The organism is Kitasatospora phosalacinea, from assembly GCF_030268885.1.
GTDB classification, from domain to species: domain Bacteria; phylum Actinomycetota; class Actinomycetes; order Streptomycetales; family Streptomycetaceae; genus Kitasatospora; species Kitasatospora phosalacinea_C.
The window spans coordinates 113,198-170,279 of record NZ_BSSA01000017.1 but is presented as its reverse complement, the minus strand read 5'-3'; the positions used below and the strand labels follow the sequence as shown (position 1 = coordinate 170,279).

The 57,082-nt window shown below is 74.2% G+C and carries 44 protein-coding genes and 1 other RNA gene (1 of these 45 only partly in view); 21 read left to right on the top strand and 24 right to left on the bottom strand.

Features of this window, described 5'->3' with window-relative positions; translation table 11 throughout:
* Positions 1 to 133: 133 nt before the first annotated feature.
* The 4 genes from QSK52_RS23730 to pulA all read right to left on the bottom strand — a co-directional run bounded on the left by QSK52_RS23730 (position 134) and on the right by pulA (position 10,354).
* On the bottom strand, positions 134 to 472 hold the full coding sequence (locus tag QSK52_RS23730) for a P-II family nitrogen regulator (RefSeq protein ID WP_014135467.1): 339 nt from the start codon (positions 470 to 472) through the stop codon (positions 134 to 136).
* Entirely contained in the window at positions 469 to 1,797 is a 1,329-nt protein-coding gene (locus tag QSK52_RS23725; RefSeq protein ID WP_285738156.1) for an ammonium transporter, read from the bottom strand. The genes QSK52_RS23730 and QSK52_RS23725 overlap by 4 nt, the downstream gene beginning before the upstream one ends.
* A 183-nt stretch (positions 1,798 to 1,980) precedes the next feature.
* Positions 1,981 to 4,332 carry a M4 family metallopeptidase gene (locus tag QSK52_RS23720; protein ID WP_285738155.1) on the bottom strand — a complete coding sequence of 784 codons (2,352 nt, stop codon included), beginning with the start codon at positions 4,330 to 4,332 and terminating at the stop codon, positions 1,981 to 1,983.
* A gap of 445 nt (positions 4,333 to 4,777) precedes the next feature.
* Complete coding sequence (gene pulA / locus QSK52_RS23715; protein WP_285738154.1) at positions 4,778 to 10,354, bottom strand: pullulanase-type alpha-1,6-glucosidase; 5,577 nt, start codon at positions 10,352 to 10,354, stop codon at positions 4,778 to 4,780.
* 319 nt (positions 10,355 to 10,673) lie between these two features.
* Here pulA and QSK52_RS23710 point away from each other — a divergent pair, with 319 nt between their 5' ends.
* Complete coding sequence (locus QSK52_RS23710; protein ID WP_285738153.1) at positions 10,674 to 11,624, top strand: phosphatase PAP2 family protein; 951 nt, start codon at positions 10,674 to 10,676, stop codon at positions 11,622 to 11,624.
* 124 nt (positions 11,625 to 11,748) lie between these two features.
* Here the strand turns inward: QSK52_RS23710 and QSK52_RS23705 are convergent, their stop codons facing one another.
* A complete protein-coding gene (locus tag QSK52_RS23705) occupies positions 11,749 to 14,796 on the bottom strand; it encodes a bifunctional [glutamine synthetase] adenylyltransferase/[glutamine synthetase]-adenylyl-L-tyrosine phosphorylase (RefSeq protein WP_285738152.1) in 3,048 nt (1,015 codons plus the stop codon).
* A 155-nt stretch (positions 14,797 to 14,951) separates the two neighbouring features.
* Here QSK52_RS23705 and QSK52_RS23700 point away from each other — a divergent pair, with 155 nt between their 5' ends.
* Entirely contained in the window at positions 14,952 to 16,088 is a 1,137-nt protein-coding gene (locus QSK52_RS23700) for an acyltransferase family protein (RefSeq protein ID WP_285738151.1), read from the top strand.
* Positions 16,089 to 16,207: 119 nt separating this feature from the next.
* On the opposite strand, the gene QSK52_RS23695 is transcribed toward QSK52_RS23700, so the two are convergent.
* The 3 genes from QSK52_RS23695 to glnA all read right to left on the bottom strand — a co-directional run bounded on the left by QSK52_RS23695 (position 16,208) and on the right by glnA (position 18,768).
* Positions 16,208 to 16,633, bottom strand: coding sequence for a hypothetical protein (locus QSK52_RS23695; protein ID WP_285738150.1), 426 nt, complete (start codon positions 16,631 to 16,633; stop codon positions 16,208 to 16,210).
* Between the two features lie 96 nt (positions 16,634 to 16,729).
* Positions 16,730 to 17,215 carry a hypothetical protein gene (locus QSK52_RS23690; RefSeq protein ID WP_285738149.1) on the bottom strand — a complete coding sequence of 162 codons (486 nt, stop codon included), beginning with the start codon at positions 17,213 to 17,215 and terminating at the stop codon, positions 16,730 to 16,732.
* A 191-nt stretch (positions 17,216 to 17,406) separates the two neighbouring features.
* On the bottom strand, positions 17,407 to 18,768 hold the full coding sequence (glnA, locus tag QSK52_RS23685) for a type I glutamate--ammonia ligase (protein ID WP_285738148.1): 1,362 nt from the start codon (positions 18,766 to 18,768) through the stop codon (positions 17,407 to 17,409).
* Between the two features lie 289 nt (positions 18,769 to 19,057).
* On the opposite strand from glnA, the gene QSK52_RS23680 reads away from it, so the two are divergent.
* Together QSK52_RS23680 and QSK52_RS23675 are read left to right on the top strand one after the other, a co-directional pair.
* The gene (locus QSK52_RS23680) at positions 19,058 to 20,803 is read left to right on the top strand and encodes an NAD+ synthase (RefSeq protein WP_285738147.1); all 1,746 of its coding nucleotides are present in this window, start codon (positions 19,058 to 19,060) and stop codon (positions 20,801 to 20,803) included.
* A 321-nt stretch (positions 20,804 to 21,124) separates the two neighbouring features.
* Positions 21,125 to 21,889 (top strand): putative protein N(5)-glutamine methyltransferase, encoded by a 765-nt coding sequence (locus QSK52_RS23675; RefSeq protein ID WP_285738171.1) that lies wholly within the window; start codon positions 21,125 to 21,127, stop codon positions 21,887 to 21,889.
* A gap of 7 nt (positions 21,890 to 21,896) precedes the next feature.
* Here QSK52_RS23675 and QSK52_RS23670 read toward each other — a convergent pair whose 3' ends face one another.
* The 3 genes from QSK52_RS23670 to QSK52_RS23660 form a co-directional block, all read right to left on the bottom strand.
* Positions 21,897 to 22,901 (bottom strand): endonuclease/exonuclease/phosphatase family protein, encoded by a 1,005-nt coding sequence (locus tag QSK52_RS23670; protein ID WP_285738146.1) that lies wholly within the window; start codon positions 22,899 to 22,901, stop codon positions 21,897 to 21,899.
* 177 nt (positions 22,902 to 23,078) lie between these two features.
* On the bottom strand, positions 23,079 to 23,759 hold the full coding sequence (locus QSK52_RS23665; RefSeq protein WP_285738145.1) for a TetR/AcrR family transcriptional regulator: 681 nt from the start codon (positions 23,757 to 23,759) through the stop codon (positions 23,079 to 23,081).
* A 23-nt stretch (positions 23,760 to 23,782) separates the two neighbouring features.
* On the bottom strand, positions 23,783 to 25,429 hold the full coding sequence (locus QSK52_RS23660; protein ID WP_285738144.1) for an MFS transporter: 1,647 nt from the start codon (positions 25,427 to 25,429) through the stop codon (positions 23,783 to 23,785).
* A gap of 226 nt (positions 25,430 to 25,655) precedes the next feature.
* Between QSK52_RS23660 and panB the strand changes: the two genes are divergently transcribed.
* From panB to QSK52_RS23645, 3 genes are all read left to right on the top strand, one after another.
* A complete protein-coding gene (gene panB, locus QSK52_RS23655) occupies positions 25,656 to 26,531 on the top strand; it encodes a 3-methyl-2-oxobutanoate hydroxymethyltransferase (RefSeq protein ID WP_285738143.1) in 876 nt (291 codons plus the stop codon).
* Between the two features lie 86 nt (positions 26,532 to 26,617).
* The gene (locus QSK52_RS23650) at positions 26,618 to 27,598 is read left to right on the top strand and encodes an ATP-binding cassette domain-containing protein (RefSeq protein WP_285738142.1); all 981 of its coding nucleotides are present in this window, start codon (positions 26,618 to 26,620) and stop codon (positions 27,596 to 27,598) included.
* On the top strand, positions 27,595 to 28,422 hold the full coding sequence (locus tag QSK52_RS23645; RefSeq protein WP_285738141.1) for an ABC transporter permease: 828 nt from the start codon (positions 27,595 to 27,597) through the stop codon (positions 28,420 to 28,422). The genes QSK52_RS23650 and QSK52_RS23645 overlap by 4 nt, the downstream gene beginning before the upstream one ends.
* An 8-nt stretch (positions 28,423 to 28,430) precedes the next feature.
* On the opposite strand, the gene QSK52_RS23640 is transcribed toward QSK52_RS23645, so the two are convergent.
* Positions 28,431 to 31,775, bottom strand: a complete 3,345-nt coding sequence (locus QSK52_RS23640) for an ATP-binding protein (protein WP_285738140.1) — start codon at positions 31,773 to 31,775, stop codon at positions 28,431 to 28,433.
* 228 nt (positions 31,776 to 32,003) lie between these two features.
* Between QSK52_RS23640 and QSK52_RS23635 the strand changes: the two genes are divergently transcribed.
* Positions 32,004 to 32,822 (top strand): site-2 protease family protein, encoded by an 819-nt coding sequence (locus QSK52_RS23635; protein WP_285738139.1) that lies wholly within the window; start codon positions 32,004 to 32,006, stop codon positions 32,820 to 32,822.
* On the opposite strand, the gene QSK52_RS23630 is transcribed toward QSK52_RS23635, so the two are convergent.
* Both QSK52_RS23630 and npdG read right to left on the bottom strand, forming a co-directional pair.
* Entirely contained in the window at positions 32,819 to 33,004 is a 186-nt protein-coding gene (locus tag QSK52_RS23630) for a hypothetical protein (protein WP_285738138.1), read from the bottom strand. The two genes, QSK52_RS23635 and QSK52_RS23630, sit on opposite strands and share 4 nt — an antisense overlap.
* A 162-nt stretch (positions 33,005 to 33,166) precedes the next feature.
* Positions 33,167 to 33,868: an NADPH-dependent F420 reductase gene (gene npdG, locus QSK52_RS23625; RefSeq protein ID WP_285738137.1), complete on the bottom strand. Its 702-nt coding sequence runs from the start codon at positions 33,866 to 33,868 to the stop codon at positions 33,167 to 33,169.
* 47 nt (positions 33,869 to 33,915) lie between these two features.
* Between npdG and QSK52_RS23620 the strand changes: the two genes are divergently transcribed.
* Both QSK52_RS23620 and QSK52_RS23615 read left to right on the top strand, forming a co-directional pair.
* Positions 33,916 to 34,494: a hypothetical protein gene (locus QSK52_RS23620; protein ID WP_285738136.1), complete on the top strand. Its 579-nt coding sequence runs from the start codon at positions 33,916 to 33,918 to the stop codon at positions 34,492 to 34,494.
* A 113-nt stretch (positions 34,495 to 34,607) separates the two neighbouring features.
* Positions 34,608 to 35,903, top strand: a complete 1,296-nt coding sequence (locus QSK52_RS23615; protein ID WP_285738135.1) for an MFS transporter — start codon at positions 34,608 to 34,610, stop codon at positions 35,901 to 35,903.
* A 7-nt stretch (positions 35,904 to 35,910) separates the two neighbouring features.
* Here the strand turns inward: QSK52_RS23615 and QSK52_RS23610 are convergent, their stop codons facing one another.
* On the bottom strand, positions 35,911 to 36,135 hold the full coding sequence (locus QSK52_RS23610; protein ID WP_285738134.1) for a hypothetical protein: 225 nt from the start codon (positions 36,133 to 36,135) through the stop codon (positions 35,911 to 35,913).
* A gap of 117 nt (positions 36,136 to 36,252) precedes the next feature.
* Between QSK52_RS23610 and map the strand changes: the two genes are divergently transcribed.
* Complete coding sequence (map, locus tag QSK52_RS23605) at positions 36,253 to 37,098, top strand: type I methionyl aminopeptidase (RefSeq protein WP_285738133.1); 846 nt, start codon at positions 36,253 to 36,255, stop codon at positions 37,096 to 37,098.
* Positions 37,099 to 37,190: 92 nt separating this feature from the next.
* Here the strand turns inward: map and QSK52_RS23600 are convergent, their stop codons facing one another.
* Complete coding sequence (locus tag QSK52_RS23600; RefSeq protein ID WP_285738132.1) at positions 37,191 to 37,889, bottom strand: bifunctional DNA primase/polymerase; 699 nt, start codon at positions 37,887 to 37,889, stop codon at positions 37,191 to 37,193.
* A 430-nt stretch (positions 37,890 to 38,319) separates the two neighbouring features.
* On the opposite strand from QSK52_RS23600, the gene QSK52_RS39495 reads away from it, so the two are divergent.
* Entirely contained in the window at positions 38,320 to 38,535 is a 216-nt protein-coding gene (locus tag QSK52_RS39495; protein ID WP_352230302.1) for a hypothetical protein, read from the top strand.
* A 31-nt stretch (positions 38,536 to 38,566) separates the two neighbouring features.
* On the opposite strand, the gene QSK52_RS23590 is transcribed toward QSK52_RS39495, so the two are convergent.
* A complete protein-coding gene (locus QSK52_RS23590) occupies positions 38,567 to 39,247 on the bottom strand; it encodes a PadR family transcriptional regulator (RefSeq protein ID WP_285738131.1) in 681 nt (226 codons plus the stop codon).
* Between the two features lie 265 nt (positions 39,248 to 39,512).
* On the opposite strand from QSK52_RS23590, the gene QSK52_RS23585 reads away from it, so the two are divergent.
* Positions 39,513 to 40,547 carry a serine hydrolase domain-containing protein gene (locus tag QSK52_RS23585; protein WP_285738130.1) on the top strand — a complete coding sequence of 345 codons (1,035 nt, stop codon included), beginning with the start codon at positions 39,513 to 39,515 and terminating at the stop codon, positions 40,545 to 40,547.
* A gap of 16 nt (positions 40,548 to 40,563) precedes the next feature.
* Here QSK52_RS23585 and QSK52_RS23580 read toward each other — a convergent pair whose 3' ends face one another.
* Positions 40,564 to 42,309, bottom strand: coding sequence for a SpoIIE family protein phosphatase (locus QSK52_RS23580; RefSeq protein WP_285738129.1), 1,746 nt, complete (start codon positions 42,307 to 42,309; stop codon positions 40,564 to 40,566).
* Positions 42,310 to 42,525: 216 nt separating this feature from the next.
* On the opposite strand from QSK52_RS23580, the gene QSK52_RS23575 reads away from it, so the two are divergent.
* Positions 42,526 to 42,960, top strand: coding sequence for a DUF7144 family membrane protein (locus tag QSK52_RS23575; RefSeq protein ID WP_435053336.1), 435 nt, complete (start codon positions 42,526 to 42,528; stop codon positions 42,958 to 42,960).
* Positions 42,961 to 43,069: 109 nt separating this feature from the next.
* On the opposite strand, the gene QSK52_RS23570 is transcribed toward QSK52_RS23575, so the two are convergent.
* On the bottom strand, positions 43,070 to 43,627 hold the full coding sequence (locus QSK52_RS23570) for a GlcG/HbpS family heme-binding protein (RefSeq protein WP_285738128.1): 558 nt from the start codon (positions 43,625 to 43,627) through the stop codon (positions 43,070 to 43,072).
* Between the two features lie 231 nt (positions 43,628 to 43,858).
* Between QSK52_RS23570 and QSK52_RS23565 the strand changes: the two genes are divergently transcribed.
* From QSK52_RS23565 to QSK52_RS23545, 5 genes are all read left to right on the top strand, one after another.
* Positions 43,859 to 45,061 carry a sensor histidine kinase gene (locus tag QSK52_RS23565; protein ID WP_285738127.1) on the top strand — a complete coding sequence of 401 codons (1,203 nt, stop codon included), beginning with the start codon at positions 43,859 to 43,861 and terminating at the stop codon, positions 45,059 to 45,061.
* A 109-nt stretch (positions 45,062 to 45,170) separates the two neighbouring features.
* Entirely contained in the window at positions 45,171 to 45,800 is a 630-nt protein-coding gene (locus QSK52_RS23560; RefSeq protein ID WP_285738126.1) for a response regulator, read from the top strand.
* Between the two features lie 272 nt (positions 45,801 to 46,072).
* Complete coding sequence (locus QSK52_RS23555; RefSeq protein WP_285738125.1) at positions 46,073 to 46,984, top strand: carbohydrate ABC transporter permease; 912 nt, start codon at positions 46,073 to 46,075, stop codon at positions 46,982 to 46,984.
* Complete coding sequence (locus QSK52_RS23550) at positions 46,981 to 47,868, top strand: carbohydrate ABC transporter permease (protein ID WP_285738124.1); 888 nt, start codon at positions 46,981 to 46,983, stop codon at positions 47,866 to 47,868. The genes QSK52_RS23555 and QSK52_RS23550 overlap by 4 nt, the downstream gene beginning before the upstream one ends.
* 65 nt (positions 47,869 to 47,933) lie before the next feature.
* The gene (locus tag QSK52_RS23545) at positions 47,934 to 49,325 is read left to right on the top strand and encodes an ABC transporter substrate-binding protein (protein WP_285738123.1); all 1,392 of its coding nucleotides are present in this window, start codon (positions 47,934 to 47,936) and stop codon (positions 49,323 to 49,325) included.
* A gap of 113 nt (positions 49,326 to 49,438) precedes the next feature.
* Here QSK52_RS23545 and rnpB read toward each other — a convergent pair.
* The 3 genes from rnpB to QSK52_RS23530 all read right to left on the bottom strand — a co-directional run bounded on the left by rnpB (position 49,439) and on the right by QSK52_RS23530 (position 52,921).
* Positions 49,439 to 49,839: RNase P RNA component class A (rnpB, locus tag QSK52_RS23540), an RNA gene on the bottom strand.
* 78 nt (positions 49,840 to 49,917) lie between these two features.
* Positions 49,918 to 51,381, bottom strand: coding sequence for an MFS transporter (locus QSK52_RS23535; protein WP_285738122.1), 1,464 nt, complete (start codon positions 51,379 to 51,381; stop codon positions 49,918 to 49,920).
* A gap of 85 nt (positions 51,382 to 51,466) precedes the next feature.
* Positions 51,467 to 52,921, bottom strand: coding sequence for an RNB domain-containing ribonuclease (locus tag QSK52_RS23530; protein WP_285738121.1), 1,455 nt, complete (start codon positions 52,919 to 52,921; stop codon positions 51,467 to 51,469).
* Between the two features lie 240 nt (positions 52,922 to 53,161).
* On the opposite strand from QSK52_RS23530, the gene QSK52_RS23525 reads away from it, so the two are divergent.
* The gene (locus QSK52_RS23525) at positions 53,162 to 53,620 is read left to right on the top strand and encodes a DUF3995 domain-containing protein (RefSeq protein WP_285738120.1); all 459 of its coding nucleotides are present in this window, start codon (positions 53,162 to 53,164) and stop codon (positions 53,618 to 53,620) included.
* 552 nt (positions 53,621 to 54,172) lie between these two features.
* Positions 54,173 to 54,970: a peroxide stress protein YaaA gene (gene yaaA / locus QSK52_RS23520; RefSeq protein ID WP_285738119.1), complete on the top strand. Its 798-nt coding sequence runs from the start codon at positions 54,173 to 54,175 to the stop codon at positions 54,968 to 54,970.
* 153 nt (positions 54,971 to 55,123) lie between these two features.
* On the opposite strand, the gene QSK52_RS23515 is transcribed toward yaaA, so the two are convergent.
* Together QSK52_RS23515 and QSK52_RS23510 are read right to left on the bottom strand one after the other, a co-directional pair.
* On the bottom strand, positions 55,124 to 56,365 hold the full coding sequence (locus QSK52_RS23515; RefSeq protein WP_285738118.1) for a bifunctional RNase H/acid phosphatase: 1,242 nt from the start codon (positions 56,363 to 56,365) through the stop codon (positions 55,124 to 55,126).
* A 4-nt stretch (positions 56,366 to 56,369) separates the two neighbouring features.
* Positions 56,370 to 57,082: the 3' portion of a zinc ribbon domain-containing protein gene (locus QSK52_RS23510; protein WP_285738117.1), read on the bottom strand. 31 nt of this gene lie beyond the right edge of the window; only the last 713 of its 744 coding nucleotides appear in the window; its start codon lies beyond the right edge, outside the window — the gene reads right to left on this strand; it ends in the stop codon at positions 56,370 to 56,372.

The following is a 57,082-nucleotide window of genomic DNA, read 5'->3' as shown; positions in this document are numbered from 1 at the left end:
CAGCCGTAGATCTGCTGGAAGGAGGACACACCGGGACCATAGCCCGGGACCGGCGGACCCGCATCCGATTAACCGGCGCGAACGGCCCCCGGGAGCCGGAACTCCCGGGGGCCGCCGTCGGATTGACGTACCGTCAGACCGCGTCCGGACCGCGCTCGCCGGTGCGGACCCGGACGATGCCGTCCACCGGCACCACCCAGACCTTGCCGTCGCCGATCTTCCCGGTCCGGGCGGCGGCCACGATCGCGTCGGTGACCCGCTCGGCGTCCTCGTCCTCCACCACCACCTCGATCCGGACCTTCGGCACCAGGTCGATCCGGTACTCCGCACCGCGGTACACCTCGGTGTGGCCGTGCTGCCGCCCGTAGCCGCTGGCCTCGGTGACGGTCAGGCCGTGCACGCCGAGTTCCTGCAGCGCGGTCTTGACCTCGTCCAGCTTGAACGGCTTGACGACGGCGGTGATCAGCTTCATACCGTGCGGGTCCTGTCGGAGGCGGGCGCACCGTGCGGGTGCACGCTGGCGTGGGCGCTGGCGGAGCCGTGGCCCAGGACGCCGTGATCGTACGCGTTCTCGGCGTGCACGGCGAGGTCCAGGCCGGTGAGTTCGTGCTCGGGCGCGGCCCGGAAGCCCATCACCCGGTCGATCGCCCACCCGATGCCGTACGTCGCGCCGAACGCGTACCCGGCGACCACCAGCACCGCGACCAGCTGCTTGCAGAGCTGCCCGGGGCCGCCGCCGTGCAGCAGTCCGGCGGGGCCGCCGGTCATCGTGGCGGTGGCGAACAGGCCGATCAGCCCGGTGCCGAGGACGCCGGCCACGAAGTGCACGCCGACCACGTCGAGCGAGTCGTCGTAGCCGAGGCGGAACTTCCAGCTGACCGCGTAGCAGCAGACCACGCCGGCGGCCAGGCCGATGACCAGGGCGCCGAACAGGTCGACGCTGCCGCAGGAGGGGGTGATGGCGACCAGTCCGGCGACCGCGCCGGAGGCGGCGCCGAGGGTGGTGGCGTGGCCGTCGCGCTTCTTCTCCACCACCAGCCAGCCGAGCAGGCCCGCGCAGCCCGCCGCCTGGGTGTTGAGGACCGCGGCGGCGGCCAGGCCGTTGGCGCCCATCGCGGAGCCGCCGTTGAAGCCGAACCAGCCGAACCAGAGCAGGCCCGCGCCCAGCAGCACCAGCGGCAGGTTGTGCGGGCGCATCGCCTCCTTCTTGAAGCCGAGGCGCGGGCCCAGCAGCAGGGCCAGGGCGAGGCCGCTGGCGCCGCAGTTGACCTCGACGACGGTGCCGCCCGCGAAGTCGAGGGCGCCGAGGTGCCTGAGGATCCAGCCGTCGGGGGCGAACACCCAGTGCGCGACCGGGACGTAGACCAGCAGCGTCCACACGGCGGTGAAGGCGACCCAGGAGCCGAACTTGGCGCGGTCGGCGATGGCGCCGGAGACCAGCGCGGCGGTGATGATCGCGAAGGTCAGCTGGAAGGTCGCGAACAGCAGGGTGGGGACGTCCCCGGTGAGGCTGTGCGGGGTGATCCCGGCCATGCCGAGGTGGTCGAGCGAGCCGATCAGGCCCCAGCCCGCGTCCTTGCCGAAGGCCAGCGAGTAGCCGGCCAGCAGCCAGACCACGGTGACCACGGCGATCGACACGAAGCTCATCATGATCATGTTGAGCACGCTCTTGGTGCGCACCATGCCGCCGTAGAACAGCGCGAGGCCCGGTGTCATCAGCAGCACGAGCGCGGTGCAGGCCAGCAGCCAGGCGGTGTCGCCGCTGTCCAGGGTGGGTGGGGAGTCAGCGAGGAGCATGCGGGGAGTGTCGCCGGGCCGGATTTCGCGCCGTCGTCACCGGTGTTTCGGCAGTGTTTCGTGTTGCCCGGGGGTTTCCGGGATCTCACCGTCCGGACGCCCCCGCGGGCCCGGACCGCCCGGACGCGCCGGGGCCCGGCAGCCGCTGCGGTGCGGCTGCCGGGCCCCGGCGGTCTACCGGGTTCAGCCGGTCTGGACGGCGGTGTCGTCGATCACGAAGGAGGTCTGCAGCGAGGAGTCCTCGACCGCGGTGAACTTCACCGTGACGCTCTGGCCCGCGTAGGCCGACAGGTCGATGCTCTTCTGGGTGTAGCCGGTGGCCGCGTTGACGTTCGAGTGGGTCGCGACCGTGGTGCCGTTGACGGTCACGGTCAGCTTGTCGTACGCGGTGCTGCCGGACTCGGCGGTGTCGATGTGCAGCCAGTAGCTGAAGGTGGCCTTGCAGCCGGCCGGGACGGTCACGGTCTGCGCGAGGGTGTCGGTGTGGGCGGAGCCGTAGCCGTCCATCCAGGCCTTCCAGGAGCCGCTGTGGGCGGCCTCGGAGGAGGAGTTGTCGACCACGCCGGAGGAGGCGGTCCAGGGGCTGGCGGTGCCGGTCTCGAAGCCGGGGTTGCCGAGCAGCTGGGTCGGGGTGCAGCCGGTGCCGCCGCCGGAGGTGACGGTCCAGGTGAAGGAGGCGGTGCCGGTCTTGTTGGCGGCGTCCTTGGCGGTGACGGTGACGTTGTACGTCCCGGCCGCGGTGGCGGTGCCGCTGATCAGGCCGGTGGAGGCGTTGATGGACAGCCCGGTGGGCAGGCCGGTGGCCGAGTAGCTGAGCGGCGCGGTGCCGCCGGTGGCCTTGATCTGCAGGCTGACGGCGCCGTTGACCGCGGTGGACTGGTTGCCCGGGCTGGTGACGGTCGGGCCGCCGGTGCTGGGCAGCGAGCCGACGTTGACGGCGGCCCAGGCGGTGGCGGTGGCGTTGTACTCGGCGGAGCCGGAGCCGTACAGGTCGGTGGCGGCGGAGAGCATGCCGGCCCGGGCGCTGGCGTAGTTGGTGGTGGAGGTCCAGTAGGTGGTGAGCGCCCGGTACCAGATGGCGGCGGCCTTGTCCCGGCCGATGCCGGTGACGGTGATGCCGTTGGCGGTCGGCGAGTTGTAGCTGACGCCGTTGATCGTCTTGGCGCCGCTGCCCTCGGCCAGCAGGTAGAAGAGGTGGTTGCCGACGCCGGAGGAGTAGTGGACGTCGAGGTTGCCGACGCCGCTGTACCAGGAGTCGGCCGAGGAGCCGTCCTTGGAGGGCTTGTCCATGTAGCGCAGCGGCGTGCCGTCGCCGTTGATGTTGATCAGCTCGCCGATCAGGTAGTCCGGGTTGTCCTTGGGCAGGTTCGCGTAGAACTCGACCATGGTGCCGAACACGTCCGAGGTGGACTCGTTGAGGCCGCCGGACTCGCCCGAGTAGTTCAGGCCCGCGGTGTTGGAGGTGACGCCGTGCGTCATCTCGTGGCCCGCGACGTCGAGTTCGGTCAGCGGGTGGGTGTTGGAGGCGCCGTCGCCGTAGGTCATGCAGAAGCAGCTGTCGTCCCAGAAGGCGTTGACGTAGTTGCTGCCGTAGTGGACCCGGCTGTACGCGCCGACACCGTCGTTGCGGATGCCGTTGCGGCCGAAGGTGTTCTTGTAGTAGTCCCAGGTCATCGCGACGCCGTAGTGGGCGTCGACGGCCGCGGACTCCTTGTTGGAGACGGTGCCGTCGCCCCAGCTGTCGGTGCTCTTCGAGTACAGCGTGCCGGTGCCGCTGGTCCCGTTGTTCAGGTTGGTGGTGTACATGTTGCCGCGGGTCGGGTCCTTGAGCTGGTAGTTGGAGCCCGACTGCGAGGTGCCGAGGGTGACGCTGCCGACGAAGACGCCGTTGCCGGTGCCGGTCTGCACGCCCTCCCACTTCTGGATCACGTCGCCGCTGGTGGCGTCGGTGACCACGTGGAGCTTGCTCGGGGTGCCGTCCTCCTGGACGCCGGAGACCACGGTCTCCCAGGCCAGCCGCGGGTGGTTGTCGGCGGCCCACACCACCAGGCGGGGCGCGGTCTCCAGGGCGGAGCCCGCCTGGGCGGCCAGCGCGGTGGCCTGGCCCTTGGCGGCGGCCAGCTTCGGGGTGGTGGACAGGCCGTCCAGCGAGGCGGTGGAGGCCCGGTCGACGCCCTTGGTGGTGCCGTTGGCGGCCTGGTGGACGATCAGGTCGCCGCCCAGGACGGGCAGTCCGCCGTAGGTGCGCTCGTAGCGGAAGTGCTGGGTGCCGTCGGCGTCCTTGGACGCGTCCTTGACCACCAGCTTCTCCTGGGCGCCCAGGCCCAGGCCCTGGGCGAAGGCGGCGGAGCGGCTGCCCGCGTCGGAGAGCAGTTGGGCCTGCCCGGCGGCGGCCTGCTGGGAGGCGACCTGGCCGGCCGGGGAGGGGGCGGCGGGGGCGGCCTGGGCCACGGCCACGGGGATCGCGGTCACCAGCAGGGCAGTGGTGGCCGCGAGGGCGGCCGTGCTCACGCGGACATGCGTGCGGCGAGACATGCGGGACTCCTTTACCGACCGTCGCGGGGTCACGAGCGGTGGAGAGAATCTGGCCGCGGTTGCGGCGCAGCGGGGGCCCCTGCCGCCGGTTCGCGGCGCGGGGTGCGTGCAGGTGCGCGGTGCGGGCACGCTGGGGTACGCGTGCCGGGCTGCGGCCGCCGGCGTCCTCGGGAGGAACCCACCGGCGGGGTGCGGGAGTTGGGGCTACCTGTCGGTTCGCAGCCGGGGGAATCGTGGCAGCAAACACCTCATGAATGACAGATGCATGCCATGGATTGACCGATTAGTGACCGCGCCGAGACCTCTCCGACGGCCCCTCATGGTCCGGCATGTGGGACGCATCCGGGAAGGCCGGGGCCAAACCTCTCCGCGCACCGTCGGTTTTCGGCCAACGCGCCGAGGGGCCCCACCCGGAGGTGAGGCCCCTGTTACCGCACGGAAACCATCAGTTCTGGACGAACACCGCCACCGTCCGGCCCGGCACCGTGAAGGTGCCCGAGGACGGGTCGAAGGACGCCTGCTTGACCACCGGGTCACTGCCCTTCGCCTGCACCTTGTGCAGCTCCTGCCTGCTGCCGCGCAGGCCCGCCACGGTCTGGGTCTGCGCGGTCGGGGTGGCGTTGAAGACCACCGTGATGCCCTTCTCGGCGCCCTTCAGCCCGGTGCCGTCCAGGTGCATGGTGATCACGCCCGGGTCCTCCCCCGCGGTGCCCGACAGCGGGAAGGACAGCCGGCGCTGCACCTCCGCCGTGCTGGCGAGGGCGAACAGCGGCGAGGACTGCCGGATCCTCAGGAACTGCTGGTAGATGGCGGTGCTGGCGCCCGTCTCGTTGCAGCCCATCCGCAGCTTCGGGTCGGCCAGCAGCTGCTTGTCGCGGGCCCACATCGACTGGTTGTCGGCCGCCATCGGCAGGCCGCGGCCCCAGCCGTTGCCGAGCCGGCAGTCCCAGTCGATCGCGTTGAACCAGTCGCCGGAGTCGAAGGAGTTGGCGTCCAGCGACTTCGAGCGCATCAGGTCGCTGCCCGCCTGGGCGAAGCCCGGACCCTGGCTCAGCGCGGTCAGCGACAGGCCCAGCGCCTGCATCCGGGCCCGGTCGGCGGGCGAGGTGCCCTGCGGCAGCTTGAACGCCAGCGCGTCGTACAGGTCCGCGTTGTCGTGCGCGTCCAGGTACTCCACCGCCTCGCCGGGGTTGGCCGCGTAGCCGGTCGGCGAGCCGTTGTAGTCGACGCCGCCGCCGGTGACCGGCTTGCCGCTGCTGTCGGTGAACCGGTACGCCGACAGGTTGCCGGTCAGGCCGACCTTGACCTGGTCCATCTGGTGCAGCAGCCGGGCCTTCTGCTGCTCGGGGGTGCCGTTGGCGTCCGAGCCGTTCGGGTCGGTGAACAGGCCGGAGGCGAAGCCCTGCTGCGGGGCCGAGGACAGCTCGTAGTTGCCGCCGCGTCCGGCGTCCCGGATCCGGTCGTTGAAGGTCGCGATGCCGGTCCCGGCCATGTTGGCCTGGGTGGCCTGGACGAACCGGGCGTCGTTCGCGACGGTGCCGAAGTTCCAGCCCTCGCCGTACAGGAAGACGTTCCTGCCGTCGACGCCGTCCTTCTGCGGGGTCAGCGCCCGCAGCGCCGACTGCACGTCCAGCATGGTCGACTTCGGGTCCAGGCCCATCAGGTCGAACCGGAAGCCGTCCACCCGGTACTGCTTGGCCCAGGTCACCACCGAGTCCACGACCAGCTTGTTCATCATCGCGTGCTCGGGCGCGGTGTCGGCGCAGCAGGAGTCGGTGGTGACCTTCCCGCTGTCGCTGAGCCGCTGGTAGTAGCCGGGGACGACCTTGTCGAGCACCGACTTGTCGTCCTGCCCGGCCGCCGCGGTGTGGTTGTACACCACGTCCAGCACCACCCGCAGGCCCGCCTCGTGCATCGCCTGCACCATCGCGCGGAACTGCTCGGAGCGCGCCGTCCCGTTCGGGTCGGTGGCGTACGAGCCCTCCGGCACGGTGTAGTGCAGCGGGTCGTAGCCCCAGTTGTAGGCGTCGTCGGCCTGCACCGCCGCCACGCACTCCTGCTGCTTCTCGGAGTCGGCGGCCAGCGCGGACAGGTCGCAGGCCGGGAGCTTCTGGTCGGCCCGGTTCTCCCGGATGGTGGCGATGTCGAAGGTCGGCAGCAGGTGGATCGTGGTCACCCCGGCCCCGGCCAGCTCCTTCAGGTGCTGCATGCCCGCCGACCTGGACTGCGTGAACGCCAGGTAGGTGCCCCGCTCGTCGGCCGGCACGGTGCTGTCGCCGACCGAGAAGTCCCGCACGTGCAGCTCCTGGATCTGCTGCTTCACCGCCGGGATCGCCTCCGGGCTGCGGTGCTGGTCCCAGCCCTTGGGCTTGGTCGCGGCCGAGGACAGGTCGGCGACCAGGCTCCGCCTGGAGTCGGCGGACAGTGCGGTCGAGTACGGGTCGGTGACCAGGTTGGTGACCACCTGCTGCACGCTCGGCGCCCACACCTTCACCTGGTACAGGTAGTACCGGCCGTCCAGGTCCTTGGCGTCCCCGGTCAGCGACCAGACGCCGGACGCGTCGTCGCGCTTCAGCGGCACCGTCCGCGGGCTGCCGCCGCTCGCCTTGTCGAACAGCTGCACCGCCACCTCGGTCGCGGTCGGCGCCCACAGCGACAGCGTCACCTTCCGCTTGTCGCCCTTGCCCTTCCCGTTCCCGTTGTTGCCCTTGCCGTCGCCCTCCGAGTACACCGGGCCGAGCTGCGCCGAGGCCGCCTTGCCCGCGTACAGGTCGTCCAGCACGCCGGGGGTCTGCACGCCGGTCGCCGCGAGCGGCGCGCCGTTCGGCAGGTGCTCGGTGAAGACCAGCTGGCTGCGCAGCGCGTTCGTGGTCCGGCCCGCGTCGCGCGGGTCGACGGTGAACGCCCGGTACCCGGCCAGGTGCGGGAACTTCGCCTTCTGGGCGTCGGTGAGGCCGGCGGCCGGGGTGAGCCGGATCCAGTGGCCGGGCTTGGAGAGCACGCCCTTGTCGACGGTCAGCCCGCCCTCGGGGTCGTAGATCAGCTGGGCGCTGGTGCCGCCCTTCAACTGGGCGTCCGCCGCACCGTAGTTGGCGGGCACCACGACGGTGTTCGCGTCGATCCACTGGGCCTTCGCCGAGCCCAGGTCGAGCTGCGAGGAGGTGCCCGCGCTCTGCGGCAGCAGGTAGCCCTCCTGGCCGCCGATGATCCAGATCTCCCGGCCGGAGGTGGCGAAGTTCAGCGACTGGTCCTGCGGCAGGTCCTTGTCGCCGCCGTTGTGGATGATGTAGCTGAGGCTGGTCGCGCCCGCGGCCAGCGGCACCTCGAAGACCGCGCCGAACGCGTCCTGCCGGGCGGGCATCAGCGGGTTGCCCCAGTCGGTGGGCGTGGCCGCACCGGTCCAGTCGTGCAGGCCCCAGCCGGTGTAGTTGCCGTCGGCCCGCCGGTAGTGGATGACCGCCTTGCCCTCCGGCACCGGCTGCGCGGCGTCCGGGTTCGCGGTGCGGACGGTGGCGTCGCCCTCCTTGATCCACACCTCGCCGGTGGCGGAGATGTCGATGTGCCGGTCCTGGTCGACGTCCTTGGTGCCGTTCTTCTCCACCACGAACCCGACGTCGGAGGCCCCGCCCTTGAGCTTCACGTACGCGAACGCCCCGTACGCGTCCCGCCCGACGAAGCCGTGGCCCTCCGGCCAGGTGGTCGCCTCGCCGTCGGCGATGTCGCCCCAGGTGTACAGGTTCCAGCCGTCGTAGTTCCCGTCCTGCCGCTGGTAGTGCACCACCGCGTACTCGCGCGAGACCGCGCTGGGCGCGGGCGTCGGGGCCTGCTGCCCGGTGGTGAACTGCCCGGTGGTGGAGGCCAGTCGGCCCGCCGAGTCCTCGACGACCGCCTTGAACCGCACGACGGTGCCCGGCGCGACCCCGTCCAGGTTCTGCGTCACCTTGAAAGTGACATGGCCGGCAGAGCCGGACGCCCCGTTGTCGGCGGTCCCCAGCGTCTGCCAGGCGCCGTCGCCGACCTGCGCGGCGAAGGTGACCCGGTTGAACCCGCCGCCGGGCACGTCGGCGCCCAGCGTGACGGTGCCGTACGAGCCGTCGGCGGGCGCGACGGCCGTGATCGACGGACCGGCCGCGGGCTTGGCCAGCTTGTGCTTCGCCTTCAGCACCAGCGAGGACATCGCCGGGACGGTGACCGTCACCCTGCCGTCCGCGCCGCTGGTGACCTTGCCCTGGAACCCGTACAGGCCGTCGAAGTCCATGCCCGCGGAGAAGGTGTCCAGCGTGACGGTCTTCGCCTCGGCCGCGTTGTTGACCGCCGCGAGGTACTCGACCTGCTCCTTGGCGTCGATCCGGGAGAACGCGTACACGCCCGGCCCGTCCGCCGCGTACCGCTCGACCTGCGCGCCGTCGGCCAGCGCCGGGTGGTCCTTGCGCAGCTTCGCCAGGCCCGCGATGCCCCGGTAGAGCGGGCCGTCGGTGCCGTAGCGGTCCTTCGAGCCGGAGGTGCCGCCGATGACGGTGTCGGTGTTGTACGAGGGGGTCTTCGAGGCGAACATGTCCTGCCGGGCGTCCTTGTCGCCGCCCGCGCCGGTGAAGCCCTGCTCGTCGCCGTAGTAGACCACCGGCTGGCCGCGGGTGAGGAACTGCAGCTCGTTGGCGAGCCGGTCCTTGGCCAGCAGCGCCTCGTTCGAGGCCCCCGGGTTGTCGCTCTGCAGGAAGGAGCCGAAGCGGCCCATGTCGTGGTTGCCGAGGAAGGTCGGCAGCTCGTAGGCGTCGGTGTCGGCGGTGGTGTACCGGTAGTCCTGCGCGTACAGCTCGCTGAGCGCCTTGGCCGAGCCGTTCTGCGAGACGTACTTGCGGGCCGCCTCCTGGAACGCGAAGTCCAGGGTGGCCTGCAGCTTGCCCTTGGTGACGTACGGGGAGGTGACGGCCGGGTCGCCCGAGTACACCTCGCCGAACATGAAGAACTTCTTGTTGCCCTGCTGCGCGGCGAACTGCTTCAGCGCGGGCGCCCACTGCTCCCAGAACGCCAGGTTGACGTGCTTGACGGTGTCGATCCGGAAGCCGTCGACGCCGGTCTCGGCGACCCACTGCTGGTAGATCTTCTCCATCCCCGCGACGACCTTCGGGTTCTGGGTGTCCAGGTCGTCCAGGCCGGAGAAGTCGCCCTCGGTCGCGGACTCGCCGACGAAGGTCGAGTTGCCGCGGTTGTGGTACAGCGACGGGTCGTTCAGCCAGGACGGGGTCTTGGCCGTCTCGCCCGCCCGGTCGCGGAAGACCGGGGTGTAGGGGAAGGAGTCCTTGCCGGTGCTCGGCCACTGCGCCCGGGCGTCGGCGATCGCGGTCTCGTCGACCGGGTTGCCGTCCGCGTCCAGGGTCGGGTAGGCGCCCTCGGTGCGGTAGTCGTACGTCTTCTCCGCGTAGTCGATGACGTCCGCGGTGTGGTTGGTGATGACGTCGAAGAAGACCTTGATGCCGCGCTTGTGCGCCTTGTCGATCAGCTCCTTGAGCTGGGCGTTGGTGCCGAAGTGCGGGTCGACCTGGGTGAAGTCGGTGATCCAGTAGCCGTGGTAGCCGGCCGAGGCGTCCGCCCCCGCGCCCTGCACGGGCTGGTTCTTGAAGATCGGCGCCATCCAGATCGCGGTGGTGCCGAGGTCCTGGATGTAGTCGAGCCTGTCGATCAGGCCCTGCAGGTCGCCGCCGTGGTAGAAGCCCTTGTCGGCCGGGTCGAGGCCGTTGTCCATCCGGCCGCCGGTGATCCCGCCGGTGTCGTTGCCGGTGCTGCCGTTGGCGAAGCGGTCCGGCAGCACGAAGTAGAACTGCTCGCGGGTCAGGTCGTGCCGGGTCGCGGTGGCCGCCAGGTCCTTGTCGGACGGCGGGGCGGGCGGCGTCGCGGCCGCGGCGGCCAGCGGGACGGCGCCCAGGGTCGCGGCGATCAGCGAGGCGGCGACCAGGACGGCGGCCCGTCCGGGCCGGCGGTACGGGGTGGTGCGGCGCTGGGGGCGGTACGGGGCGTCGGCCACGGCAGGGCTCTCCCTCGGGGGCGCTCGGGCAAGGGTGGGTGGCGTGGAACCTAGCGCTCTGCAAGATGTTTCAGCAAGATGCAAAAAGGGTTTCGGCAGCGAGTCATACCGAGTCGTGACCTGAGCCCCGCCCCGGCCGCCCCAACGGTCCGCACCCGAACCGGACCCCGGTTCGACCCCTCGTCACCCGCGCGCCACAATGGAGCGCATGCGCCTCGAAAACCGATCTACCCCTACCCCCGTAGGGGGACAGTCGGTGAAGAATCCCCGACCAGAGGATGAGCAAGCGGCCACACCTGGTCTGGCAGACTTCTCCCCCATGGGGGAACCGACCGAGATCCAGACAGCCGGCGCCGAACGTGCCGACCGGACCACGCACGGCGGTTCCGACCCGGGCCCGGAGCACACCCCCCGCACGCCCGCCGGAGCCACCCGCGTCGCCCAGTCGCCCGCCGCCGCCGTCCGCAGCCGCCTGCGCGAGCAGCGCCGCACCCCGCGCCGCCCGCACCTGCTCTTCGAGCTCGCCCTGATCGGCCTCAGCTACTGGCTGTACTCGCTGGTCCGCAACGCGGTCCCCGAGCAGGCCTCGATCGCCCAGCAGCACGCCACCTGGGTCTGGAACCTGGAGCACACCCTCGGCATCGCCGTCGAGCGCTCCGTCAACCACGGCGTGAACTCGGTCACCTGGCTCATCGTCGGGATGAACTACTACTACGCCACCCTGCACTTCATCGTCACCATCGGCGTGCTGGTCTGGCTCTACCGCTCCCACCCCGGCCGCTACGCCGCCTCCCGGACGGTGCTGTTCGTCACCACCGGCATCGCCCTGGTCGGCTTCTACTGCTTCCCGCTGGCCCCGCCCCGCCTGATGACCGGCGGCGGCTTCGTCGACACCGTCACCCTCCACCAGACCTGGGGCTCGCTCGCCTCCGGCGCGGGCGCGCACGTCTCCAACCAGTACGCCGCGATGCCCTCCATGCACATCGGCTGGTCCACCTGGTGCGGCCTCACCATCTTCTTCCTGGCCCGCCGCACCTGGGTCCGCCTGCTGGGCCTCGCCTACCCCCTGGTCACCCTCAGCGTGATCGTCTCCACCGCCAACCACTTCTGGCTGGACGCGGTCGGCGGCCTGCTCTGCCTGGCGGTCGGCTTCCTCGCCGCCCGGCTGACCTACCACACCTGGGTCTACCGCCTGCCCCGCAAGCCTGGCGACCCGGTCGACCGGGAGCTCACCGTCCCCGCCCAGTGGGACACCAAGGTCAGCGCGTAGCCGACGCGCGCGAAACCAGGGCGCGGGGAACCGCGCGACCGGTCACGCACCTCCCGAAGGACCGCGGCACGGGACGGAGCACCGTCCTGCGCCGCGGTCCCGCTGTGCGTCCGGGGCCCTGGCGCTACTCCGCTCCGTAGAACAGCCGCTCCACCACCCGGCGCGCCCGCCGCGTCGTCCGCCGGTACTCGTCCACCAGCTCCCCCGAGTGCCCCACTCCGTACCCCAGGTAGCGCGCCACCCCCGCCAGCTCCCGCGCGTCGCCGGGGAAGCTGTCCCCCGCCCGGCCGCGCACCAGCATCACCGCGGCCCGCACCCGCGAGGCCAGCACCCAGGCCGCGTCCAGCACCTGCGCGTCCTCGCGGTCGACCAGCCCGGCCTCCGTCGCGGCGGCCAGCGCGGCCCGGGTGCGGGTGGTGCGCAGGGCGGGCAGCTCGTGGCCGTGCCGCAGCTGCAGCAGCTGGACCGTCCACTCGACGTCCGCCAGCCCGCCGCGGCCGATCTTGGTGTGGGTGGTGGGGTCGGCGCCGCGCGGCAGCCGCTCGGACTCGATCCGGGCCTTGATCCGGCGGATCTCCATGAGGTCCCGGTCGGGGACGCCCGTGGCGGGGTAGCGCAGCGGGTCGACCAGGGCGCAGAAGCGCGCCCCCAGCTCCTCGTCCCCGGCCGCCGCCTCGGCGCGCAGCAGCGCCTGGCTCTCCCAGGCGTGCGACCAGCGCGCGTAGTAGGCCGCGTACGAGCTGAGGGTGCGCACCAGCGGGCCGTTGCGGCCCTCGGGCCGCAGGTCGGCGTCGACCAGCAGCGGGGGTTCGACCGACGGGGCGGCCAGCAGGGTGCGCAGTTCGCCGACCACCTCGCGGGCGACCCGCGCCGCGTCCTCGTCGCGGACGCCGGGCCGCGGCTCGTGGACGAACAGCACGTCCGCGTCGGAGCCGTAGCCGAGTTCGTGGCCGCCGTAGCGGCCCATCGCGACGATCGCGATCCGGGTGGGCAGTTCGCCGTTGCGGGCCTCCCAGCCGTTGCCCGCGGCGCGCAGCGCGCCCTGCAGGGTGGCGGTGGTGATCGAGGTGAGGGCCTCGCCCGCGAGGTCGAGGGCGCGGGCCGGGTCCTCCTCCAGGCGGCCGAGCACGTCGGCGGCGGCGGTGCGGAACAGTTCGCGGCGCCGCACGGCCCGGGCGGCGGCGACCGCGGCGGCCGGGTCGGCGGCCCGGCCGACGGCGGCCAGCACCTCCGCCTCCAGGGCGGCCCGGCCGCGCGGCACCAGGCCGCCGACGTCGCCGAGCATGGCGACCGCCTCGGGGGCGCGCAGCAGCAGGTCGGGGGCGAGGCGCCCGGCGGACAGGACGCGGGCGAGCTGTTCGGCGGCGGCGCCCTCGTCGCGCAGCAGCCGCAGGTACCAGGGGGTGCGGCCGAGCGCGTCGGAGACCTGGCGGAAGTTGAGCAGCCCGGCGTCCGGGTCGGCGGAGTCGGCGAACCAGCCGAGCAGCACCGGCAGCAGGGTGCGCTGGATCGCGGCCTTGCGGCTGACGCCGGACGCGAGCGCGGAGATGTGCCGCAGCGCGGCGGCCGGGTCGGCGTAGCCGAGGGCGGCCAGGCGCTGCTTGGCGGCCTCGGCGCTGAGCCCGGCGGCACCGGAGCCGGTGACCCGCAGTTCGGCGACCGGCAGTTCGGCGACGGCGTCCAACAGCGGCCGGTAGAACAGCCGCTCGTGCAGCCGCCGCACCTCCACCGCGTGCCGCCGCCACGCGCGCTGCAGCGCGGCGACCGGGTCGTCGCCCCGGGTGTCGCCCTGGATCAGCGGGGCCATGGTGCGGGCCAGGCGGCGCAGGTCGGCCGGGTCGGTGGGCATCAGGTGGGTGCGGCGCAGCCGCTGGAGCTGGATCCGGTGCTCCAGGGTCCGCAGGAAGCGGTACGCGGCGTCCAGCGAGGCGGCGTCGGCCCGCCCGACGTAGCCCCCGGCGCTGAGCGCGGCCAGCGCCTCCAGCGTGTTGCCGCTGCGCAGCGCCTCGTCGGTGCGCCCGTGCACGAGCTGCAGCAGCTGGACGGCGAACTCGACGTCGCGCAGGCCGCCGGGGCCGAGCTTCAGCTGCCGGTCGACCTCCCCGGCCGGGATCGCGTCGACCACCCGGCGGCGCATCTGCTGGACGTCGGTGACGAAGTTCTCCCGGGCCGCGGCCTGCCACACCAGCGGGGCGATGGCCCCGGCGTAGGCGCGGCCGAGCTCGGCGTCGCCGGCGATCGGGCGGGCCTTCAGCAGGGCCTGGAACTCCCAGGTCTTGGCCCAGCGCTGGTAGTAGGCGAGGTGGCTGGCCAGGGTGCGCACCAGCGGGCCGTTGCGGCCCTCGGGGCGCAGGTTGGCGTCGACCGGCCAGATGGTGCCCTCGCCGGTGGTGGCGGAGCACAGCCGCATCGCGTGCGCGGCGAGCCGGGTGGCGGCCTGCACGGCCCCGTGCTCCTCGACGCCCTCCCGGGCCTCCGCGACGAAGATCACGTCCACGTCGGAGACGTAGTTGAGCTCCCGGCCGCCGCACTTGCCCATCCCGATCACGGCCAGGCGGCAGGCCGCGGCGGCGTCCGGGTCCTGCTCGGCGGCGATGTCCAGGGCGGTCTGCAGGGTGGCGCCGGCCAGGTCGGCGAGCTCGGCGGCGGCCTGCGGCAGGTCGGTGGTGCCGGACAGGTCGCGGGCGGCGATGGCCAGCAGGCAGCGCCGGTAGGCGGCGCGCAGCGCGTCGGCCCGGTCGGCGTCCGGCTCGGCCCACACCCGGCGGGTGAGCTCGCCGAGGAAGTCACCGCGTCCGGGGTGGATGTCGCGCAGTTCGAAGGAGACCAGGGCGTGCCAGTCGCGGGGGTGCCGGGCCAGGTGGTCGGCGAGGGCGGTGGAGGCGCCCAGGACGCCCAGCAGCCGGTCGCGCAGCGGCTTGGAGGCGGTCAGGGTGTCGCGCAGGGTGTGCCGCTCGTGCGGGTCCAGCGCCTCCAGCAGCCGGGCCAGGCCCAGCAGCGCCTGGTCCGGGTCGGCGGCGGCGCCCAGCGCGTCCAGCAGCACCGGGTCGGCGGCGAGGCCGTGCAGCGCCGGTTCGCCGAGCAGCCGCACCGCCTGGTCCGGATCGGAGAAGCCCCGCCGCACCAGTCGGGTCTCCAACCGGCTGACCCGGCTCCCGGCCCGTTCCTCCACCGTCGTCCCGCCTCCCGTGGCCTGCTGCCCGCTGCTCTGCTGCCCTGAGCGTACGTTCCCACCGGCCCCGGCCGCGCCCCGTGACGCACCGTCAACCGGTTCCCCTCGTCGGCCGCCGCCCGTGACACCCCACCACCCGGCTCGTTGGCCACGGCGTGACCCCCCTGCGGATACCGCCGCCCGCCCGGCTCCCCTCCCTCACCGGCCTGCGCTTCCTCGCCGCCCTGCTGGTCGTCTGCTACCACCTCTCCCGCCAGGTCGGCCCGCTGCCGGTGCTCAGCCCCCTCGCCTGGTACGGGCGTTCCGGCGTGACGTTCTTCTTCGTGCTGTCCGGCTTCGTGCTCGCCTGGACGTACGCGGACGCCCCCGTCCCGGCCTGGCGCTTCCACCGCCGCCGCCTCGCCCGGATCTGGCCGCTGCACGCCCTGACCACCGGCGCCTCGCTCGCCGTGTACGCGGCGCTCGGCGCGGCGGTGCCGGTCACCGCGGCGCTGTGGTCGCTGCCGCTGCTGCACCCGTGGGGGCGGAGCACCGTGATGGGCGGCAACCCGGCGGGCTGGTCGCTCGGCGACGAGGCCTGGTTCTACCTGCTCCTCCCGCTCCTGCTACGGCTGCGGCCCGGCCTGCGCACCGCCGCCCTGTGCTGCGCCGCCGGCCCGCTGCTGTGGCTGGCCGGGTCCGCCGTCGCCGACCCCGGGCTGCGCAGCTGGCTGCTGGACTACCTGCCGCTGAGCCGCACCCCGCAGTTCCTGCTCGGCGTCGCCCTGGGCCTCGCCGTCCGCCGCGGCCGGCTGCCCGTCCTGCCGCTGCTCCCCACCGTCCTCGCCGTGGCCGCCTTCCACCTGGCCCTCGTCCCCTGGCACCGCGCCGTCCCCGACCCCGCCTGGCACAGCCCCTACAGCGCCTCCCAGCTCCTCTCCGCCCCGCTGTTCGCCGCCCTGATCACCGCCACCGCCCAGGCCGACCTCCACCGCCCCCGCGGCCCGCTCGCCCGCCGCCCCTGGACCCTGCTCGGCGACTGGTCCTTCGCCTGGTACCTGGTCCACGAGATCACCTTCCGCCCCTGGCTCCACCACTACGGCCACCCCGCCCCCGGCCTCCCCACCGCCACCACCTGGCTCCTCCTCACCACCGCCTCCCTCGCCCTGGCCGCCGCCCTCCACCACCTCGTCGAGCACCCCCTCGAACGCCTCCTCCGCGACCGCCCACCCCACCGCCCCACCCGCTCCCCCCGCGTGGTCCGGCCCCGCCCGGCCCCCGCCCCGTCCCCGCAGCGCGCCCGCAGGCGGTGACCCTGCCCCGGCCGCCCCGCGTGGAGCGCGTACGGCTGGTTCATCTACCCACCCCCCAGGCCGTCCGCTCGTACGTCGAGGCCCCTTCCTGCCGCCGCTCCGATCTCGCGCGGGAAGCGCTACCGCGCCTGCCGCCACGGCTCCGCGAAGACCGTGTAGAAGTGCGGCAGGCTGTCCTCGGGCCCGTTGTCCAGCCGGCGGAACACCTTTCCGATCGGATTGCCCACCTGCCCGCTCGGCAGGTCCACCACCAGCGGGAACCCGAAGGCCACCGCCTCGGCGCCGTCCACGCCGCGCCAGGTCGCGCCGCCCTGGCGGACCATCACCTCGCCGACGTAGCAGCCGAACCCGAACAGCGTCTCGCCGACCTGCCCACTGACGATCCCGCTCGCCCGGAACTCCTCGATGATCCCGTCGACCACTGCCAGGCTCTCCACCGAGTAGTCCAGCCGCACCCCGCTCACCCGCGCCGCCGACGCCACGATGTCCGCCGCGAACCTACCGGCGTTCCCCGCCTCCGGCGCGTACCGCAACCGCAACTCCATCCGCCCTCCCGGCCCGTGACGCTCCTCGGGGTTCCGCTTCCCCCCGCCCCGCCCCCGTACACGGGCCGCCCCGAAACGACCGGCCCTCAGCCGGGCTCACCGCTCACCGTCCGCGCCGATCCCCTGCCCCGTCGCCGGTCGGAACGTCTCACGTCCGGGCCCCTCGGATGCGATCTCGAAGCCGGACGCCTCGTCCCATGCGACCGCTCCCCACAGCGCGGTCACCGCGGCCCAAATACGTTCCACCAGGGGCCAATCGGGGGCGTCCCCGCTGAGGGTGACGGTGGCAAGCAGATCGCACCCCCAGATGCCCCGCTCGTCATCCGGTGAGGCGGCGATCACCGATTCGGCGATCACCGCGACGCCCACGTGCACTTCGAGCGTCAGCAGATCCCCGACCGGCCTCTCACCGGCGGCGCTCATCGTGCCGAGCCTGAACGCCGCCACCGAGTCGACGAAGGGACCCAACCACTCGCCGCACAACGGTTCGCCGGTCTCCAGCAGGTGGTCGAGCAGACGGTCCAGTGCCTCGTCCCCTCTCTTCTCTCCCGATCGGCAGAAGAAGCTGAGTCGATAGGCCATGACTCCCCGTTCCGTGCACCTGGCTGGCGGTTCCGGCCCCAGCCTCCTGCGCCGAACCCGCCCAGGGCAACCGAGGCAACGCCCGCCGTCGGCCCGCACGCACGGGGCGGACCACCCGGGACAGGAGAGGGGCCCCGGCCCGGCGCGGTGTCGCTACCAGGCCCGGGGCCCCTCCGTCGTCCGCGCAGGGCCTACAGCACCTGGAGCACCTTGCGCAGCTCGAACGGCGTGACCTCCGAGCGGTACTCCTCCCACTCCTGGCGCTTGTTGCGCAGGAAGAAGTCGAAGACGTGCTCGCCCAGGGTCTCGGCGACGAGTTCGCTGCGCTGCATCAGGTCGATGGCCTCGCCGAGGTTCTGCGGCATGGGCTGGATGCCGAGGGCGCGGCGCTCGGCGTCCGTCAGGGCCCAGACGTCGTCGTCGGCGCCGGGGGGGAGTTCGAGGTTGTCCTCGATGCCCTTGAGGCCGGCGGCGAGGGTGACGGCGTAGGCGAGGTAGGGGTTGCAGCCGGTGTCGAGGGAGCGGACCTCGATGCGGGTGGAGCCCTGCTTGCCGGGCTTGTACATGGGGACGCGGATGAGGGCGGAGCGGTTGTTGTGGCCCCAGCAGATGTAGGAGGGGGCCTCGCCGCCGGCACCGGCGGTGCGCTGGGAGCCGCCCCAGATGCGCTTGTAGGAGTTGACCCACTGGTTGGTGACGGCGGCGGTCTCGGCGGCGTACTTGAGCAGGCCGGCGATGAAGGAGCGGCCGACCTTGGAGAGCTGGTACTCGGCGCCGGACTCGTGGAAGGCGTTGCGGTCGCCCTCGAAGAGGGAGACGTGGGTGTGCATGCCGGAGCCGGGGAAGTGCGAGAACGGCTTGGGCATGAAGGAGGCGTGGACGCCCTGTTCGAGGGCGACCTCCTTCATGACCAGGCGGAAGGTCATGATGTTGTCGGCGGTGGAGAGCGCGTCGGCGTACCGGAGGTCGATCTCCTGCTGGCCGGGGGCGCCCTCGTGGTGGCTGAACTCGACCGAGATGCCCATGGATTCGAGCATGGTGATGGCCTGGCGGCGGAAGTCGTGGCCGATGCCGCGGGGGGTGTGGTCGAAGTAGCCGGACTGGTCCGCGGGGGTCGGCGCGGAGCCGTCGCCGGGGAGGTCCTTGAGGAGGAAGAACTCGATCTCGGGGTGGGTGTAGAAGGTGAAGCCGAGGTTGGAGGCCTTCTCCAGGGTGCGCTTGAGGACGTAGCGCGGGTCGGCGTAGGAGGGGGAGCCGTCGGGCATCAGGATGTCGCAGAACATCCGGGCGGTGCCGGGGTTCTCGGAGCGCCACGGCAGTATCTGGAAGGTGGTCGGGTCCGGCTTCGCGATCATGTCGGACTCGTAGACCCGGGCGAAGCCCTCGATCGCCGAGCCGTCGAAGCCGATGCCCTCGTCGAAGGCCTGCTCCAGTTCCGCCGGGGCCACCGCGACCGACTTGAGGAACCCGAGCACGTCGGTGAACCACAGTCGGACGAACCGGATGTCACGCTCCTCGAGCGTGCGAAGCACGAACTCCTGCTGCTTGCCCATGGGGACAGTCTCACCTCTGCTCTTTACGCCCGTGTTACGCCGCCCGCACCGGCCGGCCCGGCCCGGCGAAGACCTCGCCCGGACCGCGTCGTCACCCATCATGGCGGATCTTCGGCCGCTTGCCGATCCCTGACCGCCGCCGGGAGGGCGGGACCGGGGGCGGCCCGGGCGGAGCCGGAGGACAGGCGGGGCGGCGCCTGGCGTCCGCCGGGCGTCCGCCGGGCGCGCGGCGTGCCGACGGGGGGCACCCCCGCGACATAGCGTCAGTTAGACGATTACACTCGGGGGCATGCCGAATCTGCGTCTCGCCCTGTGCCAGATCGACCCCTGGGTCGGTGACCTCGCCCGCAACAGCGAGGAGGTGCTGCGCTGGTCGAAGCGGGCCGCCGAGTCCGGCGCCGACCTGATCGCCTTCCCGGAGATGGTGCTGACCGGGTACCCGGTGGAGGACCTGGCCTTCCGCCGCTCGTTCGTCGAGGGCTCGCGCGCCGCGCTGGTCGACCTGGCGGCGAAGCTGCAGGCCGAGGGCCTGGGCGACGTCCCGGTGGTGGTGGGCTACCTGGGCCGCGGCGAGCCGGGCACCCGGTACGCGGGCAAGCCGCAGAACTGCGCGGCGGTGCTGCGCGGCGGCGAGGTGGTGACCAGGTTCGCCAAGCACTTCCTGCCGAACTACGGCGTGTTCGACGAGTACCGGTACTTCGTGCCGGGCGACCAGCTGACGGTGCTGCGCCTGCACGGCGTGGACGTGGCGCTGGCGATCTGCGAGGACATCTGGCAGGAGGGCGGCCGGGTCGCGGCCACCGGCCAGGCGGGTGCGGGCCTGCTGCTGTCGATCAACGGCTCGCCGTACGAGCGCGACAAGGACGACGTGCGGCTGGAGCTGGTCCGGCGCCGGGCGGCCGAGGCGGGCTGCCCGCTGGTGTACCTGAACATGGTGGGCGCGCAGGACGAGCTGGTCTTCGACGGCGAGTCGATGGTCGTCACCAAGGACGGCGAACTGCTGGCCCGCGGGCCGCAGTTCGCGGAGGCGCTGCTGGTGGTCGACCTCGACCTGCCGGCCGCGGACGAGGACGGCCTGCCGGACGGCACGGTCCTCGCCGACGGCCTGAAGCTGACCAGGGTCGACCTGGGCGGCGCGCCGAAGGAGCGGCCCGCGCAGCCGCTGGAGCCGCAGGTCAGCGAGCGGCTGGACGACGAGGCCGAGGTGTACGCGGCACTGGTCGAGGGCACCCGGGCGTACGTCCGCAAGAACGGGATGCGCTCGGTGCTGATCGGCCTGTCCGGCGGCATCGACTCGGCGCTGGTCGCGGCGATCGCGGTGGACGCGATCGGCGCGGAGAACGTGTACGGCGTCTCGATGCCCTCGCGCTACTCCTCGCAGCACTCCCGGGACGACGCCGCCGAGCTGGCCCGCCGCACCGGCCTGCACTTCCGCACGGTGTCGATCGCCCCGATGTTCGACGCGTACATGGGCGCCACCGAGCTGACCGGCCTGGCCGAGGAGAACCTGCAGTCCCGGCTGCGCGGCACGCTGCTGATGGCGATCTCCAACCAGGAGGGGCAGCTCGTCCTGGCGCCGGGCAACAAGAGCGAGCTGGCGGTCGGCTACTCGACGCTGTACGGCGACTCGGTGGGCGCGTACGGGCCGATCAAGGACGTCTACAAGACGCTGATCTTCAAGCTGGCGCGCTGGCGCAACGCGGCGGCCGAGGCCCGCGGCGAGGTGCCGCCGATCCCGGAGAACACCATCTCCAAGCCGCCGTCCGCCGAGCTGCGGCCGGACCAGGTGGACACCGACTCGCTGCCCGACTACGACCTGCTGGACGCCGTCCTGACCAGGTACGTGGAGGGCGACGAGGGGCGGGACGCGATCGTCGCCGCCGGGTTCCCGGCCGAGGTGGTGGACCGGGTGGTGCGGCTGGTGGACACCGCCGAGTACAAGCGGCGGCAGTACCCGCCGGGCCCGAAGGTCTCGCCGAAGAACTTCGGCCGCGACCGTCGCCTGCCCATCACCAACCGCTGGCGGCAGGGCTGAGGGGACCGCGGCGGGCGGGTGGGCGGCCGACGGCTCCGGTGGGCGGCCACCGGCGCGGGCGAGCGGCTGACAGCGGGGGCGCGAGGGGTTAGGGTGAGCGCCGCAGCGTGCGCCCGTGACATGCCCGGCGCACCCGGACCGAGGAGGTGGGAGAGATCACCGTGCAGGTTGTCGAGGTGCTCCCCCGCCGCCGGGTCGCGGCCTGATCGGACGGGGAGGGCCCGCCAGGCTCTTCGAGAGGTACCCGTGTCGTCTCCTCCCGCTCACCCGCCCTCCCCCGCTGACCCGGTTCCCCCCGCCCGCCCGCTTCCCCCCGCGTTCCTGATCGACCGGCTGCGCGCGGCCGGGTGCGTCTTCGCCGAGGACGAGGCCCGGCTGCTGCTGGCCGCCGCCACCGACCCCGACCGGCTCGACGAGATGGTCGGACTCCGGTGCGCGGGGCACCCGTTGGAGCAGGTGGTGGGCTTCGCCGAGTTCGCCGGGCTGCGGATCGCGCTCGCCCCGGGGGTGTTCGTGCCGCGTCGGCGCAGCGAGTTCCTGGTCGACCTGGCCGCCGCCCTGGGCGGCCCCGGCTCGGTGCTGCTCGACCTGTGCTGCGGCTCCGGCGCGATCGGCGCTGCAGTGGCGGCCCGGCTCGGCCCGGACGTCGAACTGCACGCCGCGGACGTCGACCCGGCCGCGGTGGACTGCGCCCGCCGCAACCTGGCCCCGTACCGCGGCCGGGTGCACCTGGGCGACCTGGACGCCCCGCTGCCGCGCACCCTGCGCGGCCGGGTGGACCTGCTGCTGGCCAACGCCCCGTACGTGCCGACCGGCGAGATCCCGCTGCTGCCCCCGGAGGCCCGGGACCACGAGCCCGCGGTGGCGCTGGACGGCGGCGCCGACGGCCTGGCCGTGCAGCGCCGGGTCGCGGCGGCCGCCCCGCGCTGGCTGGCGCCCGGCGGCCGCCTGCTGATCGAGACCAGCGGGCGGCAGGCCCCGGCGACGGCCGCGCTGCTGTCCGCCGCGGGGCTCGCCGCCCGCACCGAGCAGGACGGGGAGCGGGACGCCACCGTGGTGGTCGGCGAGAGGGGCCGGCGGGCCTAGGCGACGGCTAGTAGCGGTAGTCGGCGGCCACCGCGAGGTGGTCGCTGGCGTCCGCCGGGAGGGTGCGGGAGTCGGTGGGGACCAGGCCGCCCTTGCTGAGGATCTGGTCGATCCGGGCGGTCGGGAAGGAGGCGGGCCAGGAGAAGCCGAAGCCGTCGCCCGCCGCGCCCTGGGCGGAGCGCATCTGCGAGGTGATCGGGGCCAGGCTGCGGTCGTTCATGGTGCCGTTGAGGTCGCCGAGCAGCAGCACCCGGCGCAGCGGCTCGCGCTCGATCGCGTCGCCGAGGGCCTGCGCGCTGACGTCGCGCCGCCCGGCGGTGAACCCGGTGTCGAACGTGACCCGCACCGAGGGCAGGTGGGCGACGTACACCGCGACCGGGCCCTTCGGGGTGGTGACCCGGGCGCGGAAGGCCCTGGTCCAGCCCATCTTGATGTCGACCACGGCCACGTCGTCGATCGGGTAGCTGGACCACAGCCCGACGGTGCCCTCCACCACGTGGTACGGGAAGGCCGCGGCCAGCCCTTCGGCGTACCCGGGGGCGGCGGACGCGGAGAGCTCCTCCAGCGCGACGATCTCGGCGCCGGAGCCGGTGAGCATCCGGATGGTGCCCTGCGGGTCGTCGTTGGCGGCGGCCACGTTGTGGGTGAGCACGGTGAAGTCCCCGGGCCCGCTGCTCTTGTCGACCAGCAGGGCGCCGAACAGGTTCAGCCAGACCGCGCCGGGCAGCAGCGCCGCGACCACCGCCACCCCGGCGCGCCGCCACAGCGCGAGCGCCAGCAGCACCGGGACGGCCAGCCCGAGCCAGGGCAGGAAGGTCTCCAGCAGGCTGCCCAGGTTGCCGACCGCGTTGGGCACCTGGGCGTGCAGCACCAGCAGCCCGGTGACCAGCAGGCCGAGCACGGTGAGCGGCCACCCGCGCCGCCAGGCGAACCAGCGGCGCAGCCGCTCCCGCCGGCTCGCGGGCCGCTCCGGCTCCTGCACCAGTACCGCCGGGCCGTCCGCCCGCACCATCGTCCGCTCCTCGCCGCCGCACCCGGCCGACTCTCCCGTCGACCCCGTCCCCGACCTGCTCCGATCCGATTCTCGGCTCAGCCTATGACGGGATGGACGCGGCGAAGCGCCCGGGAAGTTCCGCCCCTGCGCCGGACGGGGGGCGGGGCGGGGCGGCGGGGCGCCCCGGGCGGACGGTCAGGATGCGGACGGCACGGACGACGCGCGCTGCGCGGGCGGCCGGGCGCCGATGCCCTGCAGCGCGGCGTCGACCATCTGCCGGGGCAGGTCCGGGTCCTCCAGCGGGGCGTCGTCCCACAGGACGGTGCGCAGCAGGATCGGGCCGATCAGCAGCTCGCAGAGCAGTTCGACGTCCAGGTCGGCGCGGAGCTCGCCCTCCTCGACGCCGCGCCGGACGATCTGCCGGATCATCTGGCGCCGCGGGTGCACCACCCGCTCGTGGTAGGTGTGCTTGAGCTCCGGCCAGGCGTTCATCTGCCCGAGCGCGGAGCGGACGATCCACCGGGAGCGCTTGATCAGGCCGCGGCGGCGCATGTAGTCGACGGCGCTGATCAGGTCGTCCCGGTAGGTCGGGCCGCCCAGCGGGGGCAGCGGTTCCTCCAGGCGGGCCACCACGTCGACCAGCAGGGCCTCCTTGTTGGGCCAGCGCCGGTAGATGGTGGCCTTGCCGACGCCCGCCTCGGCGGCGATCCGCTCGATGGACAGCTCGGACAGGCCGGTGCCGTCCTCCATCAGCTTCTCGACCGCGGCGTAGATGGCCTGCTCTGCGGCCTCGCTGCGCGGGCGGCCCCGCCGGGGGGCGTCCTGCTCCCCGACGGGGCCGTGGCACGGCTTGAGCGGAGTGTCGGCGCTCGTCATGGCCCTATTCTCCACCCTCGTGATCACACCTTGGCGGTGCTCGGGCCGGTGCTCGTGCCGCTGTCGGTGCCGTTGTCCGCCCGGTCCTGCGGACCCGCCGCCGGACCGCCCGCGCCGGGCCCGCCGGGCGCGGCGACCTTGCCGGGCAGCAGGAGCAGCGCCAGCACCGCGCCGAGCACGGTGACGCCGGCCGAGACGCCGGAGACCACGTGCATGGCGTGGATGAACGCGTCCTTGGCCGGGTCGAGCAGGGCGGGCAGGTGGAGCTTCTCGGCGACGCCGAGGGTCGACTCGATGGACTCGCCGGCCCGGTCGCGGACCTGCTCGGGGACGGTGGCCAGGTGGTCCTGCATGCCGTTGCGGTAGACGGTGGACAGCAGGGCGCCGAGCACCGCGATGCCGAGCGAGCCGCCGACCTGGCGGAAGGTGTTGTTCAGCGCGGAACCCGCACCGGCCTTCTCGCGCGGCAGCGCGCCCATGATCGCGACGGTCACCGGCGGCATCACGTGCGCCATGCCGGCGCCCATCACGAAGCCGAGCACGATCAGCAGCCAGATCGGGCTGGTCGCGGTCAGGAAGGCGTACCCGAGGAAGCCGACGGTGACCAGCAGCATGCCGCCCGCGCAGGTCGCCCGGACGCCGAAGCGGTCGACCACCAGCCGGGCCCGCGGCGCGAAGAGCAGCTGCGCGACGGCCAGCGGCAGCATCAGTTCGCCGGCCTGCAGGGCGCTGTAGCCGCGCACGCTCTGGATGTAGAACACGCCGAAGAAGGAGACGCCCATCAGCGCGAAGAACACGATGCCGACCACGCCGATGGAGGCCGAGAACACCTTGTTGCGGAACCAGGTGACGTCCAGCGCCGGGTGCCGGGTGTGCTTCTCGAACAGCACGAAGGCGGTCAGCGCCAGCAGGCCGACCAGGGTCGGGACCCAGGCCTTCGGGTCGGTGAAGTCGGCCAGTTCGCCGCCCTTGATGATGCCGTAGATCAGCGCGACCAGGCCGACGATGGACAGCAGCACGCCGACCGGGTCGAGCTTGCCGGGGTTCGGGTCCTTGGAGTCCGGGACGAGCCAGCCCATCAGGCCGAGCGCGACCAGCACGATCGGGACGTTGACCAGGAAGACCGAGCCCCACCAGAAGTGCTCGATCAGCAGGCCGCCGGTGATCGGGCCGATGGCGATGGCCAGGCCGACCGCGCCGGCCCAGATGCCGATCGCCTTGGGCTGCTCGTGCCGTTCGAAGACGTTCATGATGATGGCCAGCGTGGCGGGCATCACGAAGGCGCCGCCGAGGCCCATCACCGCGCGGTAGCCGATCAGTTCGCCGGGGCTGGCGGCCATCGCGGACAGCAGCGAGCCGAGGCCGAAGACCAGCATGCCGGCCAGCAGCGTCCACTTGCGGCCGAAGCGGTCGCCGAGCAGGCCCGCGGTGAACAGCAGGCCCGCGAAGACCAGCGTGTAGGAGTTGATCGCCCACTCCAGGTCGCTCTGGCTCGCGCCGAGGCCGACCGGGGCGGGGGTGGCGATGGTCTTCATCGCCACGTTGAGGATCGAGTTGTCGAGGACGACGACGAGCAGGGCGAGCACCAGGGTGCCCAGGATCCACCAGCGTCGGCGGTGTACGGCTTCCGGCACCCGGGGTGCCTGGAGGGCTGCGGTCGGCGAGGTCATACGAACAGCCTAGACGCCTTTTCAATACGAGACGGTCTCGTATCGCAAGCCGAAGGGCAAGGAAGGGCAAAGACTTCCCCAAGGGCTCCCGGGGGCGCCCGCGGGAGCCCCCGGACACGTCCGGGACTCCCGACCCTTTGCGGACGGACGCGGGCGTGCAAGCATGGAGCCAGATCCGGGGACGCCGCACGGCGCCACGAGACGACACACACCAGGAGCCTGTTCGATGAACGCCTCTCCGCTTCAGCCTGCCCAGACGCAGGACGCGCCCGTCGGCACCACCCTCTACGGCGGCGTCACCAACCGCCGGGTCACCGTCCGGGACCTCGCCAAGGCCAAGCGCAACGGCGAGCGCTGGGCGATGCTCACCGCCTACGACGCCCTCACCGCCGGGGTCTTCGACGAGGCGGGCATCCCCGTCCTGCTGGTCGGCGACTCCGCGGGCAACTGCCACCTCGGCTACGAGACCACCGTGCCGGTGACCATGGACCAGATGGTGATGCTCTCCGCCGCCGTCGTCCGCGGCACCCAGCGCGCCCTCGTCGTCGCCGACCTGCCGTTCGGCTCCTACCAGGAGTCGCCCGCCCAGGCCATGCACAACGCCGCCCGCCTGATGAAGGAGGCCGGCGTCCAGGCCGTCAAGCTGGAGGGCGGCGAGCGCAGCGCCCGCACCATCGAACTGCTCGTCGACGCGGGCATCCCGGTGATGGCCCACATCGGCCTGACCCCGCAGTCCGTGCACGCCTTCGGCGGCTACCCCGTCCAGGGCCGCGGCGACGAGGCCGCCCACCAGCTGCTGCGCGACGCGAAGGCCGTCCAGCAGGCCGGCGCCTTCGCCGTCGTCCTGGAGGCCGTCCCCGCCGACCTCGCCGCCGAGGTCACCGCGCACTCCGCGATCCCCACCGTCGGCATCGGCGGCGGCCCCGGCACCGACGCCCAGGTCCTGGTCTGGACCGACTTCGCGGGCATGACGGCCGGCCGCGTCCCCAAGTTCGTCAAGCAGTACGCCGACCTCCGCGCGACCCTCGCCCGGGCCGCCACCGAGTTCGCCACCGACGTCCGCGAGGGCACCTTCCCCGGCCCGGAGCACTCCTTCAGCTAGCCCGGCTCCGCCCCGTCAGCCCGCTGTCGTCCCCCGTGACAGCGGGCTGACAGCGTCGTGACAGCCGGGCCCGGCACGGTGTTCCCATGACACGAATCGAGCGGAACGCCGTGGAGGTCCACGGCATCGTGAAGCACTACGGGGAGACGAAGGCCCTGGACGGGGTCGACCTGACGGTGCGCGAGGGGACGGTGCTGGGGCTGCTCGGACCGAACGGGGCCGGGAAGACCACGCTGGTGCGGGTGCTGTCGACGCTGATCAAGCCGGACGCGGGCACCGCGTTCGTCGGCGGGTACGACGTGCTGCGCCAGCCCAAGCAGCTGCGCCGCACCATCGGCCTGACCGGCCAGTACGCCTCGGTGGACGAGCTGCTGTCGGGCTACGAGAACCTGTACCTGATCGGCCGCCTGCTGGACCTCTCCGCGAAGGACGCCAAGGCCCGCGCGGTCGAGCTGCTGGAGCGGTTCTCGCTCACCGAGGCGGCCAGGCGGCCCGCCAAGGGCTACTCGGGCGGCATGCGCCGCCGCCTGGACCTCGCGGCGTCGATGATCGGCCGCCCGAAGGTGCTGTACCTGGACGAGCCCACCACCGGCCTGGACCCGCGCACCCGCAACGAGGTGTGGGACGAGGTGCAGCGGATGGTCGGCGAGGGGTCGACGGTGCTGCTCACCACCCAGTACATGGAGGAGGCCGAGCAGCTCGCGCACGCCCTGACCGTGATCGACAAGGGCCGGGTGATCGCCAACGGCGGCATCGAGGAGCTGAAGAAGCGGGTCGGCGGGCAGAGCCTGCAGGTGCGGCCGGCCGACCCGGCGCAGCTGCCGGAGATGGCGCGGGCGCTGCAGGAGTCCGGCGTCCCGGCCACCTTCTCCACCGAGTCCGGGCTGCTCTCGGTGCACCTGACCGACGAGCGCCGACTGACCGCCGTGATCGGGGTGCTGGGCACCCGCGGCTTCGCCGTGGCCGGCATCGACACCAAACTGCCCAGCCTGGACGAGGTGTTCCTCACCGTCACCGGCAAGTCCGCCGTCCCCGCCCAGACCCGTGACAAGGAGCCCGTCGCATGAGCACCGCCACCCTGAGCCCCGCTCCCGCCACGACCGCCGCCGACGCGGACGACACCCGGATCGGGCTGCGCGCGAACCTGCGCCACCTGGGCGCGCTGACCCGCCGGAACCTGATGCGGATCAAGGCCGACCCGGAGTCGATGCTGGACGCGCTGCTGATCCCGGTCATCATGATCGTGCTGTTCGTCTACGTGTTCGGCGGCGCGATGGCCGGCAACCAGCACGAGTACATGCAGTACATGGTGCCCGGCCTGCTCGGCACCACCGGCCTGAACCTGGCGATGGCGCTGGGCACCGGCCTGAACACCGACTTCCAGACCGGCGTGATGGACCGCTTCCGCACCCTGCCGATCGGGCGCTCCGCGGTGCTGCTGTCGAAGATGATCGCCGAGACGCTGCGCGCGATCGTGGCCTTCGCGGTGCTGATCGGCTTCTCGATGGTCCTCGGGATGGACATCGTGGGCGGCCCGCTGAAGCTGCTGGCCGCGGTCGGCCTGTCGCTGGTGTTCGGCTCCTCGCTGATGTGGGTGTCGATGCTGCTGGGCATGTCGCTGCGCAGCGCCCAGGCGGTGCAGGGCATGTCGATGCTGGTGATGATGCCGCTGCAGTTCGGCAGCTCGATCTTCGCCAACCCGACCACCATGCCGGGCTGGCTGCAGGCCTTCACCAAGCACAACCCGCTGTCCGCGCTGGCCGACGCCTGCCGGGCGCTGATCAACGACCAGCCGGTGGGCAACTCGGCGCTGACGGTGCTGGTCTGGGCCGCGGCGATCACCGTGGTGACCGCGCCGCTGGCGGTGGCCCGCTTCCGCAAGCGCACCTGACGGTGGGGTCAGTCGGCCCCGGTGCCGAACGGGCCGGGATCGTTCAACAGGGCGGACGCCTCGCGCAGCGTGAGGCGTCCGCCCCGTTCGTACGCGGCCAGGTAGCCGTCCTCGCCGAGCAGTTCGCGGGCGGCGGCGGCGCAGCGGGCGTACTCGCTGCGCTCCATGAACGAGCCGGGCATGCCGCTGAGGCCCTCGTGGGCGCCGAGCAGTTCGGCGGCGCGGCGGGCGGCCTCGGGCTCGTCGTGCAGCCGGGCGTACTCGACCAGGGCCCCGGCGACCGGCGTCATCAGCATCATCGCCATGTGCTCGACGAAGACGGTGACGCCGCCGTCGGTCTCGGTCATCGCGCGGCGGCCCGCGCGCATCAGGGCCAGGCCGGTGTCCGGGTCGCCGGAGCGGGCCACCACCCAGCCGCGGATGCAGGTGACGATGCCGGCGAACACCGCGGGGAACGGGCCGCGCCCGCCGTGGTCGGCGGGCAGTTCGTCGAGCACGGCGAGCGCCTCGGCGTACTCGCCGCGCCGCACGCACAGGTTGCACAGCACCAGCCGCCCGTACATCCGGGCGCCCTCGGCCTCGGTGCTGTCGGCGGCGGCCGCGGCGACGGCCTCGCGGACCATCCGCTCGCCACCCTCCGGGTCGCGCTCGGCCACCACCTCGCCGAGCCGGGCCCGCAGCATCGGGACCTCCTGGTGCGCGCCGAGCTGGACGGACAGCTCGATGGCCTGCCGGAAGGCCGCCTCGGCCTGGGCGGCGTCGCCGGACTTGGTGGCGTTCTCGGCCTTGCCGGAGAGCGCGTCGGACATGCCCCAGCGGTCGCCGAGCGCGGTGTAGAGGGCCAGCGCCTCCTCGCTGTCGGCGATCGCCTGGTCGAGGCCGCCGGCCAGGTCGTTGAGCAGCCGGGCGCGCAGTTGCAGGGCGAAGGCCAGGTCGAGCGGGCCGCCGTGCACCCGGGCCCCGGCCACCGCGTCGTCCATCACCGCGCGGGTGCGCTCCATCTCGCCGGTGAGGAAGACGGTGAACACCCGGCCGAGCACCGGCTGCCGGTAGGACTGCGGCAGTTCGGGGGTGTAGGCGGCCAGGACGCGCTGGGCGGTGTCCAGCGCGCCGGAGTCCTCCAGCAGGCTCATGTCGCCGGAGAACAGGCTGATCAGCCGGTGCAGGCCGAGCTGGCGGCGGGCCTCGTCGAGCAGGTCGGGCGTCATCGGCAGCGGCCCGTCCAGCGGTCCGGCGGCGAGCGGGACGGGCGGCGGGGCGTCGTCGGCGTACGGGTCGGGGCCGAGCGCGGCGACCGCCTCGTACCAGGCGCGGGACTCGGTGCGGTAGTCGCGCAGCATCCAGTACCCGGCCATCGACAGCACCAGCGCCAGGCCCTCCTGCTCCTGTCCGGTGTCGACGGCGCGGCGCAGCGCGGCCCGGACGTTCTCCTGCTCGCGGTCGAGGCGGTCGAGCTCGTCGAGCTGGGCGGGGCCGTGCAGGTTCAGGTAGGCGCGGCGGGCGAGTTCGCGGTAGTGCGCGGTGTGGCGGTGGCCGACCTCGGGTTCGGCGGCCGCGGCGAGGCGCTCGGCGGCGTACTCGTGGATGGTCTCCAGCATCCAGTAGCGGGGCCGCTCGCCGAGGCCCGCCACCAGCAGCGACTTGTCGACCAGCGAGAGCAGCAGGTCGGCGACGTCCTCCCGGCGCACCAGTTCGCCGTCGGCGACGACCTGCTCGGCGGACTCCAGGGTGCAGCCGCCCGCGAACACCGACAGCCGGCGCAGCACCGCGCGCTCGCGGGTGCCGAGCAGGTCCCAGGACCAGTCGACGACGGCGCGCAGGGTCTGCTGGCGCGGCAGCAGGGTGCGGGAGCCCGCGGTGAGCAGCGCGAAGCGGGAGTCGAGGCGGTCGGCGAGCTGGCGCGGGGTCAGGCCGCGCAGCCGGGCGGCGGCGAGTTCGATGGCCAGCGGCAGGCCGTCCAGGCGGCGGCAGAGTTCGGCGCAGGCGGCCGGGTCCTGGTCGGTGCGGAAGCCGGGGCGGGCGGCGGCGCCGCGCTCGGCGAGCAGCCGCAGCGCGGCGGGGTCGGGCAGCGGTTCGACCGGCAGCACGCTCTCGCCGGGGACGCCCAGCGGTTCGCGGCTGGTGGCGAGCACGGTGACGCCGGGGCAGTCGGCGAGCAGCCGGTCGGCGAGGTCGGCGGCGGCCTGGACGACGTGCTCGCAGTTGTCGAGCAGCAGCAGGACGCGGCGGCGGCCGAGGTGGTCGACCAGCCGGGAGACCGGGTCCTTGCGGGCGCCCTCGATCGCCTCGGCGACGGTGCCGCCGGTGTGCAGCACGGTCTCGCGCAGGCCGAGCGCGGAGGCGACGGCGTCGGGGACGGCCGCCGGGTCGTCCAGCGGGGCCAGCTCGACCTGCCAGACGCCGCCGGGCCAGCGGGCGGCGTCCTGCTCGCGGCGTCCGGCCTCCACCGACAGCCGGGTCTTGCCGGAGCCGCCGGGGCCGGTCAGGGTGGTGAGCCGACCGGCGGTCAGGGCCTCGGCGACGGTGGCGAGTTCGCCGTCCCGGCCGACGAAGCTGGTCCGCCCGGGGCGGAGATTCCCGGACGCGGGGGCAGGGACGGCGGGCGGTGCGGCGGGGGCGGGCGCCGGGGCGGGGAGCGCTTCGGCGGTGATCAACTCCCGGTGCAGGGAGCGCAGTTCGGGGCCGGGGTCGGTGCCGAGCTGATCGGCCAGGGTGCGCCGGATCTCCTCGTAGCGGCCGAGCGCCTCGGCGGTGCGGCCGGCCGCGCGCAGGGCGCGCAGCTGGAGGGCCTGCAGCTGCTCGTCGAAGGGGTGGTCGCGGCAGAGCTCGGCGAGTTCGGCGGTGACCTCGGCGGTGCGGCCGAGGGCGAGCGCGGCGGTGAGCCGGTGCCGCCGGGCCTCCGCGCGCTGGGCCTCCAGCCGGGCGGCGGGGGCGGTGCGGTCGGGCAGGTCGGCGAGCGCGGGGCCGCGCCACAGCGCGAGCGCGGCGGTGAGCTGCTCGGCGGCGGCGGCCGGGTCGCCGCCCTGCAGGGCGCGGGCGCCGTCGGCGGCGCGGCGCTGGAACTCGGCGACGTCGGTGCGCGGGTCGGTCAGCCAGTACCCGGCCGGCCCGGAGCCGATCTCGGCCCGGCCCACGGTGCGGCGCAGCCGCCCGACCAGGGTCTGCAGCGCGGCGGCGGCGTCCTGCGGCGGCTCGTCGGCCCACACCTCGTCGGCGAGCAGCTCGGCGGGCACCGGACGGCCCTGGCGCAGCGCCAGCGCGGCCAGCAGGGCGCGCAGCCGGGCGCCGCCGAGGGCGACCGGGGTGCCGTCGTCGTGGTGGGCGGTGGTGGTGCCGAGGATGCCGTAGTGCACCCGCCCATTCTGCGGGACGCACCGGGGGCCGGACGCACACCCGTGCGGAATCCCCGTGCGGGGCACGGGCGGTGCGGCGGCCGGTGCGGCAGCCGGTGCGGCAGCCGGTGCGGCGGAACGTCCGGTCGCTCCCGTACGTTCACCCGGGGCCGCTTGTCCCGGACGCCCGGTGGGCGGCATGATCGGACGCCCGTCCCCCGTCCACCAGCACCCCGGAGCCCCCACCCCATGACCTACGCCAGCACCGGCCAGCGCAGCGCGGAGAACCGGGTCAGCCCGATCTTCCTGGCGATGGCCGCCATCCTGGGCGCCTCCGGCTTCGCACTGGCCACCGGCTGGGGCAACGCGCGCTTCGGCGTGTTCCTGTTCGTGGTGGCGGGCTGGATGGTCTCGCTCTGCCTGCACGAGTACGCGCACGCCCGCACCGCGCTGGCGGGCGGCGACATCACGGTCGGCACCAAGGGCTACCTGACGCTGAACCCGCTGAAGTACGGGCACGTGGTGCTGAGCTTCGTGCTGCCGGTGGTCTTCGTGATCATGGGCGGCATCGGCCTGCCCGGCGGCGCGGTCTACATCGAGCGGGACCGCATCTCCGGCCGCCTCAAGCACAGCCTGGTCTCGGCGGCCGGGCCGCTGGTGAACGTGGCCTTCGGCGTGGTGACGCTGGTGCTGGTCAGCGGCGGCTGGTTCGACGACCCGGGCAGGCCCTCGGTCGTCGGCGACTACGCGTTCCCCGTCTCACCGCTGGCGACCGCGCTGGCCTTCCTGGCCTACCTGCAGGTCACCGCGGCGATCCTGAACCTGCTGCCGGTGCCGGGCCTGGACGGCTACGGCATCATCGAGCCCTGGCTGTCGTACCGGACCCGGCGGGCGGTCGCCCCGTACGCGCCCTACGGCATGCTGCTGCTGTTCGCGCTGATGTGGCAGAGCGAGGTCGGGCAGTGGATGTTCGACCTGGTGTCCTGGATCTTCGACCTGTTCGGCGCCGACGTCCGGTACAGCACCATCGGCCACTGGATGTTCTCGTTCTGGAGGAACGACTTCTAGGACCCGGCCGCGGGCCCGCGTCCGGCGCGGGCCTTGCGCAGGTGGTACCAGGCGATGTTGCTGGCCACGCCGGCCATCAGGACCCACACCACGCCGAACCACCGGCCGTGGGCGAAGGAGACCACCGCGGCGGCCACCGCCAGGACGAGGACGATCGCGGCGTACAGGGCGGTGCGGGGCATGGCGGGGCTCTCCTCGGGTGGTGGTGTGCCCGTCCATTCTGGCCGACCGAACGGGCCGCTCGGGGCCGGGGTGGGTCGGAGCCGGGGTGGTCGGGGCCGGGCCGGGTGGGGCCGGGTGGGCGCACGCCGGGGGCGCGGGGCGGGCCGCGGCGTGCGCCGGGCTCACACGTCGGTGATCCGCAGACCCGCGTGGGCCTTGTAGCGGCGGTTGACCGCGATCAGGTTGGCGACCAGCGACTCCACCTGGTGGGCGTTGCGCAGCCGGCCGGCGAAGATGCCGCGCATGCCGGGGATCCGGGAGGCCAGCGCCTGCACCACCTCGGTGGCGGCCCGGTCCTCGCCGAGCACCATCACGTCGGTGTCGATCCGCTCCACGCTCTCGTCCTGCAGCAGCACCGCCGACAGGTGGTGGAAGGCGGCGGTGACGGTGGAGTCGGGCAGCAGCGCGGCGGCCTGCTGGGCGGCCGAGCCCTCGGGGACCTGCAGCGGGTAGGCGCCCTGCTTGTCGAAGCCCAGCGGGTTGACGCAGTCCACCACGATCTTCCCGGCGAGCTCGGCCCGCAGCGAGGTCAGCGTCTCGGCGTGGCCCTCCCACGGCACCGCGACGATCACCACGTCGCTGTCGGCGGCGCAGGCCGCGTTGTCGGCACCGCGGATGCCCAGGCCCAGCTCGGCGGCGCAGGCCTCGGCGCGCTCGGCGCTGCGGGAGCCGACCACCACCTGCTGCCCGGCCCTGGCCAGCCGCAGCGCCAGGCCGCGGCCCTGGTCGCCGGTGCCGCCGAGGACGCCCACCACGAGGTGGGAGACGTCGGGCAGGTTCCGGCCGGGTCCGGCCGTCGCGTTCACTGAATCGGGTTGCGTCATGCCGAAGATCCTGCCAAACCCACCACCCGGGCAGCATGCTGTCGCGCATGGACGCGGTGAGAGTTTCCGCACTCCGGCAGTCGCTGGCGGGCACCGGCTGGCCCGAACGGGCGGGCGCCTTCGCCACCGCGCTGCGCGGCTCGGTGACCAGGCGCAGCGCGACCGGCCTGCTGCTGGTCGGCACCTCCCGCTACGAGCCCTGGCACCTGGCGGCGCACCTGAGCGACGAGGCCGCGTACGGCGGCCTGCCGGAGCTGGCCCCGACCCTGCTGCGGCACGCCGTCCCGGCGAACGCGCCGGAGCACCTGGCGTGCGGCCTGCCCCGGCTCGCGGAGGCGCGCACGGGCGCGACGGTGCTGCTGGTGGCGCCCGATCCGGCCGACGCGCCGCTGCTGGAACGGCTGGACGACGCCCGCCGGGGCGGGGCGGTGCTGCTCTCGCTGGACGACGGCGACCCGGAGCTGACCGACCTGGCGCACGAGCGCCTCACCGTGCCGGGCGCCGCACCGGAGCCCTTCGAGCTGGTGCAGCACCTGGTCAGCTCGGCCACCTCGGCCACCCCCCCGCGCTCGCGGCTGTCCCGGCTGGCGGCGCGGCTGACCGCCTCGCCGGTGCTGCGCTGGTAGCCGCCCCCGCCGCACTGCCCGCCCCGCCGCACTGCCCGGGCCGCCGCCCGCCCCGGAGGGCCCGGAGAAAACCGGTTGCCCCGTTCCGTCCCGGTGACGCAGCATCTGGCCATGTGACCAGCACCGTTCCGTTCCTCCGCCGGCTCCTGCCCGACCTCGCGCCCTGGCGCGCCTCCCGGGACTTCCGGCTGCTCTGGGCCTCGGGGTGCGTGACGGGCTTCGGCAGCTTCCTGTCCTTCGTGGCGCTGCCGATCCAGATCAAGGAGCTGACCGGCTCGACCTTCGCGGTGGGCCTGGTCGGCGCGTTCGAACTGGTGCCGCTGGTGGTGTTCGGCCTGTGGGGCGGCGCCCTGGCGGACGCGCTGGACCGGCGCCGCCTGGTGCTGCTGAGCGAGGCCGGGCTGGCCCTGCTGGCGGCGCTGATGCTGGCCAACTCGCTGCTGCCGCACCCGCTGCTGTGGCCGATCTACCTGGTCGCGGCGCTGACCGCCGCGCTGGCGGGGCTCCAGCGCCCGGCGCTGGACTCGATGGTGCCCCGGGTGGTGGCGCACGACCAGCTGCCCGCCGCGTTCGCCCTCAACTCGCTGTACCGCAACGTCGCCTCGGTGGCCGGCCCGCCGCTGGCGGGCGTGGTGGTCGCGGTCGCCGGGGCCCGCAGCGCCTACGCGCTGGACCTGCTGACCTTCCTGGTCTCGCTGGCGCTGATCGCCCGGATGCGCCCGGTGCCGCCCGCCGAGAGCGCCGAGGCCCCGTCGCTGCGCACCATCGGCCAGGGCCTGGCGTACGCCTGGAGCCGCAAGGACCTGCTGGGCACGTACGCGATCGACCTGGTGGCGATGCTGTTCGCCTACCCGGTGGCGCTGTACCCGTTCCTGGCCTCCGAGCTGGACGCCGAGTGGGCGCTGGGCCTGCTGTACGGGGCGACGGCGGCGGGGGCGCTGCTGGTGGCGGCGACCGGCGGCTGGACGGCCCGGGTGCACCGGCACGGGCGGATGCTGCTGTTCGCGGCGCTCGGCTGGGGCGCGGCGATGGCGCTGGCGGGCCTGGTCGGGAACGTCTGGCTGGTGCTGCTGTTCCTGGCGGTGGCGGGCGGGGCGGACCAGGTCAGCGGGGTGGCCCGGTCGACGATCTGGAACCAGTCCATCCCCGACCAGCTGCGCGGGCGGCTCGCCGGGGTCGAGGTGCTCTCGTACTCGGTGGGCCCGCAGCTGGGCCAGGTCCGGGCGGGCGGGATGGCGGCGCTGGTGGGGGTGCGCGGCTCGATCTGGGCGGGCGGCCTGCTGTGCGTGGCGGGCGTGCTGGCGCTGACCGCGGCCGTCCCGAAGCTGCTGGCCTGGGACTCGCGCACCGATCCGCACGCGCTGGCGGTGCGCGAGCAGCACGAGCGCCAGGCCGCGGGCGTCTCCTGAGCCGCCGTCAGCCCTCCGCGCGGGGCTCCTCGTCGTTCCAGCGCGGGTCCTCGCGCCACTCCTGGTTGCGCTCGGCGGCGGTCTCCAGGGCGCGGGCGGCCTCCTCCCGGCTGGCGTAGGGGCCGAGCCGGTCCTTGGCCGGGCACTCCGGGCCCTCCTCGACCTTGCCGTGCTTGATGCAGTAGAACCACTCCCCCGGCTGCCCGGTGGGCTTGCTGCGGCCGAACACCATCGTCTGCGTCTCCCGTCTGCTGTGCTGGGTACCGCGGCGGTCACCGGTGATCCTTCCCGCTGCCCCGCCCCGTACGCGACCCGGGTCCGGCGGGCGGCGGCCGATACACTCGCCGTCATGGCTCTGGTACCCGGCACGCTGTCCCCCACCCGCAAGGTCCCCGCGCACATCGCGCGTCCGGAGTACGTCGGCAAGCCCGCGCCGACGCCGTACACCGGCCCCGAGGTGCAGGACGCCGAGACGGTCGAGAAGATGCGGATCGCCGGGCGGATCGCGGCCCGGGCGATGGCCGAGGCCGCGAAGCTGATCGCCCCGGGCGTGACCACCGACGAGCTGGACGCCGTCGCCCACGCCTACATGTGCGACCACGGCGCGTACCCGTCGGACCTCGGCTACCGGGGCTTCCCGAAGTCGATCTGCACCTCGGTCAACGAGGTGATCTGCCACGGCATCCCGGACTCGACCGTGCTGCAGGACGGCGACATCGTCAACATCGACGCCACCGCCTACATCCACGGCGTGCACGGCGACCTGAACGCCACCTACCTGTGCGGCGAGGTGGACGAGGAGTCCCGGCTGCTGGTCGAGCGCACCGAGGAGGCGCTGAACCGGGCGATCAAGGCGGTCCGGCCGGGCCGGCAGGTCAACGTGATCGGCCGGGTGATCGAGTCGTACGCCAAGCGGTTCGGCTACGGGGTGGTGCGCGACTTCACCGGCCACGGCATCAACACCTCGTTCCACTCCGGCCTGATCATCCCGCACTACGACAGCGACCGGGCCACCCAGGTGATCAAGCCCGGGATGACCTTCACCATCGAGCCGATGCTCACCCTGGGCACCTACGACTACGAGATCTGGCCGGACGGCTGGACGGTGGTCACCAAGGACCGCAAGCGCACCGCCCAGTTCGAGCACACCCTGGTGGTCACCGCGGACGGCGCGGAGATCCTCACCCTGCCCTGACCGGCCGGACGACGCGGCGGCGGCCCGCCACCCCCTCGCGCGGAGGGGGTGGCGGGCCGCCGCCGTATCGTTCCTGCGGTTCCTGCGCGGGCTCAGCCGATCAGCCACTGCTCCTGGGCCACCGCGCCGACCTCGGTGCACGCGTCGGTCAGCACGTCCAGCACCCGCAGCGGGTCCGGCAGCGGGCGCTCGGGGCCGCGCAGCCAGCGCACCTCGGAGCCGTCCGGCAGCGCGGCGGGCGGGACGAGGGTGTACGAGCCGCGGCAGTGCCAGCGCAGGCCGGGGTGCTCGGAGACGGTGTCGGGGGTGGAGTCCAGCGCGCTGGTCCACCACTCGTCCTCGTCCTGCGGGGTGCCGCGGGTCGCGGTGAAGAACAGGTACCGGTCGGCGCCGACCGCGGCCACCGGGCCGACCGCGCCCAGCGCCTCCAGCCGCTCCAGGGCGAGCACGCCCGCCTCGGCCGGCACGTCCAGCACGTCGTGCGCGCGGCCGGTCGCGGTGACGAAGTTCGCCTCCGGGTCGCGGGCCAGCCAGCGCGTCAACTGCTCGGCGTCGGTGGTGGCCTGGGACTGCCAGGCGAAGGAGAGCGGGTGCTGGGCCGGGGCCGGACAGCCGACCCGGTCGCACGAGCACCGGTGCCCGGCCGGGTGCGCCGCGGGCGCCACCGGGAACCCCGCGCCCACCGCCCCCAGCAGCAGGTCCAGCCGCGCGGCCGCGTCCGCTCCGGCGGCCTCCGGACGATCCCGTCCGCCCCGCCGCCACCAGGACGTCCACCTGCTGCTGGCTTCCATCTGGCCCCTTCCGCACGCACCTGCCTGAGCTGCCGCGCCAGGTACGGCACGGCCACCTACGCAACAACCGACGCCAACGCACGGAGCGGCGCACTGCTTCCCGAGGGGGTGCACCGCACGCGGGGGCGTCCTGCCGCCGACCCGCACGGGGTCTCCGGGCGGCCGGCGTCCGGGGGTCGGGTACGGAGCACGAGAGTCGCGCGCTCGGCGGGCGAGCGCACCTCGGCGCACCCCGCCCGGCCCGTACGGGCCCGCGGACCCGGGTGGACCCCGGGGGCGTACGTAGCAGGATAAGGCTCCCGGAGCCCTCCCCATGACCGGGGGCGGTGCCTCCCCCGTCACACCCGCTCCACGCTCCCGCCACGCCCCCGCTGCGGAACGGACACACCCGGACGCTCCGGACGCCCCGCGCCGCGCCTACCCTGGTCGGATGAAGAGCGCCGACACCGAGTTCGTCGGAGGACCGCTGGACGGCCGGGTCCTGCCGGTCCTGCTGGGCATGACCCACAACGTCCCCAAGGTCTACCGGGTGCCCGTCCCCGCGCACGGGGACACCCCGGCCACCACCCTGGTCTACCGCCGCGCCAAGGAGCACGACGCCAGGGGGCGGTACCGCTGGCGCTACGAGTACGACCCCGACGCCTGAGCGGCCTCCCCCGCGGCGGGCCCGGCGGGGCTCAGTCCTCCTCGGCCAGGATCAGGTAGAGCTTCTTCTTCGCCTCGGCCAGCACCGCGAGACCCTTGGCCCGCTGCTCCTCGGTGCCGGTCATCATGACCTGCCGCACCGCGTGGTCCACCGCCGCGAGCGCGGCGCCGACCTCCTGCACGGCCTCCCAGTCGTCCCGCCGGCCGGCCTCGTCCCACGGGGACGCCCCGGCCTGCTCGGCCTCGGCCCGGCCCTGCTCGGTCAGTTCGAACAGCTTCTTGCCGGACTCCTCGTTGGCCCTGACCAGCCCCTCCTCCTCCAGCAGCTGGAGGGTCGGGTAGACCGACCCCGGGCTGGGCCGCCAGACCCCGCCGGTGCGCTCGCCGATCTCGGTGATCATCTCGTAGCCGTGCATCGGCCGCTCCCGCAGCAGCGCCAGCAACGAGGCCCGCACGTCACCGCGCCTGGCCCGCCCCCCGCGCCGCCCGCCCCCGTGCCCGCGCGGACCGTGCCCGCCGAACCCGCGGCCGCGCGGCCCGAACCCCGGCCCGAACGGCGGCATCGGCCGCCCCGGCACCCCGAACGGCCCGAACGCCGCCCGCACCTCGAACTCGTCGACCCCCTCGCCGGGCACCCCCGCCCGACCCGGCCGCCCCGGGCCCTCGGCCCAGCGACGCCGACCTTCTCCACCGAAACGCTTGTCGTACCGCATGACACACACCTGTCTCTCGGGAAACGGACGCTCCGCTCATCGAAGCATCTCGATACCTCGACGATATATCGCTAACTATCGGACGACAACCCCCTTCCGACCGCGGCCCCTCCTCGCCGTGCCCGCCGGGCCGGACCCCGGCCGCAGCCGAGGTGCTCAACTCGCCGTCCGCTCACCGCTCCTGAGGAGAGGCCGGCCCGGCGCTCTGGCCGCGGCGCCCGGGGCGGGCGACAATCCGGGGGAGGATTCCGCAGGAGGGAGCACCGTGCCGGCCGAACCGCAGGAGTGGGCCGCCGCCACCGCCGCCGCGCTGGGCGCCGTCCTGGGGGAGGCGGTGGAGGGCGGGCAGTTCCCAGGCGGGGTGCTGGTGGTCGGGCAGGCCGGGGCCGGGCGGGCGGTGGCGGCCCGCGGGGCGGTCGCCCCCGAGTGCGGCGACGCCCGCCCCGACGAGCACACCCGCTACGACCTGGCCTCGCTCACCAAGGTGCTCGCCACCTGGCCGCTGGTCGGCGCCGCCGTCCGCGCCGGACGCCTCGACCTGGACGCCCCGCTGCGCGCCGCCTTCCCGCAACTCCCATCCCCCGGAAGCGAGTTGACCGTCAGCCAACTGCTGAGCCACACCGCGGGCCTGCTCCCGCAGACCGGCCTGGCCCGCTACCAGCACACCGGGCGGCCGCTGGCCGAGCACCTGTGCGCCGAACCGCTGGTCTCCGTCCCCGGCGCGCACCACCGGTACGTCGACCGCGGATTCGTCCTGCTCGGCCTGCTGCTGCCCGAGCTGCTGGGCCGTCCGCTGTCCGAGCTCGCCGAGGAGCTCTGGCGCGGCCTCGGCCTGACCGCCACCGCGTACGGCCCGCTGCCGCGCGACCCGCAGCTGGCCCCGACCGAGCAGCGGCTGCGCGGCGCGCCCCGGACGTGGGGCCTGCCGCACGACCCGAGCGCGGCCCTGCTGGGCGGGGTGGCCGGGCACGCCGGGGTGTTCTCCACCGCCGCCGACCTGGCCGCCTACGCCGAGCACCTGCTCGGGGCGGACGGCCCGCTGCCCGAGTGGTTCGCGCTGAGCCGCCGCCCGCGCACCCCGGTCGAGCCCGGCCTGCACCGCGGCCTGGCCTGGATCGTCACCGCGGACGGCTCGGTGGCGTACCACCACGGGTTCACCGGCACCAGCCTCTACCTGGCCCCGCGCACCCGCCGCTACGTGGTGCTGTGCAGCAACGCCGTCTACCACGGCTGGGACCGCGCCCGGCTGGCCGCGCTGCGCGCCTTCGCCCTGCGCGTCCTGCTGCCCGTCGCGCCCTGAGGCCACGGGCGGCGGGTCAGCGCCGCGCGTCCCGGCGGCCGCCGGTCAGCACGGCGAGCACCTCCCCGCGGCGGCGGCCCGGGCGCGGGGCGGCGGGGGCGGCGGCGAGCAGCGCGATGTCGTCCTCGGCGGGGTCGGGGGCGTGCGCCAGGACGGCGTCCAGCAGCGGGACAGGGCCCGCGCCGGGGGGCAGCCGCAGGGCGGTCAACCGCTCCAGCGAGCGGTCGATGTCCTCGTCGCGGCGCTCGACCAGGCCGTCGGTGTACAGCAGCAGGGCGTGCTCGGGCGGCAGGACGACGGTGGTCGGGACGTAGCCGCTCAGGCCGGTGCCGAGCGGGGGGCCGGGCTCGACCGGGAGCAGCGCGAGCTCCCCGCCGGGGCGGACCACGGCGGGCGGCAGGTGGCCCGCGCTGGCCAGCGCGTACCGGCCGCGGGCGGGTTCGGCGTAGACCACCAGGCAGGTGGAGGGCCGGTAGTCGTGGACCTCGCAGGCGAGGTGGTCGAGCCGGGCCAGCAGCCGGTCGGCGGTGGGTTCGAGCAGGGCCATGGCGCGCAGCATCGCCTGGTAGTGGCTCATGTGGGTGGCGGCCTCGATGCCGTGGCCCATCACGTCGCCGATGGCGAGGACGGTGCGCCCGTCGGGCAGCGCCACCGTCTCGTACCAGTCGCCGCCGACCAGCGCGCCCGTCCCGGCCGGGCGGTAGCGGAAGGCGACGTCGACGTCGGGGTGGGGGCGGCCGGGTTCGGCGAGCATGGCGCGCTGCAGGTCGGCGGCGACGGCGTGCTCGCGGCTGTAGCGGCTGGCGTTGTCGAGGGTGATCGCGGTGCGGCCGGCCAGGTCCTGGGCGGCGACGGCGTCGTCCTCGGTGAACGCGGGGGAGGCGCCGGCCCGCATCAGGGTGACGGTGCCGATCCGGTGCCCGCGGGCGGTGAGCGGCACGATCATGCCGGAGTGGATGCCGATCTCCCGGTACCGCGCGACGCGTTCGGCGTTGGGGGCGGAGCGGCTCAGTTCCTCGTCGCCCAGCAGGTTCTCGACGACGGGGCGGCCGCTGTCCAGGCAGCGCGGGATCGCCGAGCCGGGCTGGTAGTCGACGTGCTCCCCGCGGTCGCCGAACCGGCGGACCGCGGCGAGCAGCCCGGGGACGGCGGCCAGGGCGGCGCGGCGCAGTCGGCGGCCGCCGTCGGGGCGGGGGCGGGCGTGCGGGCTGTCGGGGTGCGGGAGGAGTTCGACGGTGGCGGCGTCGGCGAGGTGGTCGACCAGGAAGGCGGCGAGTTCGCCGCAGGTGGTGTCGACGTCGAGGGTGGTGCCGACCTGGGTCGCGGCGGCGTCCAGCAGGGCCAGCCGGGACCTCGCCTGTTCGAGTTCGTGCTGCTGCCGGCGGGAGGCGGTGACCTCCAGGACGATGCCGACCAGGCCGAGCGGGCGGCCGTCCTCGGCGTCGATCCGGTGGTAGGCGCCGTGCCAGTAGCGCCGGTGCAGCGGGGCGGCGGCCCGGGTGCGGCCGCTGGAGGTGGTCTCGCGGGTGCGGCCGTCGGCGAGCACGGCGCGCAGCACGTCCTCCCGGGCGTCGACGTCGGGGAGGAGTTCGGCGATGGTGCGGCCGAGGTGCTGCTCGGCGGGGACGCCGTTCATCCCGGCCAGGGCGGGGTTGACGTAGTGGTAGCGCAGCTCGGTGTCGAGGACGGCGATCCCGGCGGCGGTGCCGTCCAGGACCTGGCGCAGCGGGCGGGGCAGGGCACTCCAGAGCTCGTCGGTCATGGCTGGCGCACCTCCTCGCCGGGTGCTCGGACGCCGGGGAGCCGGCGCTGTGACCAGTAAACCCAGCGGCGCGGCCCGGGGCGATCCGGTGCCGGGCGCCCCGTCCGGGGCGGGGGGCGGGGCGGCGGCGTTCACCCGGACGGAGTCGCCCGAATGCCCGGAGGCGGAGGGTGGCGGAGGGTCGGGAGCAAGACCTGCTTCGGCCTAGGAGGTTCCATGAGCTCGTCTGTCGGTCCGACCGCAACGCCGCCGCCCGCGAGCGCCACCCACCGGCCTCCCAACAGGGGCTGGGTCTCCGGGATGGTGCTGTTCGCCGGTGTGATCATGCTGGTGGGCGGCATCCTGGAGGTGTTCCGCGGCATCATGGCGATCGCCGAGGACGACGTGTTCGTCACCACGCCCCGGTACGTCTTCCGGTTCGATCTGACCTCCTGGGGCTGGATCCACCTGGTGATCGGCGTGCTGATCGCCCTGGTCGGCTTCTTCGTGATCAAGGGGGCTGCCTGGGCCCGGATCGCCGGTATCTTCCTGGTCTCGCTCGGGCTGATCGGCAACTTCCTGGACCTGCCGTACTACCCGCTGTGGTCCGTGGTCATCATCGCGCTGGACGTGTTCGTGATCTGGGCCCTGGCCGTCTACCGGGAGGACTGAGCCGGGCGGACGCCGAGGGGCCCCGCGGGCCCGCTCCGTGCCGGAGCGGGCCCGCGGGGCCGTGCACCGCCGGGCCGTGGGGGCGGTCGGCGGCGTCACCCGCGGCGGGTCACTTGTCGAGCGCCGCGACACCGGCCTGGGCGAACTGCTCGTCCTGGTCGCCGCTGGGGGCGCCGGCCACGCCGACGGCCGCGATCGGGGCGCCCTTGACCTGGACCGGGGCGCCGCCGCCCAGGAACAGGGTGCCGGGGATGTCCTTCAGGTTCGGGGCCTGGGCCAGGCGCTTGGTCAGCTCGGAGGTCGTGGCGTTCCAGGACACCGCGGTGTAGGCCTTGCGCTCGGCCGACTCGAAGGACTGCGGGCCGGCGCCGTCACCGCGCAGCTCGACGATCACGTTGCCGTTGCGGTCGACCACGGCGACGGAGACCTTCTGGCCGGCCTTGGCGGCGGCGTCCAGGCTGGCCTGGGCGGCCTTGGTGGCGGCCTCGACCGTCAGGTGGGTGGACTGGAAGGTGTTCTTGTTCTGGACGTCGGAGGTGACCGCGGTGGCGGGGGCCGCGTTCGGGGTCTCGGCGCTGGCGGTGACGGCGCCGACGACGCTGGCTCCGACCGCGGCGACCGCAACGGCACCGGTGACGACGCGGGTGCGGGTGCTCAGCTTCTTCATTTTCGGCTCCTGCTTCTGTGTTCGGGGACCGGGTTTCGGTTCGGCGCCGGATCCCTGTGCTCTCCGGCCTCGCCCTCCATGTTTCGCCCCGGCACCCCCTCCCCGGATCGGCGGACCGGCTCGCTCCGCGGAGCATGATGGAGGACATCCGTGTCAACCGATCGGTGGATGTGCGGGCCGCCGTCCCGGTCCACCATGCGAAGGGAGCACGGAGGAACGGAGGAGCCGGCCATGGTGCGTCACCCCCTGTCCCGGGCCGCGGACCCGGACGCGGGCTGGCTGACCGTCGTGATGCGGCTGGCCTTCCTGCTGCTGCTCGGCACCTCGCTGACCAGGTACCTGACGCACCACCTCGCCAGCCCGCTGACGCCGTGGGTGGTGGGGCTGAGCCTGGCGCTGGCCGTCGGCCACCTGTCGGGGCTGTCCGAGCGGCGGTCGGCCTGGCTGGCGGCGGTGCTGGCGAGCTGGGCGGTGCTGGTGCTGATGGCGCCCAGCTTCGCCTGGTGCGCCGTCCCGCTGGTGTACACGGTGCTCCGGGCGCTGCCACCGCGCGCCGCGATCCCGCTGGTCACGGTGCTGACGGTGCTGGTGGTGGTGTCCGAGCTGCGCCTGCCGGGCGGCTTCGACCCGACGATGCTGCTGCTGCCCCCGGCGGTCGCCGCGCTCGCCACCGCGGTGTTCCTGTACATGCAGCGGCAGGGCGCCCGGCAGCGGAAGCTGATCGTCGACCTGGTCCGCACCCGGCGGGAGCTGGCCGCGGTCGAGCGCCGCCAGGGCGCCCTCGCCGAGCGGGAGCGGCTGTCCGTCGAGATCCACGACACCCTGGCCCAGGGCCTGTCCAGCCAGCAGATGCTGCTCCAGGCCGCGGAGCGGACGTGGCAGCAGGACCCGGCGGCCGCCCTCGGCCACGTCCGGACGGCCGCCGCGATCGCCGCGCGGAACCTCGCGGAGGCCCGCCGCTTCGTCCACGACCTCGCCCCGGCCGACCTCGCGGAGCAGGGCACCCTGGAGGCCGCCCTGCAGGCCCTGGCCGACCGGGAGGCCGCCGAGAGCGGCCTGGCCGTCCGCTTCCACCTGGACGGACAGCCCGCCCCGATGCCCGCCGCCGCCCAGTCCGCCCTGCTGCGGATCGCCCAGGGCGCGCTGGCGAACACCAGGGAGCACGCCGGGGCCGCGCACGCCTCGATCACCCTCTCCTACCTGGGCGACCAGGCCGTGCTGGACGTCGCGGACGACGGCCGCGGCTTCGCCCCCGCCCTGGTCGGCCGGCTCGGGCGCGACGAGCGCACCGACTGGGCGGCCGGCGGCAGCCGGGGCCACGGCCTGCCCGCGATGCGGGCCCGGCTGCGCCAGCTCGGCGGCACGCTCACCGTCGAGTCCGCCCCGGGCGAGGGCACCGTGGTCTCCGCGGCCATCCCGCTGGCGGGCCGGTGAGCCGCGGGCCGGTGCGCCGCCGGCCGGTGCGCCCCGGGGCGGCGCGCCGCCGGGTCCGCCCGGGCGCCGGTAGCGTCGGCCGACGGCGGCGACACGAGAGGAGCGGTTCATGAACGACACCGTCCGGCTGGTCATCTGCGACGACCACGCCATGGTCCGGGCCGGGCTGCTGGCCCTGCTGTCCAGCGACCCGGCGATCGAGGTGGTCGGCGAGGCCAGCACCGGGGAGGAGGCCGTGTCGCTGACCGCCGCCCTGCGGCCGGACGTGGTCCTGATGGACCTCCAGCTCGGCGAGGGCATCGACGGGGTGGAGGCCACCCGGCGGATCCTCGCCGGGCCGGGCGCGAGCCACGTCCTGGTGCTGACCACCTTCGACACCGACACCGACATCAGCCGGGCGATCAACGCGGGTGCCACCGGCTACCTGCTGAAGGCCGAGAAGCCGGAGGAGCTGTTCGCCGCCATCCGCGCCGCCGCGGCGGGCCGTCCCGCGCTGTCCCCGCCGGTCGCGTCCCGGGTGATGGCCCAGATGCGCTCCCCGCTCCCCCACCTCACCGACCGCGAACAGGACATCCTCGACCAGCTCGGCCAGGGCCTCGGCAACAAGGAGATCGCCCGGGCCCTGTTCATCAGCGAGGCCACGGTGAAGACCCACCTCGGCCGGATCTACGCCAAGCTCGGCGTGGACACCCGCTCCGGCGCGGTCGCCATCGCCAAGGAGCGCCGCCTGCTGCGCTGAAACCCCCGCCGACGCGCGTTCCCCGGCGACCGCACAGCTTCGGACACCGTCCACCCCGACCCAACGGGCCTGCTGCGTACCGGACCTGACGAACGACCGGTTCCCGGGAGGTGCAGGAGGGGCGGAAGTGGGGTAGCCACACGAGGCCCCTCCTTTCTGACGCGAACGCGTAAGAAAGGCGCCACCCGCCGCTCACCCCACCCTCGCCGGCCCGTCGTTCGGGCGCGACACGGTATGGCCGGAACCGACGTCACGAAAGGCGGACGCGCACCATGCCGACCGCACCACCCCCGGCGGCGCGCCCGCGCCGCCTCGGGGAGCACGGGCTCGCCTGGGCCTTCCTGCTGCCCTCCGTCGTCGTCCTCGTCCTGTTCGTCGCCTATCCGCTCGGGCGCACCCTCTACCTCAGCGCGCACGCCAACGACCTGTTCGGCGCGCCCTCGCGGTACGTCGGCTGGAAGCACTACGCCGACCTGCTGGCCTCCGCCGAGTTCCGCGACACCCTGCTCACCACCGCGCTGTTCGTGCTGTTCACCGTCGTGCCCGGGGTGCTCGGCGCGCTGGCTCTGGTGCTGCTGCTGGAGAACCGGATCCGCGGCGTCCGACTGCTGCGCTCGGCCTTCGCCCTGCCGTTCGCCTTCTCGGTGGCCAGCGCCTCGGTGGTCTTCTCGGTCTTCTACAACCCGGCCAGCGGGGTGCTCAACGGCCTGCTCTCCCGGCTCCACCTGGGCCCGGTCGGCTGGCTCACCGACTCCCGGTACGCGCTGCTCTCGGTCGCCGCGGCCACGGTCTGGATGAACCTCGGCTACAACGTGCTGGTGCTGTCCGCGGGCATCGGCTCGATCCCCGACGAGATCACCGAGGCCGCCCGGCTGGACGGCGCCTCGGGGCTGCGGCTGGCCCGCTCGGTGACGGTGCCGCTGCTCGGCCCCAGCCTGTTCTTCCTGGTCGTGGTCTCCACCGTGAACGCGCTGCAGAGCTTCGGCCAGATCCACGTCCTCACCCGGGGCGGCCCGGACGGCGCCACCCGCACCCTGGTCTACTCCGTCTACCAGAAGGCGTTCGCCTACGGCTCCAGCGACTTCGGCACCGCCAGCGCCCAGGCCGTGGTGCTGCTGGTCGTCGTCCTGGCCTGCACCGCCCTCCAGTTCGGCGTCCTGGAACGGAAGGTGCACTACGCGTGACCGCCACCCTCACCGGGCCCACCGCGCCCGCCCCGGCCCGCCCCGCCCGGCGCCGCCGCCCCCGCCCGCGCACGCTGCTGGGCCGCTCGCTGGTGCACCTGCTCCTGCTCGGGGCCGCGCTGACGGTGCTGTTCCCGGTCTACTACGTGTTCGCCGGTGCGTTCATGCGCCCGGACGAGATCGCCTCCTACCCGCCCGCCCTGGTGCCGCACTCGCTCACCGGGCGGAACTTCTCCGGCGCCGTGCACGCGGTGCCGCTGGCCCGCCAGTACGCCAACTCGGTGCTGGTGGCGGGCGCGGTCACCGCGGCCCAACTGCTCACCTCGGTGCTGGCCGCGTACGCCTTCGTCTTCCTGCCGGTGCGGGCCCGCCGGGTGGTGTTCGGGGCGTTCCTGGCCACCCTGATGGTGCCGTGGGAGGCCGTGGTCGTCCCCAACTACCTGACGCTGTCCGGCTGGGGGCTGGGCAACACGTACTTCGGGCTGGTGCTGCCCTTCCTGGCCTCCGCCTTCGGGACGTTCCTGCTGCGGCAGTCGTTCCGGCAGTTCCCGGCCGAACTGCGGGACGCCGCCCGGATCGACGGGGCCGGGCACTGGCGGTTCCTGTGGCGGATCCTGGTGCCGCTGAGCCGCCCGACGCTGGCCGCGCTCGCCGTGTACGTGTTCCTGTCCGCCTGGAACCAGTACTTCTGGCCGCTGATCATCACCCGCACCGCCGAGATGCAGACCCTGCAGATCGGCCTGTCCACGCTGCGCGACTCCGAGATGGCCGACCCCGGCCTGATCCTGGCCGGCGTGGTGCTGTCGCTGCTGCCCACGCTGGCGCTGGTGCTGTTCGGCCAGCGCTTCCTCGTCCGCGGCCTGACCACCGGCGCCGTCCGCTGACGTCCCGTCGCCTCCCGCTCCCGCTCGACTCTCCGGCACCCACCCTCGTAGAAGAGAGAAGACCCGTGAAGAAGAGTGCCCGCGCGCTCGCCGCCCTGCTGGTGTCCGGCCTGGCCCTGACGGCCTGCAGTTCCGGCGGCTCCGGTTCCGGCGGTTCCGGCTCCGACGCCGCCGCGCCCGCCGCCTCCGCCCTCGACCAGGCGTCCGGGGTGACCACCGTCGAGTTCTGGCACTCGATGACGGGCAAGAACGCCGAGGCGCTGACCGCCCTGGTCGACGCGTTCAACGCCGCGCACCGGGGGAAGATCGAGGTCAAGCCGGTCTTCCAGGGCAGCTACGACGACCTGGTCGCCAAGTACAAGGCGTCCGTGCAGCAGAAGGCCACCCCGGCGCTGGTGCAGGTCTACGACATCGGCACCCGCTTCATGATCGACTCCGGTCAGACCGTCCCCGCCCAGGCCTTCGCCGACCGGGACGGCTACCCGCTGGACGACCTGCAGCCCAACATCCGCAACTACTACTCGGTCGGCGGCAGGCTCGCCTCGATGCCGTTCAACTCCTCGGTGCCGCTGCTCTACCTGAACACCGACGCCTTCGCGGAGGCCGGGCTCGACCCGGCGAAGCCGCCCGCCACGCTGGCCGAACTCGGCGACCTGGCCCGGAAGCTGACCAAGAAGGACGGCAGCGGACAGACCGTCAGGTACGGCTTCGGCGCGGCGGTCTACGGCTGGTTCGTCGAGGAGCTGCTGGCCGAGTCCGGCTCGCTCTACTGCGACGCCGACAACGGCCGCACCGGCAAGGCGTCCAAGGTGGCCTTCGACTCCGCCAAGGGCGCCGAGATCGTCCAGTGGTGGGCCGACCTGGTCAAGGGCGGCTACGCGGCCAACACCGGCTGGCAGACCACCGACGCCCAGGCCGCCTTCAAGGCCGGCACGGTCGCCATGCACCTGGAGTCCACCGGCGTGCTGCGCGGCTACACCGAGGCCGCCAAGTTCACCGTCGGCACCGCCCCGTTCCCGAGGACCGCGGCCGGCGACCAGGGCGGCCCGGTCATCGGCGGCGCCTCCCTGTGGATCTCCGGCCCCGGCCACTCCGCCGCCCAGCAGCGCGCCGCCTGGGAGCTCGAGAAGTTCCTCACCGCCCCCGACCAGCAGGCCGCCTGGCACACCGGCACCGGCTACTTCCCCGTCAACACCAAGGCCCTGGACGTCGCCGCCGACCAGCAGTGGGTCGCCAAGTACCCGCAGTTCAAGACCGCCATCGACCAGATGGCCGCCACCAAGCCCACCCCCGCCACCGCGGGCTGCCTGCTCGGCGTCATGCCGCAGGCCCGCAAGGGCGTGGAGACCGCCGTCGAGCAGACCGTCTCCGGCGCCAAGAGCGCCCAGCAGGCCCTGGCCGACGCCGCGAAGGAGCTCCAGCCCGCCATCGACGCCTACAACTCCGCGGTCGGCTGACCTCCGCTCCCCGCCCGGGCCGCCCGCCCGCCGCGGGCCCACCAACCGCGGGGCCGAACGCCGAGGGGCCCGGCCGCGCTGCTGCGCGGCCGGGCCCCTGAGCCGGAGGCCGGCGGACGAGTCGGCCTGTACGCCGGGTTCTGTCTCCCGGGCCGCTCGCGCGGGCCGGGGAGGCGGCCATCCATCTAGGGCTGCCGTTGCCGACAGCCTCGTGCGGTCTACCCGCGAGCTCGGGCGAGCAGCCCTCGAACACCCGCGCACGGTGCCCGGAGGCACCGATCTTGACCTTGCTCCGAGTGGGGTTTACCGAGCCGGCCGAGTCACCTCGGTCGCTGGTGGTCTCTTACACCACCGTTTCACCCTTACCTGCCGCCGGAGCGGCAGGCGGTCTGCTTTCTGTGGCACTGTCCCGCGGGTCACCCCGGGTGGGCGTTACCCACCACCCTGCTCTGTGGAGCCCGGACGTTCCTCGGCGGGCCCCGAAGGGACCCGACGCGACCGCCCGGCCGGCTCGTCCGCCGTACTGGCCATCGTAGCCGCTCCGCGGCACGCCCCCGCACCGCGGGGTGCGCGGGTGCCCGCGGCGGGACGGTCAGCGGGCGCGCCCGGCGGCGTCCCTCCGCGGGGTGCCCGCGGGCCGGTCGAAGCGGGCGGCGACCCGGGCGGCGGTGCCGGCCGCCCAGGGGGTGGTGGTGAGCAGGCCGAGCAGCAGGACGGTCAGGCCGAGGCCGGTGACGATCCACCAGCCCGCGTGGGTGGCGGGGGTGAAGCCGCCCGCCGAGGCGACCGCGCTGGTGACCACGGTGCCGATCACGGCGACGCCGAGCGACTGGCCGACCTGGCGGCTGGTCGAGGCGACCGCGGCGGCCACCCCGGCCTGGGCCAGCGGCATCCCGGAGACCGCGGAGTTGGTGATCGGGGCGTTGACCAGGCCGAAGCCGACGCCGAACAGGGCGTACGCGGGCAGCAGCAGGAGCCCGGAGGAGTCCTCGGCGAGCCGGGTCAGCAGCAGTCCGCTGGCGGCGATCGCCGCCCCGGCCACCAGCAGCGGCAGGCGCGGGCCGCGACCGGCCACGATCCGGCCGGAGAGCGGGGCGGCGACCAGGGTGAGCCCGGCCATCGGGAGCGTCCACAGGCCCGCCACCACGGGGCTGTAGTGGCGGACGTCCTGCAGGTAGAGGGTGTTGAGGAAGAGGAAGCCGCCGAGCGCCGCGAACGCGCACACCGCGGTGACGGTGGCGCCGGTGAACGGGGCGCTGCGGAAGAACCGGGGGTCGACCAGCGGGTCGGCGACCCGACGCTCCCAGAGCGGGAAGGCGACCAGCGCGCCGACCGCGAGCGCGGCCAGGGCGAGGATGCCGGGCGAGGTCCAGCCGTGGCCGGGGCCCTCGATGATCGCGGCGGTGCCGCAGCCCAGCAGCACCACCATCAGCACCTGCCCGACCGGGTCGAGGCGGCGGGCCCGGGGCGCCCGGGACTCCGGCACGTGGCGGAAGGTCAGCAGGCAGGCGAGCAGTCCGACCGGCACGTTGATCAGGAAGATCGACGGCCAGCCCGCGGTGTCCACCAGGAAGCCGCCGATCAGCGGGCCGAGCGCCATGCTGATGCCGATCACGCCGCCCCAGACGCCGATCGCCCGGGCCCGTTCCGCGGGGTCGGTGAAGGTGTTGGTGATGATCGACATCGCCACCGGGTTCATCATCGACCCGCCGACCGCCTGCACCGCCCGGAAGCCGATCAGCCAGCCGAGCCCGGGCGCGAGGCTGCACAGCAGCGAGCCGAGCGCGAACAGCACCAGCCCGGTCATGAACACCCGCTTGCGGCCGATCCGGTCGGCCACCGAACCGGAGAGCATCAGCAGCGAGGCCAGCACCAGGGTGTAGGCGTCGATGACCCACTGCAGGCCGGAGGCGGGGGCGTCCAGGTCCTGCTGGATCGCGGGCAGGGCGATGTTCACGACGGTGTTGTCCAGGCCGACGATGAACAGGCTGAGGCAGCAGACGGCCAGGATCAGCAGCCTGTGACGACGGTCCGGCACGGTGCTCGGTCGGCTCATCGTCCGATCATCCCACCAGCTCGTGAACGCTTCCTGGGACCCGCGGACCGGCCCCGGTGTCCCCGTGCTCCGGTGTTCCCCGCGGCTACCCGTCCGCCGCCAGCGCGAAGCGGACGGTGCGGCTGGCCGGATCGGCCAGGGTCAGCCGGACGGTCACCCGCTGCCCCAGCGGCAGCCGCCCGGACGCGTCGCACTTGGCGACCACCGCCGGATCGCGCAGCTGGACCGTCCCGACGGTGGGACGGCGCTCGTCCACGTCCACCACCACCGCCTCGAACTCCTCCCCCTCCCGCCCGCGCAGCAGCTCCGTCTCCACCAGGTCCACGCAGGCCCGCTCCACCTCGTGCGCCCGCCGGTCGCCGGACTCCATCAGCCCCGGCACCAGCGGCAGCGCGTCGCGCACCCAGCCCGGCACGTCGGTACCGCCCGCCACCGCCGCACAGACCTCCAGCGCGTACCGGTCGCCGAGCCGGCGCAGCGGCGCCGTGCAGTGCGCGTACGGGGCGGCCAGCGCCGCGTGCACCGGGTCGGCGGGCGGGGCGGTGCCGCGGGCGGTGTCGAAGGCGCGGTAGCCCGCACCGCGCAGCAGGCCGGTGCACTCGTTGAGGAAGGCCGCGTCGGCGGTGCGGCTCGGGTCCAGCGAACGGATCAGCGCCGGGTAGGGCAGGCCCTCCGGCCAGTCCACGCCGAGCGCGACGGCGGTGCGGCGCAGCCGGGCGTACGCGGACTCCGGGGCCGCGGGCAGGGTGCGCAGCAGGCCGATCCCGGCGTCCAGCATCAGCTCGGCGGCCGCCGTGCCGGTGAGCAGCGAGACCTGCGCGTTCCAGCCCTCGGCGGGCAGCGGCGCCCGGTAACCGAGCCGGTAGCCGCCGTCCTCGGCCGTCACCTCCTGCTCCGGGACGGGCAGGCTGACGCCGCCGCGCCGCTGCTCCTGCGCCTCGCGCAGGGCGCCGATCTCGGCGAGCAGGCCGAGCTGCTCGTCGGCAGTGCCCGCGTCGACCTGCCCCTGGACGCCCGCGTAGTCGAGCCGGCGGCGGGAGCGGACCCGGGCCCGGCGCAGGTCCGCCAGGACGAGGGCGCCGTCCGCGTCCAGGTCGAGCTGCCAGAGCAGGGCGGGCCGCAGCTCGCCGGGCAGCAGGCTGGCCGCGCCCTCGGACAGCCGGGCCGGGTGCAGCGGCACGTTCCCGTCCGGGAAGTACAGCGTCTGCACCCGGTGCCCGGCCTCGGTGTCGATCGCCCCGCCCGGGATGACGTACGCGCCGACGTCGGCGATCGCGTAGTGCACCCGGTAGCCGGTGCCGCGGCGGGACAGCTGCATCGCCTGGTCCAGGTCCCGGGAACCCGGCGGGTCGAGGGTGAACAGGTCCAGGTCGGTGGCGTCGAACTCCGGCAGCCGGGGCAGCGCGGCCGCCCGGTCGGCCTCCGCGAGCACCTCCGGCGACCAGTCGGTGCGGATCTCCAGACGGGTCCTGAGGTCGGCGAGCTCGGTGTTGATCCTGGCGGTCTGGGCGGCCCGGACGCTGAGGTGTCGGCGCGGCATGGTCGCAGCGTAAGCGGCGGTAGCGTGGAAGGCGCGCTGAAACAGCCGCGAAGGCGGTTGTGGCGCACGGGGATTGGCCTTGGGAGGGGTGGCGAGCACGTGACGGTGCGAACGGGTGCGGGACGGCCGGCCTGCGACGGGTGCGGGCAACCGGGACGGGACGGGAGCGGGGACGTGGCGGTGGACGTGGCTGTGGACGGGGTTGGGGACGGGGCTGGGGACGGGACCGGGGAGGAGGCCGTGGACGCGGGACCGGGCGCGACGGCGGCCGGGCGCGGGGTGCGGACCACCGCGGTCGCGGTGGCGGGCACGCTCGCGGCGATCGGCGGGCTGCACGCGCTGTGGGCGCGCACGCCGTGGCCGTGCCGCAGCCGCGCCGAGTTCGCCGAGCTGGTGGTCGGCACCACCCCCGAGCGGCTGCCCTCCGCCGCGGCCTGCCTGGGGGTCGCGGGGCTGCTCGGCACCGGCGCCTACCTGGTCGCCGCCCGCGGCGGGGCCCTCCCCGCCACCGGCCCCCGCTGGCTCCGGACGGCGGGCACCGCCGGAGTGGCGACCGTCCTGCTGGCCCGCGGCCTGGTCGGCCCCCGACTCCTCACCGACCGCAGCCCCCGCTTCGTCCGCCTCGACCGCCGCCTCTACGCCCCGCTCTGCACCGCCCTGGGCAGCGGCGCAGCCGTGGTCGCCGCCCGCGGCAGGTGACAGCCGCCGCCCGGGCCCGGAGCGACAGCAGACCCGCGCGGCCCCGGCGACGCCCAGCGGCACCCAGCAACGCCGGTCAGCGCCACCGCTGTCCGCGCCCGCCCCACGTGCAGGCCAGCGCGACACGCGCGCCCCACTCGCCGCGCCGGGAGCCCGAGGGCTCGGACCGAGGGCCCGGGGGGCTGGGGCCCGGGACGCTCCCCGTTCACCCCGCCCACGCGCGCAAGCGCGGCACCCCCACTCCCCCACCAGGGGACTCGAAGCGCTCCCCTCCACTCGCCCGCGCGCAAGCGCGGCGGCCCTCACTCCCCCCACCAGAAGCCCGGGGCTCGGGGCACTCCCCTCCACCCCACCCACGCGCGCAAGCACGGCGACCCCCCCACTCCCCCACCCGAGGACCCGGGGACTCGAAGCACTCCCCTCCACCCTGCCCACGCGCGCAAGCACGGCGCCCCACTCCCCCACCCGAGGGGCCGGGGATTCGGGGTGCGGGTCGGCGGATCGTTAGGGTGGTCGGGTTCGGGTGCTACAGGTTGTTGAAGGGGTGTCGCCGTGCTGGTTCTGCTGCCGCCGTCGGAGGGGAAGGCCGCGCCGGAGGCGGGCGCGCCGGTGGAGTTGGCGGAACTGTCGCTGCCGGGGTTGACCGGGGCCCGACGGCGGGTGCTGGGGGCGCTGGTGGAGCTGTGCGCCGGGGACGGGGACCGGGCGGCGGAGGTGCTCGGGCTGAGCAAGGGTCTGCGCGGGGAGGTCGACAAGAACGCCGGTCTGCTGACAGCGGGGGCCCGCCCGGCGGGCGAGGTGTACACCGGGGTGCTGTTCGACAACCTGGGTCTGGCCAAGCTGGACGAGGCCGCCTACGCCCGGGCCGAACGTTCGCTGCTGGTGTTCTCCGGACTGTGGGGCGCGGTGCGGATCGGCGACCGGATCCCGTCCTACCGCTGCTCGATGGGCGTGAAGCTGCCGCCGCTGGGTGCGCTGGGCCCGTACTGGCGGGGCGAGTTGGACGCGGTGCTGCCGGAGGCCGCGGACGGGCTGGTGCTGGACCTGCGCAGTTCGGCCTACGCGGCGGCGTGGAAGCCCGCGGGCGCGGTCGCCGGCCGGACGGTGACGGTGCGGGTGCTGCAGGAGCGCGAGGTGGACGGGGTGCTGAAGCGCTCGGTGGTCTCGCACTTCAACAAGGCGACCAAGGGCCGCCTGGTGCGCGACCTGCTCGCGGCGGGCCTGGAGCCGACCGCCCCCGGCGAACTGGTCGACGCCCTGGAGCAGTTGGGCCACCGGGTGGAGGTCTCGGCACGCGGCACCGAGCGCAAGCCGTGGCAGCTGGACGTGGTGGTGACGGACGTCCACTGATCAGCCCGACGAGCATCGACCCGGCGAACTCCCAGCCGCCGGACGACCGTCAGCCGCCCGGCGCACCCCAACCAACCGGCAACCGCCGGAAGCCCGACGAACGTCAACTGCTTGACGTCCGTCAACTGACTGTCGCCCGCCGCCCGGCAGTCCTCAGCGCAGGTGCGAGGTGTCGTTGAGCAGCCGCAGCGAGGCGTTGCCGTCGCGGTAGTACTGGACGGCGCAGAGCGAGGCCGCGGACAGCTCCATCCGGTGGACGGCGTCCGGCGGGGCGCCCAGGGCCAGCCGGACCAGGGTCTTGATCGGGCTGACGTGCGAGACCACCAGCACGGTCTGTCCGGCGTACCGGGCGATGATCCGGTCGCGGGCCTGGGCGACCCGCTGGGCCAGGGTGGTCAGGGACTCGGTGCTGCCGGTGGGCTTGGCCTTGGCGGAGCCCAGCCAGGTGGTGAGGTCGTCGGGGTGGCGTTCCATCACCTCGGCGAAGGTGAGGCCCTCCCAGGCGCCGAAGTCGAGTTCGCGCAGGCCCTCCTCGATCCGCACCTCCAGGCCGAGCCGCCGGGCAGTGGCCTCGGCGGTCTGCCGGGTGCGCAGCATCGGGGAGGCGACCACGGCCTGCACGGTGCCGCGGGCGGCCAGCGATTCGGCGGCCCGCTCGGCCTGCCAGCGGCCCTTCTCGGAGAGGCCGGGGTCGCTGCCGGTGCTGCCGGAGAAGCGCTTGTACGGGGTGAGCGGGGTCTCGCCGTGGCGCAGCAGCACCAGGGTGGTGGGGGTGCCGAGGTCGGCGGGCCCGGCCCAGCCCGCCCGCGGGGTGGCCCCGGCAGTCCCGGCGGCCCCGGCGGTCGCAACGGCCCCCGCGGCCCCGGCGTTCGCAACGGCCCCCGCGGCCCCCGCGACCGCCGCGGGCAGCGGTTCGTCGGTGGCGGCGGCGGTGGAGACGGCGGGCGCGGCGGGCCGGGGGGCGGGCTCCCACTGGCGGCCCTGCCGCCCGGCGTCCATCGCCTCGTTGGCGAGCCGGTCGGCGGCCTTGTTGCGTTCGCGCGGGATCCAGTCGTACGTGACGTTCCCGGCGGGCAGGACGCCGCGGGCCTCGGCGGCCAGCGGCCGCATGTCGGGGTGCTTGACCTGCCAGCGCCCGGACATCTGCTCGACGACCAGCTTGGAGTCCATCCGGACCGCGACCCGGGCGTCCGGGTCGAGGTCGCGGGCGGCCTTCAGCCCGGCGATCAGGCCCCGGTACTCGGCGACGTTGTTGGTGGCGTGGCCGATGTACTCGGCGGCCTCGACCAGGATCTGCCCGGTGTCGGCGTCGCGGACCACCGCGCCGTAGCCGGCCGGCCCCGGGTTGCCCCGGGAGCCGCCGTCGGCCTCGACGACGTACTTGGCGCCCGCCACCGGGTCAGACGCCCGACTCGCCGGTGCGGACCAGGATCCGGCCGCAGTTCTCGCAGCGCAGCACCTTGTCGGCGGGCTCGGCCTTGATCGCGTTGAACTCGGTGATCGAGAACTCGGTGCGGCAGCCCTCGCAGCGGCGCTGGTAGAGGCGGGCCGCGCCGGTGCCGCCCTGCTGCTCGCGCAGGCGCAGGTAGAGCTTCATCAGGTCGGCGGGGATGACGTTGGCGACGGCCTCGCGGTCGCGGCGGACCTTGTCGGCCTCGGCGTCGATCTCGGCGAACACCGCGTCGCGGCGGGCCTCGGCCTCGGCGACGACCACGGCGGAGTGCTCCAGACGGGCGGTCAGCTCGGTGACCCGGTTCTGGGCGGACTCCAGGCGCTCCATCACCTCCAGGACGATGTCCTCCAGGTCGCCCTGGCGCTTGGCCAGCGAGGCGTTCTCGTGCTGGAGGTTCTCCAGGTCCTTGGGGGAGCTGACCGCGCCGGAGTCCATCCGCTGCTGGTTGCGGGCGGCCCGGGCGCGGACCTGCTCGACGTCGGCCTCGGCCTTGGCCTGCTCGCGGGTGGTGTCGCCGAGCTGGGCCTGGGCGGCGACGACCAGGTCCTTGAGGGCGGTGTGGTCGGCGGCGGCCTTGTCGATCTCGGCGTGCTCGGGCAGGGTGCGGCGCCGGTGGGCCAGCTGGTCGAGGCGGGAGTCGAGGGCCTGCAGGTCGAGCA

Coding starts and splice junctions, on each gene's coding strand:
- QSK52_RS23620 (WP_285738136.1), top strand. CDS start 33,916: ATGGACGCGGTGAGAGTTTCCGCACTCCGGCAGTCGCTGGCGGGCACC.
- QSK52_RS23535 (WP_285738122.1), bottom strand. CDS start 51,381: ATGAGCCGACCGAGCACCGTGCCGGACCGTCGTCACAGGCTGCTGATC.
- QSK52_RS23670 (WP_285738146.1), bottom strand. CDS start 22,901: ATGGTGCGGGCGGACGGCCCGGCGGTACTGGTGCAGGAGCCGGAGCGG.
- QSK52_RS23725 (WP_285738156.1), bottom strand. CDS start 1,797: ATGCTCCTCGCTGACTCCCCACCCACCCTGGACAGCGGCGACACCGCC.
- QSK52_RS23710 (WP_285738153.1), top strand. CDS start 10,674: ATGGGGGAACCGACCGAGATCCAGACAGCCGGCGCCGAACGTGCCGAC.
- QSK52_RS23610 (WP_285738134.1), bottom strand. CDS start 36,135: ATGGTGTTCGGCCGCAGCAAGCCCACCGGGCAGCCGGGGGAGTGGTTC.
- glnA (WP_285738148.1), bottom strand. CDS start 18,768: ATGGGCAAGCAGCAGGAGTTCGTGCTTCGCACGCTCGAGGAGCGTGAC.
- QSK52_RS23590 (WP_285738131.1), bottom strand. CDS start 39,247: ATGCGGTACGACAAGCGTTTCGGTGGAGAAGGTCGGCGTCGCTGGGCC.
- QSK52_RS23720 (WP_285738155.1), bottom strand. CDS start 4,332: ATGTCTCGCCGCACGCATGTCCGCGTGAGCACGGCCGCCCTCGCGGCC.
- panB (WP_285738143.1), top strand. CDS start 25,656: ATGAACGCCTCTCCGCTTCAGCCTGCCCAGACGCAGGACGCGCCCGTC.
- QSK52_RS23635 (WP_285738139.1), top strand. CDS start 32,004: ATGACCTACGCCAGCACCGGCCAGCGCAGCGCGGAGAACCGGGTCAGC.
- QSK52_RS39495 (WP_352230302.1), top strand. CDS start 38,320: ATGAAGAGCGCCGACACCGAGTTCGTCGGAGGACCGCTGGACGGCCGG.
- QSK52_RS23575 (WP_435053336.1), top strand. CDS start 42,526: ATGAGCTCGTCTGTCGGTCCGACCGCAACGCCGCCGCCCGCGAGCGCC.
- npdG (WP_285738137.1), bottom strand. CDS start 33,868: ATGACGCAACCCGATTCAGTGAACGCGACGGCCGGACCCGGCCGGAAC.
- QSK52_RS23580 (WP_285738129.1), bottom strand. CDS start 42,309: ATGACCGACGAGCTCTGGAGTGCCCTGCCCCGCCCGCTGCGCCAGGTC.
- QSK52_RS23570 (WP_285738128.1), bottom strand. CDS start 43,627: ATGAAGAAGCTGAGCACCCGCACCCGCGTCGTCACCGGTGCCGTTGCG.
- QSK52_RS23565 (WP_285738127.1), top strand. CDS start 43,859: ATGGTGCGTCACCCCCTGTCCCGGGCCGCGGACCCGGACGCGGGCTGG.
- QSK52_RS23660 (WP_285738144.1), bottom strand. CDS start 25,429: ATGACCTCGCCGACCGCAGCCCTCCAGGCACCCCGGGTGCCGGAAGCC.
- map (WP_285738133.1), top strand. CDS start 36,253: ATGGCTCTGGTACCCGGCACGCTGTCCCCCACCCGCAAGGTCCCCGCG.
- QSK52_RS23560 (WP_285738126.1), top strand. CDS start 45,171: ATGAACGACACCGTCCGGCTGGTCATCTGCGACGACCACGCCATGGTC.
- QSK52_RS23630 (WP_285738138.1), bottom strand. CDS start 33,004: ATGCCCCGCACCGCCCTGTACGCCGCGATCGTCCTCGTCCTGGCGGTG.
- QSK52_RS23695 (WP_285738150.1), bottom strand. CDS start 16,633: ATGGAGTTGCGGTTGCGGTACGCGCCGGAGGCGGGGAACGCCGGTAGG.
- QSK52_RS23555 (WP_285738125.1), top strand. CDS start 46,073: ATGCCGACCGCACCACCCCCGGCGGCGCGCCCGCGCCGCCTCGGGGAG.
- QSK52_RS23530 (WP_285738121.1), bottom strand. CDS start 52,921: ATGCCGCGCCGACACCTCAGCGTCCGGGCCGCCCAGACCGCCAGGATC.
- QSK52_RS23730 (WP_014135467.1), bottom strand. CDS start 472: ATGAAGCTGATCACCGCCGTCGTCAAGCCGTTCAAGCTGGACGAGGTC.
- QSK52_RS23690 (WP_285738149.1), bottom strand. CDS start 17,215: ATGGCCTATCGACTCAGCTTCTTCTGCCGATCGGGAGAGAAGAGAGGG.
- QSK52_RS23680 (WP_285738147.1), top strand. CDS start 19,058: ATGCCGAATCTGCGTCTCGCCCTGTGCCAGATCGACCCCTGGGTCGGT.
- QSK52_RS23650 (WP_285738142.1), top strand. CDS start 26,618: ATGACACGAATCGAGCGGAACGCCGTGGAGGTCCACGGCATCGTGAAG.
- QSK52_RS23645 (WP_285738141.1), top strand. CDS start 27,595: ATGAGCACCGCCACCCTGAGCCCCGCTCCCGCCACGACCGCCGCCGAC.
- QSK52_RS23600 (WP_285738132.1), bottom strand. CDS start 37,889: ATGGAAGCCAGCAGCAGGTGGACGTCCTGGTGGCGGCGGGGCGGACGG.
- QSK52_RS23665 (WP_285738145.1), bottom strand. CDS start 23,759: ATGACGAGCGCCGACACTCCGCTCAAGCCGTGCCACGGCCCCGTCGGG.